Raw genomic sequence first — 57,358 nt, 5'->3', positions numbered from 1 at the left:
GCTTGGCATGACTGCCGCAGAAAGGTGACATCGCCGGCGCTATCACGTTTGCGGCGCATGGTGCCGCCGATTCTTGATACCCGAGTGAGCAGTGCGGCGTCGGGCTCGGCTAGCGCCGCAGCGTCTCCGACGGCGCCTCGCCCCATCTCTTGCGGTACTCGACGGCGAAACTGCCCAGGTGGTTGAACCCCCAGCGCTCCGCGACCGCCGTCACCGTCACCCCGTCTGACGGCATGGCGTCCATCAGCTCCTCGTGCACCCGCTCCAGCCGGCGTTCCCGGACGTATGTCATGGGCGTCATGTTGAGCTCCTCGCGGAATCCCTGCTGAATTGACCGGACACTCATGTGCACCGCCTTGGCCAGGCCGTCCATCGTGATGCGCTCGGCGAGGTGGTCGTCGATGTAGTTCATCGCGTCGTGCACCACCGCCCGACGCGGATCCGGCTGAATCGGCTGCAAGAACTCTTCGTAGTAGTTGGACGGCTGCAGCTGTAGCAGCGTGCTCATCACCAGTTCCTCGATGGCGCCGATACCCTGACCGCGCTGAATCAGCGAACCCGGGTGGAACACCTCGCTGTGGATCAGCTGCACCACGGTGTGCCAGCGCATCGCGGCTTCGGTCGCCAGGTCGAACTCCGGGTCGAACTCCAGTGGCTTGGTCAGACTGCGGCCCAGCAGTCGGGTGAGGTGCGCGGCCATCGCGCGCTGTTCAATCCGAATCAGCAGCTGGGGCGAGTCATGGTCGAACTGGATGCGCAGGGCGTCACCGGGACTGGTCACCAGCGCCCGAATGGTGTTGGACTCGAAGCTGTGGCCCCGGTGGTCGACCAGCGCGCGGCCATTCATCGGCATGTGCACGCCGAAGTATTGACCCAGCGCCGGGATGTCGACGGTCGCAGCCACGTGGACGTCGAGGTACAGCATGCTGACGTTGCGTAGCCGCACTCCGTGCATGGTCGCAGCAAACCCCTCGACGTCCTCCTCGTCGACATGCAAAGACAGCGGGGCCAGCGCCTTGGCCATCAGCCGCACGGCCTCGGTCGGATTCTCCGTATAGAAGATCTCGTTGTCCGCAAGCGCCGGTGGGACACCCCGCGAGCGCACCTTGCGGCGCACCGGATGCGCGGTGCGGCGGACGTCTATGTACCCGAGCCGGGTCAGCCGCGACATCGCTGCGCACCCCGGTAACCGGCAGGTAAAACCGCTGGCAGCGACCACCGCGAACGTGAGGTGTTCACTAAAGAATCGGTGGCGATCATGCAAGCCTCTCAGTGCGCCAGCGCGCGCCAACGCGCTTAACTGTTCGCAATCCTGACAGCTCCTGCGCGAATGCGATAGGCACAGTCCCGAGCGGCGGCTAGTTTGTGATCGGGGCCACAGTCCAGTCCGAGTCGGGACCCAGCCCGCCCGATTCGCTTAGGAGGTTTCCAATGTCGGCAAACGGTCAGGTCGTTGCGCTGTCGCCGGGCGACCAGCTGCGCGACCGACTTGACGATCCCGCGATCGCCGCGTCGCTGAACAGCCTGCTCGACCATGCCGACTTGCTGGCGATCCTGGTGACCGGGCTCGACGGCTTCGTGCGGCGCGGTGAGCAGATCAGCGAGTCGGTGGCCTCGGCCGTCGGCGAGCTCCGGGGTGCCTCGCTCACGGTGCCCGGACTCGACGAGGTCAGGGCCGAGTTGGGAGCGGTGGATGTGCAGTCGTTGGCGGCGACCCTGGCGTCGCTGGCAACGGCGCTGGTGGCCGCCGCGCCCACCCTGAACAAGATCCTCAACTCGCCCCTGGTGGACCCGCAGGCCGCCGACGTCCTCGCCGACCTGGGTGAGGCGCTCGTCGCAGGCAAAGCGGCGGCCGCGGCAGACCCGGGCGGGCCGAAGGGTCTGTTCGGCCTGTGGCGGGTCAGCAAGGACAAAGACATCAACCGTGGTGTGGGATTCCTGATTCAGGTCGCCCGCGCATTCGGTCGGAAACTGCCCAAATAACAAAATATTTTCAGCCTGACATTAAAAACGTGGTCGCGCCCTCGGCCGCTATTCGAGAGGAGTTCCTATGGCTTCCGTTTTATGGTTTCAGGGCGGGGCATGTAGCGGCAATACCATGTCGTTTCTCAATGCCGAAGAGCCCAATGTCGTCGATTTGATCGTCGATTTCGGGCTCGATCTATTGTGGCACCCGTCTTTGGGTCTGGAGCTGGGAAAGAACGCCCAGAAGGTGTTCTGGGACTGCGCCAAGGGCGAGCGGCCGCTGGACATCTTCGTGTTCGAGGGCACCGTCATTGAGGCGCCCAACGGCACCGGCCGGATGGATATGTTCGCCGACCGTGCCATGAAGGACTGGGTGACCGACCTTGCCGCCGCCGCGCAGATCGTGGTGGCCATCGGCGACTGCGCCTGCTTTGGCGGCATCCCGGCGATGGAGCCCAACCCGTCGGCGTCGACGGGTCTGCAGTTCCACAAGCGGGAGAAGGGCGGATTCCTTGGCCCGGACTTCCGGTCCAAGATGGGTCTGCCGGTGATCAACATTCCGGGCTGCCCCGCCCACCCGGACTGGATCACGCAGATCATCGTCGCGCTGGCCACCGGGCGGGCCGGCGACATCACCCTCGACGAGCTGCACCGGCCGGAGACGTTCTTCAAGACGTTCACCCAAACCGGTTGCACCCGTGTGCAATTCTTCGAGTACAAGCAGTCGACGATGTCGTTCGGCGAGGGCACCCGTACCGGTTGCCTGTTCTACGAATTCGGCTGCCGTGGGCCGATGACCCACTCACCGTGCAACCGCATCCTGTGGAACCGCCAGTCCTCGAAGACCCGTGCCGGCATGCCCTGCCTGGGCTGCACCGAACCGGAGTTCCCGCACTTCGATCTGGCGCCGGGAACGGTGTTCAAGACCCAGAAGGTCAGCGGCATGATCCCCAAGGAAGTGCCCGAGGGCTCGGACCACCTCACCTACATGGCACACGCCGCGGCCGCGCGTATCGCGGCCCCGCAATGGTCCAAAGAAGACATGTTCGTGGTCTGAGGACCAGCACGCCGCAGCCCTGGTAGTGCACGAAATCATTTGGGAGGATTCATGACCGCGCTCGACCTGTATGTCAGCCCACTGGGCCGTGTCGAGGGAGACCTCGACGTCCGCGTCACCGTCGAAGACGGCGTCGTCACCTCGGCCTGGACCGAGGCGGCGATGTTCCGCGGCTTCGAGATCATCCTGCGGGGCAAGGACCCGCAGGCCGGCCTCATCGTATGTCCGCGCATCTGCGGCATCTGCGGTGGCAGTCACCTGTACAAGTCCGCATACGCGCTGGACACGGCCTGGCGGACCCATATGCCGCCCAACGCCACCCTGGTGCGCAACATCTGTCAGGCGTGCGAGACCCTGCAGTCGATTCCGCGCTACTTCTACGCGCTGTTCGCCATCGACCTGACCAATAAGAACTACGCTAAGTCCAAGCTGTACGACGAGGCGGTGCGCCGCTTCGCCCCCTACGTCGGTACGAGTTATCAACCGGGCGTGGTGCTTTCGAACAAGCCGGTCGAGGTGTACGCGATCTTCGGAGGTCAATGGCCGCACTCGAGCTTCATGGTGCCCGGCGGAGTGATGTGCGCACCAACGCTTTCCGACGTCACCCGCTCCATCTCGATCCTGGAGCACTGGAAGGACAATTGGCTGGAGGCCCGCTGGCTGGGCTGTAGCATCGATCGCTGGCTGGAGAACAAGACCTGGGAAGACGTGCTGGCCTGGGTGGACGAAAACGAATCGCAGTACAACAGCGACTGCGGCTTCTTCATCCGCTACTGCCTGGACGTCGGCCTGGACAAGTACGGCGCCGGCGTGGGCAACTACATCTCCACCGGCACCTACTTCGACCCGTCGCTCTACGAGAACCCCACCATTGCCGGGCGCAATGCCGCGCTCATCGGCCGCTCCGGGGTGTACGCCAAAGGTCAGTGGTACGAGTTCGACCAGGCCAACGTGCGCGAGGACGTCACGCACTCGTTCTACGAGGGCAGCCGTCCGCTACACCCGTTCGAGGGGGAGACCATCCCGATCGACCCCGAACAGGGCCGCAAACAGGGCAAGTACAGCTGGGCCAAGTCTCCGCGCTACGCCGTCGGCGACCTGGGCAACATCCCGCTGGAGGCCGGCCCGCTGGCACGTCGGATGGCCGCCGGCGGACCCAACGCCGCCGCGCACCAGGACAACGACCCGCTGTTCGTCGACATGTACAACAAGATCGGGCCCAGCGTGATGGTCCGCCAGCTCGCCCGCATGCACGAGGGACCGAAGTACTACAAGTGGACCCGCGAGTGGCTGGACCAGCTGAACCTCAAGGAGAGCTTCTACTCCAAGCCCATCGAGCACGCCGAAGGCATGGGCTTCGGCTCCACCGAGGCCGCCCGTGGCGCACTCTCAGACTGGATTATGCTGGAAGACAACAAGATCAAGAACTACCAAGTCGTGACTCCGACCGCCTGGAACATCGGGCCCCGGGACAGCTCACAGGTCCTCGGCCCGATCGAGAGCGCGCTGGTCGGCTCGCCGATCGTCGACCCGGAGGACCCGGTGGAGCTGGGCCACGTGGCGCGTAGCTTCGATTCGTGCCTGGTGTGCACCGTGCACGCCTACGACGGCAAGACCGGACGCGAGTTGTCGAAGTTCGTGATCAACGGGATGGTGTGATCCTGACTGCCTACGACTGCAGCCTCGGATCTGCCGACGACGCAACCGATCTCGAACCTCCGGGGTCATTCGGAGGTTCCAGCTTCGCCTCGCCTGCGCCGGCCCCCGGGCCGACTCCGGCGAGCCTCGCTGAACCTCCGGGGTGCGAGGTGTTGTTGGTCGGTTGCGGCAACCTGCTGCGCGGTGACGACGGCGTCGGGCCGGTCCTGATCCGGCACCTGTGGGAACGGGGTGTCCCAGAGGGGGCGCGCCTGGTCGATGGTGGCACGGCCGGCATGGACGTGGCGTTTCAGATGCGGGGTGCGCGGCGGGTCGTGATCGTCGACGCCGCGGCCACCGGTTCGGCACCCGGCACCGTCTTCAAGGTGCCGGGCGAGCAGCTGGAGGACTTGCCGCCGTTGCAGGGTTTGCACACGCACTCGTTCCGGTGGGATCACGCCATCGCCTTCGCCCGCTGGGCACTCGGTGAGGACTGCCCGACCGACATCGCCGTCTATCTCATCGAGGTGGCCGGCGTCGAACTCGGTGCGGATCTGTCCGAACCCGTTGCGGCCGCAATGGAACTCGTCATCGACCGGATCGAGACCGAGTACCTCGCCGACCTGCGCCCCACGCCTGAAACCGAAGTCACCGTGGAATTCACCGCCGACGGCTACCTGCGCCTCGACGCCTCGCTGGCCGCCAGCCGGTTCCCGTCCGACGCGGTGGTCGCCGTGCTTCGCGACGACGACCTCTGGCTTATCCCGCTGCGGGGCCCGCGCAGCGGCGGACTGCTGTTGAAGCAACGCAACCCCGCCGGAGACCGGTCGCTGCTCATCCGCGAGGTGGTCGAAGGCAGAGTCGGCGTGACTGGTGCATTCTGGGACGATGCACAGAAGTCGCTGCGCATTCCGTTGCGTGAAGGACCGCACGACGCGGCGGGGCCGCCGGGGTGATTCTGATGGCTGAGCGTCCGACCGTCGGGGGGCAACAGGAGGAGCCGGAGCGCCCGCCGACGGTAGTTCGTGCCGACAGCTCGGCCGACGAAGCACTGGACGTTCAGACCGTAGTCGTGGAGGAACGCGGCCGGTGGGCCGTGGAGATCGTCGTGGTGTTCGCCGACGGAGTGGTCCGCCGGCGCATCGACACCCACCACACCAAGCGGCGCGCCGAGCTGTCGGCCGCGCTGATCAAGCGCGCCGCCGAGCGCAATATCCGAGGACCGATCAATGGGTGAATGTCATGACCACAGCGCCTGAGTTAGCCCGAGCGGCGACCATCGCGGCCCGGCCCCAACCGCTTGGCGCCTTTCCGCTGCCGCTGGGCTTTCTACTGATCCCACCGGGTGCCGAGAACGTGCGAGCGGCCCTGTTGGATGGCAACGAGCCGCACGAGTGGCCGCAACAGCATCGTGGGCTTGAGCTCGCGCACGGCGGTGACGTCGACGCGGCTCTGGAGCACCTCACCACCGGCGATCCCGTCACCCGCTACAACCGGTTCGTGCTGCAACCCGAGGGTGTGGACACCGACACGTTGCGGGCCGATCTGGGCGAGTTCGGCGTACTGGTCGACCTGGTGCTGTTCACCGTCGGTCACCGGGACACCCCGCCCGACGCCGACGGTGCGACGGGGGAACTGGCTGCCGTCGTCCTCGCCGCACAAGCGAGTCAGGCTCTGGCCGAAGGCAATCCGCTCAAGGCCAGGGCCCTGCTGGAGCGTGCCGCCGAGGCTGCTGCGACGGTGTCGCGGTGTCTCGAGGGCACCATGATTGCGGCGGCCGGATCGATTTGCCGCGACCTCAACGACCCGTCGGCCCAGCAGCATCTCGAGCGCGCACTGCGGCTCCTCGACGGCGCCGAAGGTCTGCGCATCGCGCGCGCCGAGCTGCACCTCACCGTGGCCGGGCTGATTCATGAACGTGCGCAGGACAACCCGGGGCTGCTGGCACAGGCGATCCCGCATTATCACTCCGCGCTGCAGCTGGTGTTGCGGGAAGAAGCGCCCCTGCTGTGGGCGTCCGCGCATGCCAACCTCGCCACGGCTTACCTCACCATGCCGATGGTGGAGGCCTCCGGCCAGCTGCGCCTGGGTGTCGCGGCGCAATCGCTGCGCTCGGCGCTGAAGGTCTACACGCCCGAGGACTATCCCGAGCAGTGGGCCAGCGTCCAACTGAACCTCGCCAACTCCCTGGTCTACACGCCGTCGAAGCACCAGGCCGACAATCTCATCGAGGCGGTGGAACTCTACGAAGGCGTGCTCGCGGCGCGGGGCCGCGAGACCGACCCGCTGGGTCGGGCCCGGGTGCTGGCCAACCAGGGTAACGCGCTTGCTCACCTCGGCGTTTTCGACCAGGCCAAGGCCAAGCTGTACGAGGCGAGGTTTCTGTTCGAGGAGCAACAGGACGACGACTCGGTGCGGGCGGTGCGCGGTGTGCTCGACGAAATCGCCCGCCAGCTGGCGCTTTCCCGGACCGGAGACGAACGATGACCACGGTGTTCGAGCCCGGTCTGGAGGAGTTGGCCAAGCGCGTCGACGATGCGGTCGCCGCCGTGGCCGACCTCGACCCGAAGGCCCGGGCAGTCGCCGAGGAACTCAAGGCCGCGTTGGAAGCCGTGCACCGTGCCGGGCTGGTGACCATCGTGCGCCGCATGCGCGAAGACGACGGGGCGCGTGCCGTGCTGTTCGAGTTGGTGGACGACCCGGTGGTGCACCTGCTGCTGTCGTTGCACGAGATCATCCGCCCGGACCCGGTCACCCATGCCAACCGCGTGCTGGTCACGGTACGTCCCCAATTGCAGAGCCACGGTGGCGATGTCACTTTGGTCCGGGTCGAGGACGGTACCGCCTACGTGCGGCTGGAAGGCGCCTGCAACGGTTGCTCGATGTCGTCGGTGACGTTGCGCAACCTGGTGCAGGAGGCCCTGGTCGACGGGGTCCCGTCGATCACCGCGGTCGAGGTGCTGCCGAACGAGCCGTCACCGACGCTGATCCCTCTGGAGGCCTTGCGCATCGGCCCGTCCCGGGACGGCTGGGCCAAGCTCGGACCGGCCGCCGAGGTTCCCGACGGCGACGTGACCGTCCGCAGCCTGACCACCGATGCCGGCGAGAGTGCCGACGTCCTGGTGATCAGCGTCGAGCACCGGCTGTCGGCCTATCGCAACGAATGTGCGCATGAGGCAATGCCGTTGGACAACGCGATCCTCGACCTGGACAACGGCACCCTCACCTGCCCGTGGCACGGGTTCTGCTACGACGCATCCTCGGGCGAATGCCTCAGTGCGCCTGGGGCGCAGCTCGAACAACTGCCGCTGCGGGTCGACAACGGAGACGTCTGGGTCCGAGTGCGCGGATGAGCCGCTACACCGTCCGGCACAACATCGCCTCGTTACCGCCGCGCGTCGACCCCGTGGCCACCAGCGACCTCACCGACGGCTGGTCGCCGGAGGTCTGGCTGGGTGCGCCGGCCCCCGGCGGCTTGAGCCTGCCGGCGGCCAAACCCACCATGGCGTGGATGTATTCACCGCGCGGTGTGTTCCTCGGCGATGAGCAGCTGGTGGTCGCCGACTCCGGTAACCATCGCGTGCTGGTCTGGCATGGCATGCCGCGCGACGACGAGCAACCGGCCGACGTGGTGCTCGGACAACCGGACGGCGACACCGAGGGCCGGGCGGCCGGCGGCCGGGGACCCGAACGCGGCATGAACCTGCCCACCGGCGTGCTGGTACACGACGGCCGGCTCATCGTCGCCGACGCCTGGCACCATCGAATCCTGGTCTGGGACAGCGTTCCGCAGACCAGCGATGTCGCACCTGACATCATCCTTGGACAATCCAGCGCATCAGCGGTGGAGCCCAACGCCGGCGCCGATTGCACCGCCTGTTCGTTCTACTGGCCGTTCGGCATCGCGATGATCGGCGACACTTTCTGGGTGGCGGACACCGGCAACCGCCGCGTCCTCGGCTGGCGCAACGGCATTCCGTCGCCGGGCCGGCCGGCCGACGTGGTGCTGGGCCAGCCGGGTCCTGCACACCGTGAGGAGAACAGGGAGAGGTGCCCGGCCCCGCCAGCTTCCGCTGGCCACACGACATCGCCGGCCGGGAAAATCTGCTGTTGATCGCGGATGCCGGAAATCACCGGATTCTGGGCTGGTCGCCCGCACCCGAAGCCGACCGTCCCGCCGACACCCTGCTGGGCCAGCCCGACTTCGCCAGCGCTGAGGAATGGCCCTACGGCCCACATACCGGCGACCGGTTCCGTTTTCCCTACGCCATCGGCCTGGCCGACGATCGCCTGGCCATCGCCGACACCGCCAACAATCGAATCCTGTTGTGGGATGGGGTTCCCTCGAACGGCCGCGCGGCCGATCACGTCCTTGCGCAACCGAACTTCGGCGCCAACGGCGAGAACCGCTGGACCTCGGTGCAGCACGACACGCTGTGTTGGCCGTACGGTTTGTCGCTGCGCGGTGACCGGCTGGCGGTCGCGGACTCGGGCAACAACCGCGTCGTGATCTGGCGGCGGCAGCGGTGAGACCGCGAATTGTCCAGTCCGACGACCAGATCGGGTTCTTCTGGGCAACGCCCGGCGGGAGACGCACGTCGCTGCAGGCCCTGGTGGTCGGTGACGACGAGGCCGACCGGTTGGTGGCCACCCACCTCGAAGCCCTCGATGACGCGTTGATCATCGCCGCGGAGCGTTTCGGTGAAATACTCGGCGGGGGAAGGGGCCCCGCGGATGCCGACGAACGCGACGATCTTCTCGACCTGCACCGCACCCTGGATCGGCTGTGTTTCGAGTACGCCGCTGCGGCCGAATCAGCCGGGGTGAAGCCTGATCTGCGGGCGGGAAAAATCATCGGGACCGCCGCGCTGTTCTCCATCCGCGCCCGCCAGCCGCTGGGCCTGTTGGGTCCCGCACCACTAGACGATCAGCTCGACGAGCCCACCCTCGGCGTGGTGGGCGGATTCGGCGAGATGCAGCAGGTAGACCCGGCGCGGCCGTGGCTGGGCGGCCGATGGGTGGTACGAACGCAAGCGGGACAACGCTTTCCGCTGACGCTGTCGATGCTCATGTTCGACAGTTCGGGGGTGAACAAGGAAGCCGCCCGCGCCGAACACCTGGCAGCACTGCAGTCGGTCATCGCGTCGGCGCAGCGCGCGGAAGCCGATCCACTGGCCGTCACCTGTGCGATCGACTGGTTGCTGTACGACTGGTTGATGGCGCACCGCGACGGACCCGACAGCGCCGAGATCGTCTTTCCGAAGGGTCACGAAGCCGACGCCGGCGTCGTGGTTGTGGCGGCCGCCACTTCGGTGACGGCGCGGGCGACGTTCGACCCGGGTCTGGTCGGACTGGGCTGACTCGCCGCTGTCAATCCCTCTGATTTTCCCCTATTCGGGGATAGGCGGACCACCGGCAACGCCGCAAACTACCAGCTGTGAACCTCTCCGTTTTGATCATGGTCGTAGTGGCGATCGCCGGCGCGTATGGGTGCGAGGTGCTGGTCGAATTTGCCATCGCCGTCTTCGCCAAGCTGAGGCATTGAGCGTCGTGGCCGTGTGGTGGTTGATCGCGCTGCCCGTGACCGGTGCTGCGGTGCTGTTGCTGGGTGGTCGTCGCTCCGACGCTTGGGGACACTTGCTGGCATGCGCGGCCGTCGCAGCCTCATTTTGCTGCGGTGCAATACTTTTCGCCGACCTGTCGCGGCGCGCGGCGCCGGATCGAGTCATCCGCGAAACGCTGTTCACGTGGGTGCCCTCGCTGAAGGTCGATTTCGGCCTGCAGCTCGACGCCCTCAGCGCTTGCTTCGTGCTGCTGATCACCGGTGTAGGCGCGTTGATCCACGTCTACTCGATCGGCTATATGCGTGCAGACGCGGGCCGCCGCCGCTTCTTCGGTTACTTGAACCTGTTCGTGGCCGCAATGCTGCTGCTGGTGCTGGCCGACAACTATCTCGGGCTCTATTTCGGCTGGGAGGGCGTGGGTTTGGCGTCCTACCTGCTGATCGGCTTCTGGTCTCATAAGCCGGCCGCCGCCACCGCCGCCAAGAAGGCCTTCATCGTCAACCGTGTCGGCGACGTCGGGCTGGCGCTGGCCCTGATGATCATGTTCACTCAACTCGGAACACTCTCCTATGACGGGGTTTTCGTCCGGGCACCGGGAGCGTCCGAGGTCACGGTGACCGCGATCGGATTGGCGCTGTTGCTGGCCGCCTGCGGCAAGAGCGCGCAAGTGCCCCTGCAGTCCTGGCTCAGCGACGCGATGGAAGGCCCCACGCCGGTCAGCGCGCTGATCCACGCGGCGACGATGGTCACCGCCGGGGTGTATCTGATCGTGCGCTCCGGACCGGTGTTCGACCTCGCACCCGCCGCACGGACGGCGGTGGTGATCGTCGGCGCGGTCACCCTGCTGGTCGGCGCGATCATCGGATGCGCCAAGGACGACATCAAGAAAGCCTTGGCCGCATCGACGATGTCGCAGATCGGCTACATGGTGCTGGCTGCCGGCCTGGGGCCGACGGGCTACGGGGTAGCGATCATGCATCTGCTCACCCACGGGTTCTTCAAGGCCGGCTTGTTCCTGGGGGCCGGATCCGTCATGCACGCCATGGACGACGAGACCGACATGCGCCGCTACGGGGGGCTGCGCGCGCAGCTGCCGATCACCTTCGCCACCTTCGGGCTCGGCTACCTGGCAATCATCGGCGTGCCGCCGTTCGCCGGATTCTTCTCCAAAGACGCGATCATCGAAGCGGCCTTCGCGACACACTGGTTGCTCGGCGCGGTGACGGTGGTAGGTGCGGGAGTAACGGCCTTCTACATGACCCGGGTCATGGTGCTGACCTTCTTCGGTGAAAAACGTTGGCGGCCTGGCAGTCACCCGCATGAATCGCCGTCCGTCATGACCGTCCCGATGGCGATTCTGGCACTGGGTTCGCTGGGCGGCGGGGCGGCACTGGCAGCCGGCGGGACCCTGCAACGCTGGCTGCAACCGGTCACCAACCCGGGCGACAGGCCTGAGCCCCATCAGGCCATTCCCGTGTGGGTCCTCACGGCGGCGACCTTGACCGTGGTCGCCGTCGGCGTCCTGGTCGCGGTCGGCAAGTACACGAGCCGTCCGGTCCGCACGATCGCTTCGGATTGGGCATCCGGCCCGGTGATCGCCGCGCGCCGTGACCTGTTCGGCGACAGCGTGAACGAGGCCGCGTTCATGCGGCCGGGTCTGCGCCTGTCCCGGGCAATGGTCGACGTCGACCGGGTGGGCATCGACGGTGTGGTTGAAGGCATCGCCCGGGTGATCGGTGCGACCTCGACGGGTTTTCGGCGCATGCAGAGCGGTTTCGCCCGGTCCTATGCCTTGACCGTCTTCTTCGGCGCAACCGCCTTGTTGTTGACTGCCGTAACGGGCAATTCGTCATGATCTTGACCGCTTTGTGGCTGGCGCCGCTGGCCGGGGCGATGCTGGTGGCGGCGGTGCCCGCCGGCAGGCCGCTGGCTGCCAAGTGCACCGCACTCGGGGTCTCGGCAGGGGTGCTGATGATCGTGGGCGTCCTGGTGGTGGGCTTCGATCCGGCGTACCCGCAGTATCAGTTCGTTGAAAGTCATTCCTGGATAAGGTCATTCGGTGCTGGCTACACCGTCGGGATCGACGGTGTGGCGCTGGTGCTCATCTTGCTGACCACTGTCCTGATGCCACTGCTGCTGCTCGCCGGATGGAATGACACCGGTCGGCCCAGCGGGTACCTGGCGCTGATGCTGGTCGTCGAATCGATGATGCTTGTCGCCCTGGTGGCCCTGGACGTGTTGCTCTTCTTCGTGTTCTTCGAGGCCATGCTGATCCCGATGTACTTCCTGATCGGCCGGTACGGGGGAGCCGGGGCACCCCGGGCGGCGATGAAGTTCCTGCTGTACAGCCTGTCCGGTGGACTGCTCATGCTGGCGGCGCTCATCGGCCTGAATCTGATCACCGCAACGTTCGATTCGCGTGCGATCGTCGCCGGGATGTCGTCGGGGGAGATCGTCGCCGACCCGGAGGTCATGCATCTGCTGTTTCTCGGCTTTCTGCTCGCCTTCGCCGTCAAGGCGCCGCTGTGGCCGCTGCACACCTGGCTACCCGGGGTTGTGGCTGAGGCGACGCCGGCGACCGCGGTGCTGATGATGGCTGTCGTCGACAAGATCGGCACCTTCGGGATGCTGCGCTATTGCCTGCGCCTGTTTCCCGACAGCGCCGTCTCATTCCGCCCGTTCGTGATCGCGCTGGCCTTGATCGGGATCGTCTACGGCGCACTGGTCGCGATCGGGCAGAGCGACATCATGCGCGTGATCGCCTACACCTCGATCAGCCACTTCGGCTTCATCGTGCTGGGCATCTTCGCGATGACCGGCCAGGGGCAGTCCGGCGCAACGCTGTACATGGTCAACCATGGGCTGGCCACCGCCGCGCTGTTCCTACTTGCCGGGTTCCTGGTCTCCCGCCGCGGCACCCGGCTCATCGCCGACTACGGCGGGGTGCAGCAGGTCGCGCCGGTGCTGGCCGGGACCTTCCTGGTCGCCGGCATGGCCTCGCTCGCGCTGCCCGGCCTGGCGCCCTTCGTCAGTGAATTGCTGGTGCTCATCGGCACTTTCAGCCGCTATCCGGTTGTCGCCGTGATCGCGGCGACCGGCCTGGTCTTGTCCGCGGTCTACATTTTGTGGCTCTACCAGCGCATCATGACGGGCCCTCGCAGAGATGCCCTGGCTGACCTGGTACCCCGTGAACTCACGATCGTGGTTCCGCTGTTGGCCATGCTCATCGTGCTGGGCGTGTATCCCAAACCGGCACTGGACGTCATCGACCCGGCAATCGGACAGACAGTCGCCCGCCGCTAGCGGCAGCGAATTGCCCTGTGCCGCTGGATCTGCCGCGCATCATCTAGAATTTGTTGTCGGTGGTCCCTCGTAGAATCAGGGTTATGGCATCGAGTTCGCGTGAGGAGATTGTGCAGGTCTTCAATGCACTCGATGCCGTAGTTGATCGCCTGTGCGACTTGACATTCGACGTGTTCACCACCCCAGAGTTCCTGCGCGGTATGGAGCGCCTGGAAAGGGCGCACCGCCGGATGCGCACACCACAGCACACGTTGATCAACCATCTCAAAACCCAAGCGACCGAGGAAGAGCTCGGCGCCAAACTGCCCGCGGCGCTGGCCGAGCGGCTGCGGATCGCTAAAGCCGAAGCCAACCGGCGCATCGCTGAAGCCGAAGACCTCGGCCAGCGCTGGGCACTCACCGGGGAGCCGTTGGCGCCGCTGCTGAGCGCCACCGCCGCCGCCCAACGCCAGGGCCTGGTCGGGGATGCGCACATCACGGTGATCCGCAACTTCATCGCCCAGCTGCCCAGCAGCATCGACGTGGGCACCTGGGAGGCCGCCGAAAAAGATCTCGCCGGCAAAGCCTGTGACTTCCGCCCCGACCAGGTCGCCAAATATGCCCGCGAACTCATGGCACTGCTGCACCCCGACGGCGACTACACCGAGGAAGAACGCGCCCGCAAACGCGGCCTCGTCCTGGGTCCCCAGCAGTACGACGGCATGTCGCGCATCAGCGGATTGATCACCCCCGAACTCCGCGCGCTGATCGAAGCGCTGTGCGCCAAACTCGCCGCACCGGGAGCCTGCAATCCCGAGAACGAGAACCCGATCGTCGAGCCCGATGACGAGGCAGCCCGCCGCGACACCCGCAGCCAACCCCAGCGCAACCACGACGCCATGGTCACCGCGATCCGGGAACTGTTCGCCACCGGGGAGCTGGGCACCCACAACGGCCTGCCCGTCAGCATCATCGTCACTACCAGTTTGAAGGGTCTCGAGGCCGGGGCCGGGCGCGCCCGCACCGCCGGGGGCACCCGCATTCCGCTGCCGACATTGATTCGTTGGGCCGCCAACGCGCACCATTACTTAGCGGTGTTCGACCGGTCCAAGCCGCTCGCCTTATTCCACACCAAGCGGTTGGCCAATCGCGCCCAGCGAATAATGTTGCTGGCCAAAGACGGCGGCTGCACCCGCCCAGGCTGCGACGTCCCCGGCTACCACACCCAAGTGCACCATGCCAGCGGCTGGACGAACACCCACGTCACCGACATCCACGACCTCACCCTCGCCTGCGGTCCGGATAACCGCCTCGCCGAAAAAGGCTGGACTACCCGCAAAAACGCCAAAAGCGACACCGAATGGCTCCCACCCGCCCACTTGGACCACGGCCAACCGCGAATCAACACCTTCCACCACCCCGAAAAACTCTTCGCCCCCGAGGATGACGAACCCGGTTGACCGACACGTAGCACCTGCATGCAACGCGAGCGTTGATAGAACGCATCGCTAGTGTCGTGAGTCGTTAATTCGCGGTCAGACGTTAGAATTGGGTGCGCCGAGCCCGATTCCTGTGCCCGTGGTGTTGACCGATGATGAACGTGAGCAATTGCAGTGGTGGGCACGCAGGCCCAAGAGTGCCCAGGCGTTGGCGATGCGTTCGCGGATCATCCTTGCTTGCGAGGGTGATTCGAGTAATACCCAGATCGCCGCGGACTTGAAGGTTGCCCGGTCGGTGGTGACGAAGTGGCGCAATCGGTTCGTGGTAGACCGCCTCGGCGGTCTGCTCGATGAGCCTCGCCCGGGCCGGCCGCGGGTGGTCGGCGACGAGAAGATCAAGGACCTGATCACCGCGACGTTGGAGACCTCGCCGCCGGATGCCACCCGTTGGTCGACGCGGTCGATGGCTGATCATCTGGGGTTGAGCCAGTCGATGGTCTCCCGTATCTGGCGGGCGTTCGGATTGGCGCCACACAAACAGGATTCGTGGAAGTTGTCCAAGGATCCGCTGTTCGTGGAGAAGGTCCGCGACGTCGTCGGCCTTTACCTCAATCCACCTGAGCGGGCCGTGGTGCTGTGCGTGGATGAGAAGACCCAGATCCAAGCCCTCAACCGGACCCAACCGGTATCACACCTCGGTATGCCAGCTCAATGCCGACATCCGCGCCTGGATCCACACCTGGAACAACAACCCGCGGCCCTACGTCTGGACCAAAACCGCCGATCAAATCCTCGAATCCATCGGCAATAACTGCCAACGATTTGACGACTCACGACACTACCGCGCCGCCGCCAGCTGCGCCCTGCGCCGTTCCAGCAGCCGCAACACCATCGGGGTGAAAATCAACTGCATGGCCAGATCCATCTTGCCGCCGGGACACACAATGGTGTTCGGCCGCGACATGAACGAATCATGGAGCATGGCAAGCAGATACGGGAAGTCGATGCCATGCGGGTCGCGGAACCGGATGATCAGCATCGACTCGTCGGCGGTCGGGATGGACCTGGCGATGAAAGGGTTGGAGGTGTCCACCACCGGCACCCGCTGGAAGTTGACGTCCGTGTGCGAGAACTGGGTGCACATGTAGTTCACGTAGTCGGGCATCCGCCGCAGGATCGTGTCGGTCACCGCTTCGGAGGTGTAGCCACGGGACACCTTGTCGCGCTGCAACTTCTGGATCCATTCCAGGTTGATCACCGGGACTACCCCGATGCGAAGATCGGCGTGCGCGGCGACGTCGACCTCGTCGGTGACGATCGCCCCGTGCAGCCCTTCGTAGAACAGCATGTCGGTATCGGCGGGGATCTCCTCCCACGGTGTGAAGGTGCCCGGCTGTTGTCCGAACGGCTCGGCTTCCTTTTCGTCGTGCAGATAGCGGCGCACTTTTCCGGTTCCGGTCTCACCGTAGGTCTTGAATAGATCCTGCAGTTCCTCGAAGAGATTCGCCTCCGGCCCGAAGTGGCTGAAGGTGTGATCGCCGCGGGCGTGTGCTTCGGCGATCGCCGCCTTCATCGCCACCCGGTCGTACCGGTGAAAGCTGTCGCCTTCGACGAACGCCACGTTGATGTCCTCGCGGCGGAAGATCTGATCGAATGTCTTCATCACGGAGGTGGTTCCAGCGCCTGATGAACCGGTGACGGAGATGATCGGGTGCAGTCGTGACATGTGTGTTACCTCCCAACCTCAGCCGGCCACAACGCGGTACAGACCTCGCACGCCGTACAGCGGTGAGCTGGACGGTCGGACGTAGTCTTTACGGTGGTATTCCTCGATCAGCTCGACCTCGTCTGCCGCCCCGAAGATCAGCGGCACTCGTTGGTGTAATCCGTTGGGCACCAGGTCCATCAGCCGGCCACGGCCCGTACTGGCCAGACCACCGGCCTGCTCCACCAGGAAGGCGATGGGGCTGGCCTCATACAGCAGCCGCAGCCGTCCCGGCCTGGCCGGGTCCTTGGCGTCGCGCGGGTAGAGAAACACACCGCCGCGGGTCAGGATCCGGTGCGTCTCGGCGACCAGCGATGCGACCCAACGCATGTTGAAGTCCTTGCCGCGCGGTCCGGTCCGGCCAGCCAGGCATTCGTCTATGTAGCGCTGCACCGCCGGCTCCCAAAACCGCCGGTTCGAGGCGTTGATGGCGAATTCACCGGTGGTGCGCGGAATCTGGATGTTGGGGCGGGTCAGCACGAACTCGCCGAGCGCCGGGTCCAGCGTGAACGCGTGCACGCCCGTGCCGACGGTGAGCACCAGCATGGTCGACGGCCCGTAGATCGCATAACCCGCGCACACCTGCTGCGACCCGGGCTGCAGGAAGTCATCGACACTCGGGTCGACGCCCGGCTCGGGAGCGCGCAGGATGGAAAAGATACTTCCCACCGAGACATTCACGTCGATGTTGGAGGAGCCGTCGAGCGGATCGAAGATCAACAGGTACTTGCCGCGTGGGTATTGGGTGGGCAACTGGTAGGGCTCGGCCAGCTCCTCGGAGGCCATTCCCGAAATCTGTCCGCCCCATTCGGTGGCCCGCAGAAAATAGTCGTTGGCCAGCACGTCAAGCTTCTGCTGCACTTCGCCTTGCACGTTCACCACATCGGCGGCCCCGAGCACCCCGCCGAGCTCACCCTGGGCCACCCGGGTCGAGATGGCCTTGCAGGCAAGAGCCACGTCCAGAATTAGTGAGTTCAGCTCACCGCTGGCGTCGGGATGGCGACGCCTTTCCTCGATCAGGAACTTCACCAGCGTCGTGTGACGGGTAAGCATTGCGGAATACCTCCAACGGGCAGCAAGGGACCTGGTCACATGGTCTGATCCGGGGTGTCCACGAACCATCCCCCTGTCGGGTGGTCCGGTGGGGGTATCCGCGCGAGGCAGCTGTTTCGCGCGCCGAAGCCGGCCTAGTGTTCGTCTATGACCGTGCGTGCCGTGGTGTACAGCGGCGACCGCAACCTGCGCCGCTACATCGTCGGGTCCCTCTGTCCGACAGCGCGTCTGGCCTTCGTGGAGTCCTACCCGGGGTTGTTGGCCCAGGTGGTCGCCGGCGGCGTCGATCTGGTGATCATCGACGGTGATGCCACCCCGGCAGGCGGTGTGGATGTTGCCCGGCACCTCAAGGAGGAGGTCGGGGAGTGCCCGCCGATCCTCCTGGTGGTAGCCCGGGCGGCCGATGCCTGGCTGGCCCTGACGTCCAAGGCCGACGCGACAGTGGGACCGGGACGTCACCCGTTCGCGCTGGCCGCGGCTGTCAGCCGGCTGACGGCAGGCTCAGGCCCTCGATCCGCAACGAGTCGCTGTCGGCGTTGAGTCCGCTGAGGTCCGGCGCGACGTAGGTCGGCCGGTACGCCGGTGGTGCGGCGAGAGCCTCCGCCGCCGTCGTCACTCCGCTGAGCACCAGCAGGCTGGGCAGCCCGGCGGAGTTCGCGCCCGCGATGTCGGTGTCTAGCCGGTCGCCGACGACCAAAGGCCGGCGGAAATCGCCGCGCGACAGGGCGTTCCGGAAAATCGGCGGATATGGCTTGCCGACGATGCGCGGTGTGCGCCCGGTAGCCGCTTCTAACGCGGCGACCATCGACCCGTTCCCGGGAACCAGCCCGCGCTCGGAGGGCAACGTGAGATCGGGGTTGGTCGCCGACCAGGGGATGCCTGCGCGGATCGCCAGCGCCGCCTCCGCGAGGTCCGCCCAGCAGATGTCAGGTGAAAATCCCTGCACCACCGCCGCCGGATCGTCGGCCCACCGTCGCACCGCACGCAGGCCCACACGCGTCACCTCCACGGCTAGCGACTCGGAGCCGACGATCAGAACGGCCGCGCCGCTGGGCAGTTCGGCCCCCAACAACTGCGCCGCGCACTGCCCGCTGGTGACTGCGTCGCGCGGGTCGGCGTCAAAGCCCAACCGGCGTAAATGTTGGGCGACCTCCGTCGCTGTGCGCGACGCGTTGTTGGTCATATACAAACGACGCGCCGTTATGCCGGAAAGCGCCGCTGCGGCGCCGGCTATCGGTCGGGAACCGCGGAACAAGGTGCCGTCGAGGTCGAGCAGCAGGCAGTCGTGCAAAGTTGCCAGGGCAGCCATGAAAGTCCTCGTGATGCTGTGAGTCGTGGTGCGCCGGACTGGTTGGCGCCCGGACGTTTTCGGGACCCTACGGCAGATCCGCTTCGAGGCAGACCCCCGAACGGGGGAACGGCCGGGGACCATGACCCGAGCGGGTGGACTTCGCGCCGCGGCGTGGATGCCGACCGCGGCAGACTGTCTGACAAACCTACTCCGACAGCAGTTCCGGCCTCAGCAGCATGCGGGCCAGGGCGTCGGCAAGCCACTTCTCGTATTGGTCTGGTGACCGTCCCAGATCAACGGTAAACAGGGAAAACAGGTAGGGCGCCATGATGGTGACCAGAATGTCGGCAGCTTCGTCCTTAGTCAGGCTCGGGCGCAGTGCCGGCCCAAGTTGCTCGACCCATGACACACAGTCAGCGCGTATCGCATGAGTCAACCTCATGCGCAGGTCGTCCAGGCCCGCCTGCAGCATCACCTGTATGAACGGTGCTACCCGTTCGTGCAACTCCCGGGCGAAGTGGGCGGCCGCCACGAAGAACATGCGCTGCGGCTCGCTGGACAGGTGGGGAAGCGGCGGCATTCGATCAATCAACGGTTCGGGCCCGTAATCACCCAGGACTGCGACGTCGATTGCCTTGGCGAGCACACCGGCCTTCGATCCGAATGCCGCGTAGACCGTTTGCGGTGAGACGCCTGCAGCTTTCGCGATCTGGTCGATCGAAGTCGCGGCGAAACCCTTTTCCACGAAGAGATCCGTCGCCGCCGTGACGATCCGGCGTTGGCGAGCCTCGGCATCGGCCTGCCGACGGCTGTTGTCATACGTTCGCCGCGATTCGCGTTCAGACGTTGACACCCGCATCCCACCTTCCATATAGTCAACTTCATTCAATATAGTTAACTCTTGCGAAATGTTACTACAGGAGGTTGAGCGCCATGCAACCCACACGCGTACCGCCGGCTCGGTTGGCGAAACTGGTTGACCGCCTGCGATATAGCGTCTATCGCTTACATCAGCGACTCGCTCCACCGCCCGTCGTGATGATTGAGCTCATTCTTGCGGGCTGGACGTCGCAGGCGATAGAAGCAGCCGCCGAATTGGGTATCGCCGACGCGCTCGCGGCGGGGCCGCTGCAGCCCGATGATCTTGCGGCAAAGGTCGGTGCCGACCCCGATGCGGTGAGTCGACTTCTGCGCGCGCTGGAGGGCCGCGGCATATTCCGTAAGCACCCCGATGGTGCCTATGGCCTGACGGCCCTGGCCGACACTCTGCGGACAGACGCTCCGGGGTCGATGGCATCGGCGGCCATGTACTACGGATCGCCACAGCATCGCGAGCACTGGAGCATGCTTGCGGAGTCGATCAGAACCGGCAGGGCGAGCATTCCACGCCTTCGCGGCAAGGAATTCTTCGACTACCTCGGCGACGATCCCCACCTGGCAGAGCTTTTCAACGGCGCCATGACCAGCATTTCGGAGATGGCGGAGCGCCCCGTGGTTGCCGCCTATGACTTCACCCCATACCCCACGATCATGGATGTCGGCGGCGGACACGGCCGCCTGCTGGCCGCGATCCTGACGGCGGCACCGGCCGCTCGCGGTGTGCTGCTGGAAATCCCCGAAGTCGCCGCCGGGGCGCCACCACTGCTGCGAAAACTTGGTGTCGAAGAGCGGGTTCGCATCGAGACGGGGTCGTTCTTTGAGGGCATCCCCGGCGGGGCCAACCTGTACGTGCTGAAGAACATCATTCACGACTGGCCCGATGAGAAGGCTGAGGCTATCTTGCGCAACCTGCGTACCGCGTGCGGTGCGGACTGCACCGTGGTCCTGGTCGAACTCGTGATACCCGCGCACAACCGCGACTTCGTCGGCAACTGGGCTGATCTCGAGATGCTCTTGGGTTTTGATGGCAGCCGGGAACGCACTGCGGAGGAGTACGGGACGTTGCTTGCGCGCGCCGGGTTCAGGATGACGCGGGTGATTCCGACCGCTTCGCCGTTCAGTCTCGTGGAAGCGAAGGCCTGCTGACAAACCGGAAGGCTGGCAGTCGTTTTCGCGCGCTGGCCGGCCATCCTGGCGGCCGCCCACCCGCCACACTGCGCACGCTGCAGGAGTGCTTGCGCAGCAACACTTGTCGCATCCGTTTCAGGCGGCTCCGCCCGCCCCACTGTGACCGAATGGCCCGGCCGTTCCTCCCGCCCCACCGGCCTTGCCTCCTGTGCCGCTCCCGCCGTTGCCGCCGTTGCCGATGAATATCGCGTTGCCACCGTTACCGCCGACGGCACCCGTGCCGAAGCCGTTGGTCGCACCGGCGTCACCGCCGTTTCCGCCGTTGCCGAAAAGTCGGCCACTGGTGCCGCCGTCGCCGCCCACCCCTGCGATGCCCGAAGCGATCGCGCCGGCGCCGACGCCACCGGCGCCGCCGTCACCGACCAGCCGGGCTGCGCCGCCGGCGCCACCTCTGCCGCCGTCTCCATTGCTGGCCAATCCGAAACCGGCCTGCCCGCCGCCCCCGCCGGCACCTCCGCCGCCCCACACTCCGCCCATTCCACCGGCGCCGCCGGCGCCGCCGTCGCCTCCGTTGTCCGAAGTGGTGAGGCCGCCGTTCCCACCGTGGCCGCCTTGACCGCCGGCGCCGCCGGCGCCGAACAACTCGGCGCTACCTCCGGCGCCCCCGGCTCCACCGTTGCCCGCGGTGCTCCCGGGAAAGGAGGTGGCCGCCCCACCCTGGCCGCCTTGCCCGCCGGCTCCGCCATTGCCGAACACTCCGCTGCTTCCGCCGGCACCGCCACTGCCGCCGGCCCCAGCGGTTACGTTCAGCGAGCCCTGGGCGCCGCTACCGCCGTAGCCGCCGGTCCCGCCGTCGCCGAGGAAGCCGGCAGAGCCGCCGGCGCCACCATTGCCGCCATTGCCGGTGGGCGTGACGGCACTTCCTCCGGCCCCGCCGCTGCCGCCGTTACCCCAGAGCAGACCACCGTGACCGCCTGACCCCCCGGACATACCGGGACCGCCACGGCCGCCGTTGCCGCCCCTGCCGATCAGGCCGGCAGCACCACCGTTGCCACCGGCCTGACCGGCACCGCCTGCCGCGCCATTGCCGCCATTGCCGTACAGCAGACCGCCGGGTCCGCCGTTGCCGCCCGGCGCTGTCGCGTTGGCGCCGTCGCCGATCAGCGGGCGCCCGAGAATAGCCTGGCTGGGAGCGTTGATCGCGTCCAATACGGCCTGCTGAGCATTAGCGACTTCGGCGCTGGCGTATGAGCTGCCGGCAGTGTTCAGCGCCTGCACAAACCGCTCATGGAACGTGGCCGCCTCCGTGCTGACGGCCTGATACGCCCGCGCGTGGGCCCCGAACACGGCCGCGAGTGCCGTCGACACTTCGTCGGCGCCGGCGGCCAGCACGGTCGACGTCGGGGCGGCTGCGATCGCGTTGGCTGCCTGGATCGTCGTGCCGAGGCCGGCCAGGTTTGCCGCAGCCGTAGTCACCATCTCGGGAGCCGCGATTACGAACGGCATGGCGCACCTCTCAGGACAACTCGGCTGCCACCCCGCGGTCGTGCGCCGCTCAGCGACGTAGATTGTAACGCTTCGCCGTGTCTCGGGATGGCTCTTTCCCGTCATCCGACGACCCCCGACGCGGGCCCGATGAGCCTCTCGCTAAATTCAGGATCGATCGCCCCCGGACAGGGCTGAGCACGTCGCAGGAGGAATGTCATGAACGCGCAGGTCGAGCAACTGGAATTCCAGGCAGAGGCCCGGCAACTGCTGGATTTGATGGTCCATTCGGTCTACTCCAACAAGGACTCGTTCCTGCGGGAGCTGATCTCCAATGCCTCGGACGCGCTGGACAAGCTGCGGATCGAAGCACTCCGCAACAAAGACCTCGAGGTGGATACCTCCGATCTGCACATCGAACTCGAGACGGACAAAGGGGTGAGAACCCTCACGATCCGTGACAACGGCATCGGCATGACCCGGGCCGAGGTGGTGGATCTGATTGGGACGCTGGCCAAGTCGGGCACCGCCGAGTTGCGCAAACAACTGAAAGAGGCGAAAGACGCGGAGGCGTCCGAGGAGTTGATCGGCCAGTTCGGCATCGGTTTCTATTCGTCGTTCATGGTGGCCGACAAGGTCGAGCTGCTGACCCGCAAGGCCGGTGAGAGCGAAGCCACCAAGTGGGAATCCAGCGGCGAGGGCACCTACACCATCGAAGCTGTCAAGGGCGCCCCGCAGGGCACCTCGGTCACCTTGCATCTCAAGCCCGAGGACGCCGAGGACGAGCTGCACGACTACACCTCGGAGTGGAAGCTCAAGAGTCTGGTCAAGCAGTATTCCGACTTTATCGCCTGGCCGATCCGCATGGACGTGGAAAAGCGGACTCCGGCGACCGAGGAGGGCGGCGAAGAGACCGTCACGCTCGAGACCGAAACCCTCAACTCGCGTAAGGCCCTGTGGGCCAGGCCCAAAGACGAGGTCTCCGACGAGGAGTACAAGGAGTTCTACAAGCACATCGCGCACGCCTGGGACGACCCGCTCGAGGTCATTGCGATGAAGGCGGAGGGGACTTTCGAATACCAGGCGTTGCTGTTCCTCCCGTCGCAGGCGCCCTTCGACCTGTTCAACCAGGACGCCAAGGTCGGGGTGCAGCTCTACGTCAAGCGCGTGTTCATCATGGCCGACTGCGAAGAGCTGATGCCGGTGTACCTGCGCTTCGTCAAGGGTGTCGTCGACGCACAAGACTTGTCACTCAACGTGTCTCGCGAGATCCTGCAGAAGGACCGGCAGATCAACGCGATTCGGCGCCGGCTGACCAAGAAGGTGCTGTCGACGATCAAGGAGATCCAGTCGGAGCGGCCCGATGACTACCGCACCTTCTGGGCGCAGTTCGGCAAGGTCCTCAAGGAGGGCCTGATGTCGGACTTCGACAACCAGGAAGCCCTGCTGGCCGTGTCTTCGTTCGCCTCGACGCACAGCGCGGAGGAACCGACCACGCTGGCCGAGTACGTCGAGCGAATGAAGGAAGGCCAGACGCAGATCTTCTATGCCACCGGCGCGTCGCGGCAGCTGCTGGAAAAGTCGCCGCACCTGGAGGCATTCAAGGCCAAGGGGTATGAGGTGTTGCTGCTGACCGACCCCGTTGACGAGGTCTGGGTGGGCGCGGTCAACGAGTTCGACGGCAAGCAGCTGCAGTCGGTGGCCAAGGGCGAAGTCGACCTCGATTCCGACGAGGAGACCTCGGCCGCCGAGCGTGAGGAGCAGCAGAAGGACTTCGCCGACCTGCTGAGCTGGCTCAAGGAGACGTTGGACGAACACGTCAAGGAAGTGCGGTTGTCCACCCGCCTGACCGACTCGCCGGCCTGCCTGATCACCGACGCCTTCGGCATGACGCCGGCCCTGGCCCGTCTGTACCAGGCCTCCGGTCAGGATGTTCCGATCGGTAAGCGGACCCTGGAACTCAATCCGAACCACCCGCTGGTCACTGGGCTGCGCCAGGCTCACGCCGACCGCCCGGACGACATCTCGGTGGCTGAAACTGCCGAATTACTCTACGGCACAGCGCTTCTCGCTGAGGGCGGGGCATTGGAGGACCCGGCGCGATTTGCCGAGCTGTTGGCTGATCGGTTGACGCGTACCGTGTAGGCGATTGTCGCGATTGAAGCTGTGTACACCCGGCGCGGCATGTCGCGTACGCCGTTTCAGTGTCGCGGCCCTAGCGACGGTCACCGGCCGGTGCGATTGAAAGCTGGCCGGAACGGATATCCACGTCTCATGACTGTGTTTCGGGCCATCGATCCGCGCGGCGTGATCGTCGGGACCAAGACCTTTGACAGTGCGGAGGACGCCCACCGTTGGTTTACTGAGACGGTCGCCGGCCGCTACCAGCTGGGATGGCGCATGCAGGTGTGCGACGACGGGCAGTGGGCGGGATTCGACGACACCGGCGGCTTCACCGCCCCGTTGAGCCGCCGGCGCGTCACACACCGACTCAGCGGCCCAGCTTCTCGCGAACCAGGTCGGTGAGGAAGCGTCCGGTGGACACCGGCTTGAACGCGCGTGCGGCCGTGGTGAGCGCGTCACGCGACTCGGTGGGCAACTCCACCTCGGCGGCGGCCACGTTGAACTCCAGTTGCTCCACGCTGGACGCGCCGGGGATGGCGACGACACCCGGCAGGCTGATCAGCCAGGCCAGCGCCACCTGCGCGGGCTGGGCGCCGACGTCGGCGGCAACATCCCGCAGCGTTTGCAGTAGCGGTTCGATGCGGCGCAGGTTCTCGGTGCCGAACAGCGGGTTGACCGCGCGAACGCCGCCCGGGCGGTTGTCGACGCCGTACTTGCCGCCCAGCAGTCCCTGTGCCAACGGGCTGTAGGCGATGACGATGCGGTTCTCGCGTTCGGCAAAGGGAACCATGTGGTCCAGAGCGCGCGGGTGCGCCAGCGAGAAGTGCACCTGGTTGCTGATGACCGGGCGACCGAGCGCGGCATCCGCCTGTTGCCACCGGCTCAACGAATAGTTCGAGACGCCGGCGGCGCCGATCTTGCCCTCGTCGAGCAGGTCACGCATGCCAGGCATGATCACCGTGTCCGGGACGACCGGATTGGGCTGATGAACCTGGTACAGCGGAATGCGGTCCAGCTGCAGCCGCCGAGCGCTGGCACGTTCGCGCTGCTTGATGACCGAGGGAAACGGGGCCACCGGGAAGATCTTGCTGGCGACCGCGACCTCGGTGCGCTCATCACCCAGCGCCTCGCCCAGGATTCGTTCGCTCTTGCCCAGGCCGTACACCTCGGCGGTGTCGAACAGGGTAACGCCGAGGGCGCGGGCGCGCTGCACGATGTCGCGTGCGGCCCCGGAGGCGTAGTTGTCTCCGTAACCCCACTCGCGCGAACCGAACTGCCACGTGCCTAGCCCGATCCGACTGACCTGTCCAACTCCGTTGACCTCAACGTATTTCATGCAACCAACCGTATACGGACGCCGCGAGGCTGACGGTGCGGGCGGATAGGGGGACAACCTAGCCGGGGACCGATCACCTCCTTGCCGGTGATGTCTGCGGTACAGGTCAGAAACCCATCATCCCACCCGAGTGAGCCTTGGCGGCAATGCCGCATTGTTAAAGATAGTGAATACATACAAGCAAACGTTAATTGAGTGGATGGCAAACAAATTAGAGCCAAAAGATAGCGAATAAACGCTCTCAAAAAAGTTAGTGATTACACGCTTGCTAGTCAATAGCTAGTGATTGCTTACTCGCTTGCTGAGGGATTGGAAATTTTCCGAAGTCCCGCTGGTCGGACGCCCAGTTTGGGCCAATTCAGCCAATCACTCAAGATTTTTGGCAAATAATCAACGTTCATATGGCAAACCGTATAAATTCCGCTTATACCGACCGAAGAACGCCGAATGGGCGCTCGCCGCGGACGGCCGATGTGATGGAGGTACTCATGTCATTCGTGTGTGCGGCACCTGAAATGGTGGCGACTGCGGCGTCGGACCTGGCAGGCATCGCCGGGCGGCTCGGCGACGCCACGATCGCCGCGGCGTCGCCGACGGCCAACCTGCTTGCTGCCGGCGCCGACGAGGTGTCGGTCTCCATCGCGCAGCTCTTCCAGGCTCACGCGCTGCAGTACCAGTGGGTGAGCGCCCGCGCTGCGGCGTTTCACGCCCAGTTCGTTCAGGTGCTGGACTCGGCCGGTGCTGCCTATGCCGCCGCTGAGTACGCGAACGTCTCCCCGCTGCAGCCGCTGCTCGACCTACTCAACGCGCCGTCGCAGGCGCTGTTGGGACGACCACTGATCGGCGACGGCGCCGATGCCACGGCGCCCGGCCAGTCGGGCGGTGCCGGAGGACTGCTGTACGGCAACGGCGGTCGCGGCTACACCAGCACCACCGCCGGCGTGGCGGGCACCGCGGGCGGCTCCGCTGGTCTGATCGGCAATGGCGGTGCCGGAGGCGGGGGCGGCACCGATTCCGCGGGCGGCAATGGCGGTGCCGGTGGGTGGCTGTACGGAGTGGGTGGGGCCGGCGGGGACGGCGGCGCGGCGACCACGCCGAGCGGTGTCGGCGGGTTCGGCGGCGCCGGCGGCAACGCCGGCCTGTTCGGCATCGGCGGAGCCGGCGGCTCCGGTGGGGCCGGCGCCAATGGGGCAGCCGGTGTCAATCCGTTGTTCAACCAGACCGCCAAGCTGCCGACCGGCGAGGCCGGAATCGACAGTTTCTTCGATGGCGGTGCGGGAGGGGCCGGGCCTAATGGAACTGAGCAGGGGATGGGCGGTGGTGACGGGGGCGGAGGGGGTCAAGGCGATAACGGCGGCCGCGGGGGTGATGGTGGTGCCGGCGGCCCTAACGCCGCTGGTGGCAATGGCGGCCTCGGCGGCAGAGCAGCCCCCGCCGGTTTTGGTGATGCGTTTTACGGTGGCGATGGTGGTACCGGGGGCGCTGGAGGTGTCGGCGGACCCGGCGGTATTGGCGGCAATGGTGGTTTTGGCAGGGGCCTCTATTCTGCCGCCGAGGTTCATGGCGGCAACGGGGGCGACGGCGGTGTGGGCGGTGCCGGGGCGGTAGGCGGGCACGGCGGTAATGGCGGAGCAGTGAGAGCTGTTGTCGCTGCCTTCGGCGGAGATGGCGGTGACGGTGGTGATGGCGGTGTCGGGGTAGCCGGCGGTGCCGGCGGTGCCGGTGGCGCCGGTGGCGCCGGTGGCCGCGGCGGTTGGCTGTTCGGAGCCGGTGGTGCCGGTGGCCATGGTGGTGTCGGGGCTGACGGCGGTGTCGGCGCAGACGGCGGACCCGGCGGTATTGCCGGCAATGGCGGTGTGGCGGTTAGCGGAACAACTCGCGTCGATGGCATCGGCGGAGACGGCGGAGACGGAGGCGCCGGCGGGGCCGGTGGTGTCGGCGGCAACGGCGGTAACGGCGGCGCGGGCGGCGCGGGCGGCCTGTTCGGTCAGGCCGGCATCCACGGTGTCGGAGGTACCGGTGGCCACGGTGCGCTCAGCGGCGTAGGTGGCGCCGGTGGCGAGGCGGGCACCGGCAGCGTCAACGGCAACCCGGGCAGCACTGGCTTGACGCCCGGAAAGTCGGCCGACGGCCACGACGGACTCTCCGCCTGAGCGGACGGTTTCAGTCAAAACTTCTGCACACCAGCAAGATTGGAGCCCCAAATGTCATACGTCATCGCAACACCGGAGGCACTCGCGATGGCAGCGGCCGAGGTTGCGGGCATCGGCTCGTCGATCGGCGCTGCAAACCACGCGGCATTCGGGCCTACCGCAACGATATTGGCGGCCGCCGGCGATGAGGTGTCGGCAGCCGTCGCCTCGCTGTTTTCGAACCATGCCCGGCAGTATCACGCGTTCAGTACGCAGGCTGCGGCGTTTCACGCCGAGTTCGTGCGGGCATTGAGTGCTGCCGGCGCGGCGTATTCGGCAGCCGAGGCAGTTAATGCAAATCCATTGCAGGCGTTGATAGATCAGGTACTAGCGGTGATCAACACGCCCACCAATGTGGTGCTCGGCCGCCCCCTGATCGGCGACGGCACCAACGGTGCACCGGGTACGGGGCGAGCCGGTGGGGCGGGTGGAATTCTGTGGGGCAACGGCGGCACCGGAGGGTCGGGGGCGCCCGGTCAGGCGGGAGGACCCGGCGGTAACGCCGGGTTGCTCGGCACCGGTGGAACGGGCGGAATCGGCGGCGTCGGCGGGGGGGCTGGCGGCACTGGTGGTGCCGGCGGCTGGTTGTGGGGCAATGGCGGCACCGGCGGCAGCGGTGGCATCGGCCTGGCCGGCGGAACCGGAGGAACCGGCGGAACCGGTGGCAGCGCATTGCTTTTCGGCAACGGCGGCATCGGTGGTTTCGGTGGCGGCGGCGCGGCCGGCGAGGTCGGATCTACCGGCACCCCGGGTACCGCGACATCCGCGGGCGGTACCGGTGGTCTGGGCGGCAATGGCGGTGTTGGCGGTAACGGCGGCGCTGGCGGTAACGGTGGTGCGCTGTTCGGGACCGGCGGGGCCGGTGGTCAAGGGGGTCACGGCGGTGTTGGAGGGGCCGGGGGTACCGGTGGCGCCGGCTGGGATGCGAGCGGCGCCGGCGGCGGAGTGAACGGCGGTACCGGGGGCGACAGCGGCCCGGCCGGACACGGTGGCAACGGTGGCATCGGTGGCGGGGGCGGACGCGGTTCGGCGCTCTTCGGCGTCGCCGGGCTCACCGGCAATGGTGGCGACGGGGGTGCCGGCGGCAATGCGGGGGCACCGGGTAACGGCGGTGCCGGCGGCAATGGCGATGCCGTCAATCCCAGCGGCGGCATGGGCGGCACCGGCGGTAACCCGGGTGGCGTGGGCACCGGCGGAATCGGCGGCGCGGGGCTTACTTCGGGGGCCACGGCTGCCGACGGCGTCATCGTTCCGGATAACGGCGGCACCGGCGGGGCGGGCGGAAACGGTTGGACCGCAACCGGTCTCGGCAACGGTGGCGACGGCGGATTCGGGGGCAAGGGCGGCCAGTACGGCAGCGGCGGTGCTGGCGGGGCCGGCGGCAATGCCGGGGCCGGTGGCGGGAGCGGCGGGCGTGGCGGCAACGGCGGCGACGCCGGTGTCATGGCGGGCAATGGCGGCACAGGTGGTGACGGTGGGGCCGGCGCCGGCAGTGGCGACGGTGGTGCCGGTGGCTGGGGAGGCGACGCTCAGAACATCGGAACGGCAAGCGTCGCTGGCGGTTCCGGTGGTGCGGGAGGCGCTGGCGGCGCCACCGGCAACGGCGGGGACGGTGGGTTCGGCGGCGACGCGTATATCACTAACAACGATTCTGCGTCCACGGCTGTCGGCGGTGATGGCGGGGCCGGTGGTGATGGAGCGCACGGCGGGCGCGGCGGCGACGGTGGTGTGACCTATACCAGCGGAACCGGCAACCTCCATCCCGGCGACGGCGGCAGGGGTGGCATCGGCTACACAACCGGCGGCGGCGACGGGGGCAACGGCGGGGTGGCAGACGTGAACAACAGCGCGTCCACGGTCACGGTTATCGGCGGCACCGGTGGAGACGGCGGGCAGGGGATCGACAACGGCGGCTCGGGATCCGGTCGCGGTGGAACCGGTGGCACGGCCGCTATCGATGATCCCAATTCCCACGCGACGGCGATCGGCGGTTCTGGCGGTAAAGGTGGCGCCGCACTCGGCGGCATCGGCGGTCTCGGCGGAGCCGGTGGACTCGCATTCAATAACGGTCTCGGCACGGCCCATGGCGGCGCGGCCGGTGACGGCGGAGTAGGAACGACAGTCGGTGGATTCGGTGGCCGTGGGGGCCAAGCGATGAGCGGCGGAACGGGAAGCGTCACCGGCGGAATCGGTGGTCACGGTGGCAACGGCGGCGCCACGGGCGCCGGTGGGGTCGGTGGTGACGGCGGTGACGCGACCATCTTCAACGTCGACTCGACCGCGACAGCCACCTCCGGCGACGGCGGCGACGGCGGCGACGGGGCCCTTGGGGGTGGCGGCGGCAACGCGGGTTTCACCTACACCGCGGGAATAGGCGAGGTTGCTCCGGGACGCGGAGGTGACGGGGGCAACGGGAGTCTCGGCATCGGCGGGTCAGGCGGCTACGGCGGCAGCGTGACTGCGGATAACCCGGCGTACACGCATGACGTCATCGGCGGCAGCGGCGGCGACGGCGGTAAGGGTGTCAATAACTTCGGCTCAGCGCGCGGCGGGCACGGGGGGGATGTCTATATCAACGGCACTACCGCAACGGCCGCGGCCGTCGGTGGCACCGGCGGAATGGGCGGCACGGCCACCGGCGCCACGGGCATCGGGGGTACCGGCGGCGCCGGCGGTGATGCAACGCACCACGGAGTCGGCGAAACGTATGGTGGCACGGCCGGGTTCGGGGGCACTGGCGCCCTAGGCGGCACCGGCGGCCAAGGCGGTACCGCGCACAGCTTCCAGAGCGCAAAGGCCACCGGTGGTCACGGCGGGTCGGGCGGTGACAGCTTCGGGGCAGGTTTCACTGGCGGCAATGGCGGAAAGGGCGGCGACGCCTTCTCAGACGGTGTGGCCGCGGGCGGCATCGGCGGTGTGCCCGGTCTCGGCCCCGACGGCCCCGGTTTACCGGGCGCTGACGGCAGCACCGGGCCGGGATGACGAGGTACATTCTCGACACCTTGGTGTCGACCCCCGAAGGGGAAGCTTGTGAAAGTCCACCATCTCAACTGCGGCACCATGCACACTCCGGGTGCCCGCATGGTGTGTCACGTCCTCCTGCTTGAGACGGACAACGCACTTGTCTTGGTAGACACCGGCTTCGGCTCGCAAGACTGCCGGGATGCCAGGTCACACCCGCGGGCATGCGGCGGTGGCAGTCCAAACTCATGACCACACCGGTGAGCAATGGATATTGCACTGCGGGGACGCTTTCTACCACTCCGGCACCTTGGACAGATCGTCGGTGCCGTTGATGTTGCGAACGTACGAAGGGATGTTCGCCTTCAGCCGCCGGCAACTGCTCGACAACCAGGCTCGGCTGGCAGAACTCTACGAACGCCGCGAACCCGGATTAAGCATCGTGTGTGCGCACGACCCCGGACTGTTCGAACAAGCCTCCCGCTGACTCAACTGGACGGCGGGGGCGGGGGTCGGTCGGAATGTGACTCATGCCATTGCACTTCCGCGGCGCGTGCCCGGTTGTGGGTACGACGCAACCACACCAGCCCGCCAGCGGCGAGTAACACCGCAATGACGACGCCGGCCGCGCCGACACCCGGGTTGCCGGTGGCGAAGGCGAACAACCCGATAAACAGCGCCATGACTCCGACGCCGACCGCAACGATCCCAACGGAGTTCACGCCATTTTTCATGGCCTCGCCGGCATGTTGGCGGGTGGTCCGATCGTGATCGATCGGGTCGGTCCTGGGGCGGTCCACTGTGTGCTCCTTGTGAGATTTTTCGTCAGCCAAGGTAATTGGCATTCGCCATCGGGGCTGCGGCATCGTTCATCGTCGGCGTGTTTGCCATCTCGTGAAGATGGCCTACCCGGTGTCTTGGGCCACTAAACGACGTGTCGGCAACGGTTCACGCCGGGAGGGACGGTCCCGGAGAGCCAACCCGAGGACAATGGCATGCTCCATAAACGGTAACCCCGTTCTCATCGGGCGCAGGTCGTGTGCCATGCTCTGCTGCGGAGGTCGCGATGGCAAGAACAGTGGTGGTCGGGGCGTCGAGCGGGCTCGGGCGCTGTATCGGTGTTGGGTTGGCTCAGCGCGGGGATCAGGTTGCGCTGCTCGCGCGGCGGCGCGAGCGGATCGAGGCAGCCGCTGTGGAAGCCGGACCGCGCGCGCTCGCCGTCGAATGCGACGTCACAGACGAGTCGTCGGCGCGTTCAGGCATCGATGCCGCCGCCGAAGCGCTCGGCGGCATCGACAACCTGGTGTACACGCCGGCGATCAGTCCACTGGTCCCGCTGGCGCAGACCGACGCCGAGACCTGGCGACGCGTCTTCGATACCAACGTGATCGGTGCGTCGCTGGTGACGGCGGCGGCCGTGTCGCATCTGTCGGCATCTGCCGGGAAAGTGATTCTGCTGTCGTCGGACGCCGGCACGTTCGGGCCACCCTGGCCGGGTCTGGGGGCATATGGCGTCAGCAAGGCGGCGTTGGAACGGCTGGTCGAGGCATGGCGTGCCGAGCATCCGAATATCGGCTTTACCAATCTCATCGTCGGTGAGTGCGCGGGCGGGGAGGGTGACGCGCAGACCGGTATGAATGCCGGGTGGGACCGCGACCTGGCGATGCAGGCGTATCCGCTGTGGGTGTCGCGCGGGTGCATGCCGGGCAAGCTGATGCCGGTCGAGGACCTGGTCGAGGTGGTCCACACCATCCTGGGCACCAATGCGTCGACGTCGATGCCTGTCGTGGTCGCCAGGGGCGCACCCGGTGGCGCCGCGCCGGTGCAGCAGCGGCCTTAACTCCCGGGGCCGACGACGAAGCACCGGCCGCTGTTGCTGTCTAACAGCACCTCGGCGACGGTCGACTTGTCGGTCGTCGGAAATTCGAACCGGTGGACCTGTTGACCGGCTTGGATCTCGGCGACCTGCGATTCGGTGCTGCCGTCCTTCTTACGCACCACCACGGTGACCTTGTCGGGTGTCGACATGTTCTGTGGCTCATGGAAATACCAGACCTCGATGCCCGCGCCGGACGAGGTGGCCTGCCAGCCGTCGGAATAGAAGCACGCGGGGTTTCCGTCGGCGTCAGGCGGCGGCGGTGGGCATATCGAGAGCCCGACGCAGTCCGGCGTGGTGGTAGTCGGCACGGTCGGCGTCAATGGGGTCGCCGGCGCGGCCGGCATGGTGGCGGATGCCAACGGCGTGGCCGGCTTGACGGAGGTGCTCGACGAGGCCGGCGGTGCCGCGTGCGGGGACCCGCAGGCAGTCAACCAGCAGGTCGTCAGGGCGGCCAGCAGCCAGATCGTCCTCGCCATTGACGGTCCTTTCACATGGTGTCCGGAGGTGCCTGGAGCTTAGAGCCGTTGTCGCTCGTAGGAGGGCACAACGCCACTTGTTCTCTTCGGAGACAGACGCGGCGCCTGTGATTGCCGTGACACCAGACGCCACATTCACCTCACCAGGCGCTGCGTCCGACGAATGTCGCGCTGCCCGCCTTCGCGCGACAACCACGATGCGCCGCTGCGATCTACGCGTTCACATTTCGCGGGTGGATGAAGATGCCTTCGGCAGAGACCATGACGCCCGCGGCGCCGCTGATCTGTCCGACCGCGAAGGTCTTGACGCCTTCCACCCTGTCCACCCATGCGTCCGCCCGCAGCGGTTGTAGCAACGGGGTCCGCTGGTGATAACGCAGCGTCAGCGTCCCGGTATAGGCCGGGCGGCCGGGGCGGTGTGCGGTGGCTCCGAGGATGTGGTCGAGGATCATGGCCGAGACACCGCCGTGTACATGCGCGATGGGACCCTCGAATGCGGCCCCGAGGGTGAATTCCGTCCACACCGAACCGTCGTCCTCATAGTGGACCGCCAGTGGGGGAGCGGACGGATTACGCACGCCCACAACGACATTGCCCGAAGCGATGCCCTGCCCATCGTCGATCCCACGCTCGCCGAACGTGCCGGGCATCAGCTCGGCGCTGAGTTCGGCTGTGACACTGTCGATCTTGGCGGCCGCGGCCGCGATGACGTCATGGTCCATCTCGGTGCGGATCGTCGCGTCGATCAACCGCCGCACCGATGCCGCGAGTGACTCGTACACTGGCAACGAATCAGTCATCGACTCAAACGAATCCACCATGTCCGTCACGATAGAGCAGCCACCGATGTCCCAGTCAGCGGTCCGTCGTCAGCCGACACCGGCCTGCGGGTTGTTAATCTTGGTGGCGTGGAAACGCCCAGCGACAAGGTGAAGTCGGCACTTGCCGCCACCAGTTGGGCATTGCTCGGCATGATGTCCTACGAAGAGGAAGTCTCGGGCTACGACCTCAAGAAATGGATCGACTGGAGCGTCGACCTCTACTACTGGAGTCCGTCCTACAGCCAGATCTACACCGAGCTGAAGAAGTTGGAGGGCCTCGGGCTGGTGACCTCGCGCGTGGAACGCGACGAAGGCACCCGCAGCCGCCGGCTCTACCGGATCTCCGAGGCCGGCATGGCCGCCATCATCGACTGGACCAACAACGCGCCCCTGGATCCGCCGGTGCTCAAACACAGCATGCTGTTGCGGATCACGTTCGGCCATCTCAGCAACCCCGGCCGGCTCAAGGAACTTCTGCAGCAGTACGTGTCGTACGTCGAGGCCCGGCACCGCAAGGCCGTGGAGGACGCCGAGGGTGCCGAGGCGGAGCCGGGCTGGGCGTACTCGGTGATCGCCCTGCGTTGGGCCGCAAAGCATTACGCTGCCGAACGGGAGTTCGCCCTGGAGCTGATGAAAGAGATCGACGAGACCGACGCGATCCTCGCCAAGGCCGGCAAGGGCAGTTTCGGCAAGCCGCGCCCCGCTCCGGGTCACTGGCGTGACGTGGAGAGGCAGATCGAGGCCAAACACACGACCGAGTGACTAGCTCGCCGCGTCGTGCGCCGCAATGTATCCGCACACCAGACCCTGCGCGATCGTCGCGCCCGCGCCCGGGTAGGCGGTACCGAACGCATTGGCCGCCGTGTTCCCGATGGCGCAGAGCCCGGCGATGACGCTGCCGTCTTCGCGCAGCACCCAGGCCCGCTCGTCGGCCCGTAGTCCAGAGCCCAAGCTCCCGTGCAGCCAGTGCCGCGGCCAGCCCAGTGCCCGAGCCGACCACCAGCAGGTCGACGCTCGTGTCGATGACGGGCAGACCCGACGGGATCGTGGTGCTGTGCTGGCTCACGCCTGATAACGGTAGGCCGGTGCGGCACCGTCGCGGAATACTTCTCCCGGTCAGCGGAACGGCTGAGGGCACAGGCGGTGGGAGAAGCGTTCAATGGTCGGTGTGGGGACGCAATCCGAGGCCGGGGGGAAATTCGGTTCATCGAGGCACAGGCGGCGCCGGGCAGGTTCGCCCGCGGCTGGCACTGCCTGGGCTTGGTCAAAGAGTTCGGCGACGGTAAACCACACGCGATCAACGCATTCGGTCAGAAACTGGTCGTCTTCCGCAGCGGGGACGGCAAGATCAATGTGCTCGACGGGTACTGCCGCCACATGGGCGGTGACCTGACGCAGGGTGAGCTCAAGGGCGACGCGATCGCGTGTCGATTTCACGACTGGCGACATACTCCAAGAACATCTTCGAAGGGCACGTCGCCAGCCAGTACATGAACGGCGAGGGCCGGCCCGACACGGGCAGCGAGGGGGCGAAGATGCTCGGCACCACCTCGGTGACGTCGTACTTCGGCCCGTCGTTCATGATCGACGACCTGACATACCATTACGCGGCCGGCGACCATCAGACGCTCCTCATCAACTGTCACTATCCGATCGATGCCAATTCCTTTGTGCTGCAATACGGCATCATCGTCAAGAAATCGAAGAGCCTGCCCGCCGAGGAGGTCGTCAAGGCCGCCACTCGGCACGGCGACTACGTGAGCTGGGCTTCGAGCAGGACGTCCAGATCTGGTGGCACAAGGCCCGCATCGACAATCCGCTGCTGGTCGAGGAGGACGGGCCGGTCTACCAACTGCGGCGCTGGTACGACCAGTTCTACGTCGACGTCGGCGACGTGCAGCCGGACATGGTGGACCGCTTCGAGTTCGAACTGGACACCAGTAGGCCCTATCAGGCGTGGATGAAGCAGATCGAGGCGAACATGGCAGCGAAAGCGGCCTCGGTGTCATGACCCGGGCCGTGCGAGCCGACAACCGTCTTGCGGACGTGCCGATGGCGCCAGTGGACTGTCACCGGTGTGGTGGGCAGGTGTTGGTCCGCAAGAGCAGCTGGAACCAGACCAGCGTGCAGTGGAACGCCCGGGCCGGCGCGTCATGCCTGGAACGTGCGCAGGCTCTCGAGGATCAGCACCGGGGGTTGTTCCTGGCGTGTTCGGCGCTGGGTGAGTCCATCGAGGCCGCCGTGGCGGCCGGAAGACTGGCCGTCGTCGACACCGGTTAGGGTTGCTGGCGATGCGAATCGCGGTGACCGGCGGCACTGGCTATGTCGGTGCCCATATCGTGCACGCGTTGCTGGCCGCCGGTCACAGCGTGCAGCTACTGGCCGAGCCCGGCTGGTCCAACGACCTATTGCTGCACCGGTTGCAGTCGGTCGGGGAGGTGTCGGTGGTGCGCGGGGACCTGCGCGCGCCGGAGGTTCCCGACGGGCTGTTGGACGGGTGCGACGCGGTCATCCACGGCGCCGGGGTGGTAGGGACCGACGACCGCCACGAGCAGTTGATGTGGGACATCAACGCCTATGCCGCCGAACGGATCATGCTGCGCGCTTTAACGCTGGGGCTGGACCCGGTGGTGTTGCTGTCCAGCTACAGCGCGCTGTTTCCGCCGCCGGGGCCGGTGATCGGTCCCGAATCCCGCACCGCACAGGGCAAATCCGCCTACGCGCGCACCAAGTCCTACGCCGACCGCGTGGCGCGGCGGCTGCAGCGTGACGGCGCTCCCGTCGTGGTCACCTATCCATCCAGTGTCGTCGGGCCGGCGATGTACACCGCGCCGGGCATCACCGAGCAGGGCTGGGGCACTATCGTCCGGTTCGGGGTAGCGCCCAAGGTCGCGCATGCGGGGATGATGATGATTGATGTCCGCGATGTCGCCGATGTGCACGAACGGTTGATGCGGCCGGGGCGGGGTCCGAAGCGTTACCTGTGTGGCGGCCAGTTGCTGACGTTCGACGACATGATCGCGGCGATCGAGCGCGGCAGTGGACGCCGCGTCCGGCGGATTCCGCTGAGCTCCAGTGCGTTTCGTCTGGTGGGCAGGATGTCCGATCTTGCCGCGTCGGTGCTGCCGCTGGGCAGCGGCTTCAGTTACGAAGCGGCGCAACTGATCACCGCGGCGATACCGACCGACGATTCCGAGACGCTGCGGGATCTCGGGCTCACCTGGCGGTCGGCTCGGAACGCGATCGTGGCGACGTTTGCCCAGCCACTAATCTGACCGCATGAGCGGTCGAGTTGCGGTGGTGACGGGAGCAAGCCGCGGTGCCGGACGTGGTATCGCCGCCGCATTGGCCGCCAAGGGCTGGCGGGTGTACGCGACCGCTCGCAGTATCTCCGAGGCGCCGCCGGGTGGCGTCGCGGTTCGGGTGGACCACGCCGACGACGACGCCGTGGCGGAGCTTTTCCAGCGGGTGGGCACCGCTGAAGGCCGGCTGGATTTGCTGGTCAACAACGCCGCCGTCGTATCCGATGAACTGGTCAACCCAAAGCCATTCTGGGAGAAGCCGCTTGCGCTGGCGGATGTGCTGGATGTGGGGTTGCGCTCGTCTTACGTCGCATCGTGGTACGCGGCTCCATTGCTGGTGGCCGGCGGGCGGGGCTTGATCGCCTTCACTTCCTCCCCGGGATCTGTGTGCTACATGCACGGTGCGGCCTACGGGGCGCAGAAGGCCGGGGTCGACAAGATGGCCGCCGACATGGCCGTGGACTTCCGGGGCACCGGAGTTGCGACGGCGTCGATCTGGATGGGCATCCTGTTGACCGAGAAGCTGCGCGGTGCGTTCGCCGGTAATCCCGAGGCGCTGGCAAAGACCGCCGAGCATGCCGAAACACCTGAATTCACCGGCATTTTGATCGACGCGCTGTTCCACGATCCGGCGTTGCCCGAACTGAGCGGCCAGACGTTCATCGGTGCCGAACTGGCCGAGCGCTACGGGATCACGGATGAGGGTGGGCGTCGGCCGCCGTCGCATCGCCACCTTGGTGTTCCGCGTGAGCCGAGCACGGTCGTCATCAGGTAGTCAGACATCAGACTCGTCACTCAGGCACCGGGAACGCGAGGCATGATGCCGGTTAATAAGTGATAGCGCATGCGATATCACGTCCCTAACCGGTGATCAGACCCCACAGTCCGCCAGCACTGGCATACAGGGCCGAGTCCGTCACCTTCTCGTCCCAGTACCGCAGGGAACCGAACTCCGAACGCCAGGCCAGCGCGGCACGGGTGAACTCGTGCAGCCGATGCTCACGGGTGGTGCCGATCGCGCCGTGCACCTGATGGGCATTCCGCACCACCACCGACGTCGCGTGTCCGGCGCAGGAACGAGCAACGGCAACAAGGAATTCCAGGTTGTCAGCCGACCATTGGCTGGTGACTCCGAGGGTGAGTGCCGCTTCGGTGGCCGCCCGCGCGAGGGCGGCCTCGGCGGCGACATCGGAGATCAGGTTCTGCACCGACTGGAATTTCGCCAGTGGGCGGCCGAACTGGATGCGGGAGCTCACATGCTCGATGCACAGCTGCAGGATCCGGTCCAGCGCGGCGCACACCTGGATCGATCGCACCAATCCTGACTTCAGCCTCAGCTGGTTGATCAGGGCCAGGGTGACTGGTGTGCCTTGCAGGGCGGCGAGGTCGGCGCTCACCGCGTCGCGCGGCTCGTCGATCATGTTGGCACCCGGGGTGATTGTGACGTCTCCGGCCGCGACGTCGGCGACACGGAATCCGCCCTGGGCCCGCCAGACCAGTACTACGCGCTCGGCCGCGGAAGCCCAGGGCACGTCGGTCGCGTGTCCCTGCTTGTCGAGCATGCACACCGTACGCACCGCATCGTCGACCGGCTCCCCGGCGGCTTCCAGCAGCCAGCAGGCCAATAAATCGTGCTCGGCCAACGGGATTCGTACCCCGTGCCGGGCGGCGGCGGCGAGCAGCTCCGCGGCCTCGAACCACCCGGCGCCGCTGCCGCCCTGCTCTTCGGCACCGGTGAGCCGCACCAACCCGAGCTCACCGAGCTGCTGCCAAAGATCGGCCCCGGGTGATTGCTTCTCGCGGTGCTCCGCGAAGACGGCGTCCATCATCTCGACGAGGTCGGCATCCACGGCAGGCCCGGAGTTCATCGCATGCCCAATCCACGCGCCATGACTCCGCGCAGTACCTCGTTGGTGCCGCCGCGCAGGGTGAAGCCCGGCCGCTGATCGAGGGCCACGCGAACCAGCTCGGCAAAGATCGAGTCGGGGGAGTCCTGCATGTCCGCGAACTCGGCGATGTCGCCCTCGGTGGTGGTGCCCAGAACCTTGACCACCGCGGCGGGGACATCCGCGGCTTCGTGCCGTTCCAGTGCCCCGGCCACCGCGGTGGACATGTGATGCAGGCCGGCGACGCGTGCCACCAGCCGGCCCAGGTTCGGGTCGCGGGGGATGGCGTTGGCCGCCATCCGGTCGGCGCACGCAGTCAGCAGGACGAAGGTGGACAGGAATCGCTCGGGGCCGCTGCGTTCGAACGCGAGTTCCGACGTCACCTGTCGCCAGCCGTCGCCGATCTCACCGAACACCATGTCGTCGGGCACGAACGCCCCGTCGAAGATGACCTCGTTGAAGTGATGCGCGCCGTTCATCGAGATGATCGGCCGGATCTCGATGCCGGGCCCGTGCAGGTCGACGAGGAACTGGCTCAGGCCGGCGTGCCGGTGCTGCGGGTCCACCGGCGCCGTGCGGGCCAGCGCGATGAAGGCGTGCGCGAGATGGGCGCCGGAGGTCCAGACCTTTGTGCCGGACAGTGACCAGCCGCCGTCGACACGCTCGGCCCGAGTGCGCACGCTGGCCAGGTCGGAGCCGGAGTCCGGTTCGCTCATGCCGATCGCGAAGAAGCATTCGCCGCGGACGATCCGCGGGAGGAAGTGTTGCTTCTGAGTCTCGGTGCCGTACTTGAGCAGCGACGGCACGATCTGGCGGTCGGCAATCCAGTGTGCGGCCACCGGCGCGCCGGCGGCCAGCAGTTCTTCGGTGACGACGAAGCGCTCCAGGAACGACCGGCCGTGCCCGCCGTACTCGACCGGCACGGTCATGCCCAGCCAACCCTGCGCCGCCAGCGTCGCGGTGAACTTGTCGTCCCACCGCGACAGCCAGGCGTCGACGGACGGTGTGTAGGCGCCCGCGGCGAGTTGTTCGGCGACGAACGTGCGCACCTCGTCGCGGAGTGCGCCGGTCGCCTCGTTTTCGATTCCGGCGGGCGGGACCAGTCTGGGCGCGGCCATCAGGTCGTCCGCCACTTGGCGATGCGCTGTTCGTGCTCCGGGTCCCGGTGGGCCAGCGGCTGCATGGCCGCGGCCATCCCTAGTGTCGACTCGAGTGAGCCGGTGCGTGATTCCTGCAGCAGCCGCTTGGCCATCCGCAAGGCGTGTGTGGGGTTCTTGGCGATGCGTTCGGCGAGTTCCTGTGCGGCGGCGAGAAGCTCGTCGTGCGGCACCACGCGGCTGACCAGACCCCACTCGAGAGCAGTTGTGGCGTCGACCCGGTCGCCGGTGAGGGTCATCTCGGCAGCGCGCTGGTAGCCGATGATCCGCTGTAGAAACCAGGTGCCGCCGTCGCCGGGGATGAGCCCGAGTTGCACGAAGCTCTCGGCGAAAGATGCACGCTCCGAGGCGATTCGGATGTCACACATCATCGCCAGGTCGCATCCGGCGCCGATGGCTGCGCCGTTGACAGCAGCGATCAACGGGACTTCGAGTCGTGACAGTGCGCGCGGGATCCGCTGGATGCCGTCGATGTAGGCGTAGCGCTGGTCGAGGGCGCTCAGGCCGAACATGCCGGACTGATCGGCCATCTCTTTGACGTTGCCGCCGGCCGAGAAGATCTTGCCCTCGCCGGTCAGGATGACGGCGCGGATTGCGGTGTCAGCGTTGGCGTGGTCGACCGCGTCTTCGAACGCCGCGATGACGTCCTTGCCGGTGATCGCGTTTCCGACGCTCGGCAGGTTGATCGTCCATGTCTGGATCGGTCCGGCACCGCTGATTTCCAGAGGATTGCTCATGCAGGCCACTGTAGGGAGTCCGCGCCGGCAGGTATTCGCGCGGGTGAAGAGCGTGCCCATGGGTGGCGACGTCAATCGGGTTCGTCGTCATCGGGGGCGAAGAGTTTTTCGGGGTGGTGGAAGGTGTTGATTCGCGGTTGGCCGTGGTCCAAGTGGGCGGGTGGGAGCCATTCGGTGTCGCTTTTGGCGTTTTTGCGGGTAGTCCAGCCTTTTTCGGCGAGGCGGTTATCCGGACCGCAGGCGAGGGTGAGGTCGTGGATGTCGGTGACGTGGGTGTTCGTCCAGCCGCTGGCATGGTGCACTTGGGTGTGGTAGCCGGGGACGTCGCAGCCTGGGCGGGTGCAGCCGCCGTCTTTGGCCAGCAGCATCAGTCGCTGGGCCAGGTTGGCGAAGCGCTTGGCGTGGAACAGGGCCAGGGGTTTGGCGCCGTCGAACACCGCCAGATAATGATGCGAGGTCGCGGCCCAGTTGATCAGGGTGGGCAGCGGGATGCGGGTGCCGCCGCCGGTGCGGGCGCGTCCCGCCCCGGCTTCGAGGTCTTTGAGGGTGGTGGTGACGATGATGCTGACGGGTAGGCCGTTGTGGGTGCCCAGCTCGCCGGAGGCGAACAGCTCCCGGATGGCGGTGACCATGGCGTCGTGATTGCGTTGGGGTTGGCTGCGGCTGTCGCGGCGGGCCGCTTGCTCATCGGGTGCGCCGTCAAGGACCGGCTTCTCGTCCTCAGGATTAGCGGCGCCGGGCGCGGCGAGTTTAGCCCACAGCGCTTCGATCAACGCCCGCAACTCCGGGGTGATCAGGCCGCTGATGCGTGACATGCCGTCGAATTGCTGGGGACCCAGGTTGAGGCCGCGGTGTCGGGCGCGTTCCTCGTCGGTGTAGTCGCCGTCGGGGTGCAGCAGCGCCATGAGTTCGCGGGCGTATTTGGCGACCTGGTCGGGGCGGAAGTCACACGCTTTGCCGGCGAGGTCTTTTTCGGCGGCTTCCCAGGTGCCCACGTCGATGCTGCAGGGCAGGTGGGCGATGAAGTCGCGGATCACCTTGATATGCCCGTCCCCGATCAGGCCCTGGCGTTGAGCCTGCGCGGTGGAACTCAACGTCGGTGGCAACGGCTCTCCCGTCAACGCGCGGCGCGGGCCGAGGTCTTCGGCTTCGGCGATGCGCCGGTTGGCGTCGGCTTTGGTGATCCGTAGCCGCTCGGCCAAGGCGGCGGGGAGTTTGGCGCCGAGTTCTTCCTCGGTCGCTTGGGTTTTGAGGTGGTTGATCAACGTGTGCTGTGGGGTGCGCATCCGGCGGTGCACCTTTTCCAGGCGCTCCACACCGCGCAGGAACTCCGGGGTGGTCAACGCGTCGAACGTCAAGTCGCACAGGTGATCAACGGCTGCGTCGAGTGCGTTGAAGACCTCCACGATCTCCTCACGCGTACTCGATGCCATACCCACAATTTTAGGAAAGGGCACTGACAACTTGGGGTTGCCGTGGGACGCCAAACCGTCTCAGCAGGGCGGTATTTCGCTCACGGCAGAACTGCCACTCGGACCGGTGTGTCGTCGGGATTATATGCACGCTCGCGCCCGAAACGTGTTGATATCACCGGCGATATCACATTCCGCGGATTGGTGCCACCCAGCTCACGTTGCGCGGACGCCCAAACCCGCTCAGCAGCTGCCTATCTCACGTTTGCGCGACCGCCCAAGCCGCGGCCGCGCGGATCATCCAGCCGAACCGACCACCGCCGCCAGTTGTGCGCACGCCCGCTCCTGCGCTTCGCGCGCAAGATCCAGAGTCGGAATGGACATGAAGCCGTGTATCGCGCCCTCGAGGTAAATCTGCGTCACCGAGACTCCGGCCGATTCGAGCCCCGCAGCGTAGGCAAGTGCCTCATCACGCAGCGGATCATGACCGGCGATCACCAGCACGGCAGGCGGCAGTCCGCGCAGATCACCGTGGAGAGGTGCGACGTAAGGATGCGCCCGATCGGCGACGCGCGGCACGTACTGGTCCCAGTACCACTGCATGGCCGGCTTCGGGTTGTAAAAGCCACGGCCGAATAGGCGGTAGGACTCGGTGTCGAAGTCAGCCGCGAGCACGGGATAGATCAGCATTTGTGCCGTCAGCTCAGGGCCATCGCGATCACGCGACATCAATGCGGTCACCGCGGCGAGGTTCCCACCCGCGCTGTCACCTCCGACCACCAGCCGGCCGGGGTCTCCGCCAAAGATCCCGTTGGCCGCCAAACCGGTAATCGCATACACATCCTCGGCCGCCGCCGGCCACGGATGCTCCGGCGCCAGCCGATATCCCACCGAAACCACCACGGCTGGAACCAGATTCGCGATACTGCGGCACAATCCGTCGTGGCAGTCCAGGTCGCAGAACACGAAGCCGCCGCCGTGTGCATAGATCAGGACGGGCAGCTCGTCGCCGACAGGTCGGTAGATCCGCACCGCAATATCCCCACCGGGTCCGGGAACCACGTCGTCGAAAATTTCAGCGACCGGCTCCGGATCATCCGGCAGCACCAGTCGTGAACGGATGACCGCCCGCGCCTGCGCACCCGTCATCGTGTGCACCGGAGGGAAGCCGGTGTCCAGTGTGTCGAGCAGCGCCGCGACCTGAGGGTCGAGTTTCACGCGTACTGCAGTGCGGGGTGCAGCGGACGCAACGGCTGCAGAGTCGGCGCCACTGAGTCGCCTTCGAGGTTGCGCCAGATGCCCATCGCGGTCATGCGTACCGGCGCCGTGAGGCGTTGGTCGAATCGCATGCGGTTCATTGGGCCGCATACCGAGACCGCGGCGACAGCTTTGCCAGTAACGCCGATAGGTGCTGCGACACAACCGAACCCGAGCAGCGACTCCTCTCGCTCGAACGCGACACCGTGCGCGCGCACCTTCGCCAGTTCGGCCGCCAACTGTGAACTCTGGGAGATCGAGTACCTGGTCCTGCGGACACCCAGATCGACCTGGGAAGCGTCGTCGCGGTACGCGAGCACGGCCTTTCCCGCCGCGGTGCAGTGCGCGGGTTGACGGCCGCCGACCCGGGTCGGAAGCCCGTTGCAGACCCGGTCGCCGATCTTGTCCAGGTAGACCACGTCTGAGCCGTCGAGCACCGCAAGGTGCACGACAAGTCCGGTGGCACGGTGCAATTCACCCAGTAGCGGCTTGGCCACACGTACCAGGCGGTCCTGATGGACGGCTAGTGATCCCAGCTCGACCAGGCGCATGCCCAGCTCGTAGTCGCGTCCGCTGCGCCGCAGCCAACGCAATTGCACCAGCCGCTCGAGCATCCGGTGTGCCGAAGACCGGGGCAGGTCGGTCCGTCGCACGATCTGCGCGAGCGTGAGCCGCCCCGGCCCCTCGAATGCGTCGAGGACAAGAGAAATGCGGTCGATGACGGCGCTGGGGGTGGTGGTGTCGACGCTGGCTGTCATGGATCCTTCGGTGCGCTCGCCATAGTCCTAACAGGAATATGCCTACTTGTATCACACCACTGTGGCCCCTGTCACTCACCCACGCCTAGATCAGTGCGCGCAGCGGTCCCGTCGGTGGCTCGACACCGAAGGAGCTCAGCGCGGCGGCGTGGTAGGTGGAGCCGGGCACGTGTATCGCGTGCATCTGTCCGACATGGACATCGCGCCAGTAACGCTGCAATGGCCTGTCCATCCGCGCGGCGTTGCCGCCGGAGCGGGCGAAGATCTCGTCGACGGCTGACACCGCGCGCCACACCGCGCGCACCTGGGTGCGGCGTCCGGCGGCGCGGTCGGCGAACGACACCTCCCTGCCAGCGGCGACCATGTCGTAGATGCGGTCGGCGTTGGCCAGGAGCTCCTGGCGGGCGGCGTTGATGTCGGCGGCGGCTTCCCCGATCGCGTACATGACGTAGGGGTCGTCCTTGATCGCGGTGCCGGTGGCGCCGACGCGTTCGCGTTGGTAGTCCAGGTGTGCGGCCAGCGCGCCCTCGGCGATGCCGATAGTCGCCGCTGAGATACCCAGCGGGAACATCGTCGACCACGGCATCAGGTACAGCGGCTCGGTCATGCCGGCCTCGCGCTGGGCGGTGCCGTCCATCACCTTGGTCGCATCCATGGTCCGGTAGGTCGGCACGAACGCATTCTTGACGATGACGTCTTTGGATCCGGTGCCCCGCAGCCCCACCACGTTCCATGAGTCCTCGACGATCTCGTAGTCCTTACGGGGCAGGATCATGTGCAGCATCCGCGGCGGCATCAGCGGAACGCCCTGCGGGTCAGCGAGCATGGCACCCAGGATGATCCAGTCGCAGTGGTCAGTTCCGGAGCTGAACTGCCAGCGCCCGTTGAAGACGAAGCCCCCGTCGACGGGCCGCGCCACGCCCTGCGGCGCATACGGCGAGGCCATCCAGGTGTCGACGTCGTCGGCCCAGATCTCGGCGGCGACCTTCGGGTCCGCGTAGGCGAGTTGGTACGGGTGCACGCCCACCACGCCAACGATCCAGCCGGCCGCCGGGTCCAGCGCCGCCGTCGCCATCGTCGTCTCGGCGAACTCCCGGGGATGCACCTCGAACCCTTGGTACTGCCTGGTCTGCAGCAGCCGGATCAACCCGGCTGCCTTCATCATCTTGACCGTGCCGTCGGTGAGCCGGCCGATGCGCTCCGCCTCGGTGGCCTGTTCGTGGAGTTGGTCCGCCATGTCCACTACGCGGTCGAGTACCCGCTCGCTCATGTTGTCGTCCTAACGCTCGGTGGCCTGCTTTCTGGTCTACCCCAGCCGGGGCGCAAAATCGCCCCCGCGGCCCGATCACCGGGAACCTGCTACCGATCGGGTGGCCCAGACGACCTACCGTGGGTGCTTGTGAACGATGCACAGCCGTTAGACGCGCTGGTAGTGGGGGCCGGGTTCGCCGGCCTGTACGCCCTGCACAAGCTTCGCGCGCAAGGCCTGCGGGTGCGGGTGGTCGAGGCCGCCCCCGAACTGGGCGGCACCTGGTACTACAACCGGTATCCGGGCGCCCGCTGTGACGTCGAAAGTGTCGACTATTGCTACTCGTTTTCTGAGGAGCTGCAACAGGAATGGAACTGGACCGAGAAGTACGCGACCCAGGCCGAAATCCTGCGCTACCTGAACTGGGTCGCGGACAAACTGAACCTGCGCCGCGACATCGAGTTCAACACCCGCGTCATCTCGGCGGTGTTCGACGAGGACGCGCTGGGATGGACGCTCACCACCGACACCGGCAGTCACCTCAAAGCGCGGTTCGTGCTGATGGCCACCGGTCCGCTGTCGGACGCCATGACACCGGACTTCCCCGGACTGCACACCTTCGCAGGCGAAGTCCACCACACCGCGCACTGGCCGCACGATCCCGTCGACTTCACCGGCAAGCGGGTGGCCGTTATCGGGACCGGATCCTCGGGCATTCAGTCGATTCCGATCATCGCCGAGCAGGCCGCACACCTGACCGTCTTCCAGCGCACCCCCAATTTCAGCGTCCCGGCCGGCAACAAGCCGTTGTCCACCGAGGAACTCGACGAGATCAAGCGCGGTTACGCGGAGCGCCGCCGCCTGTCCTGGCGTAGCGGCGGGGGATCGCCGCATCTCACCGCGGACAAGCCGGCCATGGAAGTCAGCGCGCAAGAGCGGCGCGCTGCCTTCGAAAAACGTTGGCAGTTGGGCGGAGTCCTCTATTCGAAGACCTTCCCCGACCAGACCATCGACGCGGCCGCCAACGAGGCGGCTCGCGAGTTCTACGAAGAGAAGGTTCGCGCCGTCATCGACGACCCGGCAGTCGCCGACCTGCTGATCGCGACCGATCACCCGATCGGTACCAAGCGAATCTGCACCGACAGCAACTACTTTCAGACCTTCAACAAACCCAACGTGACGTTGATCAGCGTGCGAGCCACACCGATCGAATCAGTGGACAGCAGCGGCATCAACACCGCCGAGCAGCACTACGACCTCGACATGATCGTTTTCGCAACCGGTTTCGACGCGCTCACGGGTGCGCTGGCCAAGATCGACATCGTCGGTCGGGACGGCGCGAAGCTTCGTGACCGGTGGGCACAGGGGCCGTGCAGTTATCTCGGCCTGGGCATCGACGGCTTTCCGAACCTGTTCGTGATATCGGGCCCCGGAGCGCCGGCGGTATTGGCCAACATGGTCTTACACGCCGAAGCGCAGGTCAATTGGATCGCCGACGCCATCGAGTACCTGGATAGCCACGGCTACGCCGCCCTCGAAGCCGCCGCCGACGCGGTGGAGAACTGGGGCGCCGAATGCGCACGGCTGGCCGAGGCAACGCTCTTCACCAAGGCCAATTCTTGGTACATGGGCGCGAACGTGCCCGGTAAGCCACTGGGTTTCATGCTGTTCATCGGCGGCTTCGCCACCTACAACCAGATCTGTGCCGATGTCGCCGACGCCGGCTACAAGGGCTTCGAACTCGTCAAGAAAGCGGGCACGGGTGCTCATCGCCGGTGACGACACCGCAGTTTTGGCAGTGGACCCGACCGGGCCGTCGTCCTCGGCGCGCACTACCGAATCCAGGCCCTGCTGGGCCAGAACCAACCAGAAGTAGGCAGTCATGACCGAAGTCGAAGAGCTGCTCGTCCGCCTGCGCATGCTCGAGGACGAACGCGACATTGCCCGGCTGATCGCCTCCTACGGCCCGGCCGTCGACGCCGCCGACCCCGACGCCGCCGCGGGCCTGTGGGCGCAAGACGGTGTCTACGACATCGACCTGATGCGGTTGGAGGGCCGCGACGACCTGCGCGCCATGGTCAACTCCGGGGCGCACCAGAAGATGGTGAACAACGGGTGCAGCCACTTCCTGGGGCCGGCCGTGGTGACGGTGGACGGCGATACCGCAGTGGCGGTGTGCGAGTCGCTGGTATTGGTGCGCGAGGGCGACGGTTACCGCGTATGGCGCGCTACGGCAAACCATTTCGCGTTGCGGCGCATCGAGGGACGGTGGCGGATCGGCACCCGCACCAGCCGTGTACTCGACGGCAACCCGCAGGCACACGCCCTGCTCACCCGGGGCCTCAACGGCCTGTGACACCGCGGTTGAGAAATGCCAGCACAACGCTCTCGAACGCGGCCTTGGCCTCGATCATCGCCCAGTGCCCACAGTTGGGAAACACGTGCAATTCCGCATTGGGGATGGTGCGCATCGGGATGATCGCCATGTCCAGTGGGCTCACCCGGTCGTCGCGTCCCCAGGTCAACAGCGTGGGGGCGGCCACCTTGTGCATGACCGCCCACGGCATCGGTCGGTCGGTGGTTGCCATCGCGGCCATCATCGCGGCGTACGCCGCCTTGCCGTACATCCGGCGCGCGGAAGCCAACGTCTCCGGGTCGCCGGCCAGCTGCCAGCGCTCCTCGACCAGCTCGTCGGTGACCAGCGACTGGTCGTAGACCATCGACTTGAGCCAGTCCACGAGCCGTTGCCGGGTGGGATTCTCGGTGAACTCCTGCAGTAGTCGGATGCCCTCGCTCGGGCCGGGGCTGAAGGTGTTGGTGCCGATGCCGCCGATCGTCACCAACCGATCGATGCGGTCGGGGTACCGGATGGCGAAATTGACGCCGACGCCGCCGCCCATCGAATTGCCGACGATATGGACACGGTCCACCTCGAGCGCGTCCAGGAACGGTGCCACGACCCCCTGAGCGGTGATCATCGGGTGCCCACCGAAGTCGTCGGTGACGCCGAAGCCGGGGAATTCCAAGACCAGGCACCGGAATTGCTCGGCGAACGTCGGCAGCACGCCGCGGAAGTTGCGCCAGCCGCTAACTCCGGGCCCGGACCCGTGCAGAAAGAGCACCACCGGCCCGTCCGAGTCATGGTCTGAGCCATGGTCGTAGTACCGCAAAGCGCCCACCGGAGTATCGATTTCACGCAGGTCGGGTCCGCGTGGTTCAGCGCTGTCAGACACGTGTCTACCTTGCCATGTTGTCGCGACGAGCGCACCGGGGCGTCCTGGGCAGACGACGACTAGGTGGTCGCGCCCGTAAATTCGTCGGGGGTCAGGCATGGGCCGTTGCATTACCGAGGTAGAGGCGGCAGGCGGAGTCGAGTGCATCATCTCCAGGCGAGGCTGCGGTCGTCGGTAGTTGGTTCGTGGTTCGCCACCGCCTGCTGGTCATCGCCCGCCACCACCCCGTCGAAGCAACCCAACCGACCAAGTAACGCACCAGGCTCCTCATGTACGCCAGGACGTAACGAATATCGACGATCGCTCACGCATAGTCGAATTGGAGCGCATCATGTGCGTCATCCGTTGACGTTTATGGAGGTTCGATGTCTGCCGTGATCGTAGTCCCGGAAATGCTCGCAACGGCGGTGCAGGATGTGGCAAGTATCGGTACGTCGCTGAACGAGGCCAACGCGGCGGCCGCGGCCTCCACAACCGAGATGCTGTCGGCTGGTGCTGACGAGGTCTCGCAGGCCGTTGCGACACTCTTTAGTGGGTACGCCCAGCAGTACCAGTCGCTGACCGCTCAGACCGCGGAGTTTCATCAGAGTTTTGTCCAAACGTTAAATGCTGCCGGCGCGGCGTATGCGGGCGCTGAAGCGGCGAGTGTGTCGCCGTTGCAGGAGTTGGCCAGCAATGTGTTGGGTGTGGTGAACGCGCCCACTCAGGCGTTGTTGGGCCGTCCGCTGATCGGCAACGGCGCCCATGGAACGGCGGCAAATCCCAACGGCGGTGCGGGTGGGTTGTTGTTGGGCAACGGCGGTAATGGCTTCAGCTTCACCAGCGGCGGCACTCAGAACGGCGGAAGTGGTGGTGCGGCGGGACTGATCGGCAACGGCGGGGCCGGTGGAAACGGTTTCTTGGGTGGGGCCGGTGGAATGGGCGGTAGTGGTGGGTGGCTACTCGGCAGCGGCGGGGCCGGCGGTGCCGGGGGTGCGGTGACCGGTGTTGGCTTGGTAGGCGGTGCTGGTGGGGCCGGCGGCAACGCCCCACTGTTCGGCTTGGGCGGCAATGGCGGGGCCGGGGGTCGTTCTGAGGTGGCAACCGGCGGAGTCGGCGGCGCCGGTGGCAACACCCCGTGGTTCGGTTGGGGTGGCAACGGCGGGGCTGGGGGTGCCTCTGGACTGGCAACTGGCGGGGCCGGCGGCGCCGGCGGCGCGGGCGGCGGGCTCGGCGCTGTCGGTGGTGCTGGCGGGCCGGGCGGAATAGGTGGTTTCACTGGCGGTGCGGGGGGCGCCGGCGGCGCGGGCGGCGCCGCAACCGGCCTGCTTTTTGGACTGAGCGGGGCCGGCGGGCCCGGCGGCGTAGGCAACGTCGGCGGTGCCGGGGGTGCCGGCGGCGCTGGACAGGGTGGATTCTTTGGTATCGGCGGTGCCGGTGGCGACGGCGGTGGCGCAGTCGGTCCTAGCGGCATCGGCGGTGCCGGAGGCGCCGGCGGTAACATGGCCGCCCTTGTCGGATACGCCCAGGGCGGTGTCGGCGGCGGTGCTGGGTTGGGTCAAATCGCCGGCGGCGCGGGCGGCCAGGGCGGCATCGGCGCTGCGCTCGCCGGCGTGGGCGTCGGCGGTGCCGGAGGCATCGGTGGAGCTGCCAACGACTTTGGCGGCGCGGCGGGCCAGGGCGGTCAGGGCGTCGCGGTCACCGGGGTGGGTGTCGGCGGTGCCGGTGGCATCGGTGGCGCCGCGGTCGTTTTGGGCGGCGCGGGTGGCCACGGCGGCCAGGGCGCTGTGCTCACGGGCGTTGGCGCCGGTGGTGCTGGCGGTGCCGGGGGATCCAATTTCGCTGGGTCTGGCGGCAACGGCGGCGATGGCGGCGATGGCGGCGGCCTTGCCAGCTTTGGCGTCGGCGGAAACGGGGGCAACGCCGGCAGCGGCGGCGGGTTTGCCAAAGGCGGCAACGGCGGCAACGCCGGGGCAGTTGCCAACGGCTCCTTCGTCCCGACGCTTGTCGGTTTCGGCGGTAACGGCGGCAACGGCATCAACGGTGGGACCGGCGGCACCGGCGGCAGCGGCGGCATACTTGCGGGCGCTAGCGGGACGAACGGATCGTCATAGCTCGATCGGCATACCAGAGGGTAAACCCCAGCTCGATCGCCATCTGCCGCCGTTCGGACATAAACACGCTGAACAATCGGCCCGGCTGGTCGGTCGGTGGCCTCCTCGGTCGGGTTCGGCCTCGACGAACCGGCCCGGAACGCGATCGCGCACATGCCCGAACCAGCTGGGAGCCGCCGCTAATTGCAGCCGGGAGGTCCGCGACGACGCGGCCGCGACAAGCTGACCGGGCTGCTGCGTTCGCGTGCCGACGGCGACCCGGGGCCAGCTGGCCCGCAGAGATGCGCATCCTGGTGTGGCGGGAAAAGATCGAACACCCAACGCAATTGACACTGCTCGATCAGCTCAACGGCTCCCGCTAGCAGCTCATCGAGACCAGCACCGGGGGCGGACAACCCCCGCGGCTCAAGGTCCGCCGCTGGGTGCAAGCCAGGGTGCAAGGGTCATCCGCTGCGGCACTGACACCGGCCTGGATTGCCGGCCCTTGCACTCGCTTTGAGGTCAACACCGCCCGGGTCACCGCGGTCGCCCGGGAAGCTAAAGCCTGACCAGGTCGACGACCTGCTGGCCTGCCGTACGGGCTTCGTGCGCTGCTGCGACTGCACTTCGTCCAGGAGGAGGAGAACTACCTCACCCCCGCTGAGGACGACGACGCGCCGGAACAGTGATCGGGGTCTGACCTACGCCGCGCGCGGTAAGTCTCGTTGCGCTGCTTCGGCTTTCGGCGATGCAGCGGCGGGTGCGGGACGCCAGCCCACATAGCTCAGGTACAAGCCGACCACCGCGAGCAGAACGCTTGCCGTCATCCACATGCCGTCCATGCCGATGGTGGCGTTGGCGGCAGCGATGAAGGCATTCGGGAAGGCGAGCAGCATCAGGCCGCGCAGGGTGATCGCCCAGCCCAGCACCGACACCGTGATCGCCGCCGCGCCCCGCCAGTAAGGGTGCAACCCGACGACGACCAGGCCGATGATGAGCACCAGGGCGCCTGTCACCCAGAACCACACCGGGCTGGACTCGAAATCGGTCAGCAGCGTGCGCATCTGGGATCCGCGCGCCACGGTCGTGATGCCCAGGATGGCGAAGTAGGGGCCGAGCACCCGGGCGAACTCGCGCGTCCGTGGCTGTAATTCTGACGTGCTCATTGCCAAACCTCCGATTGGAGACCCTCGTCTCCATATCACCATCTGAGCACCTTCATCGGGGCGACGGCAGGGACCGAAGTCACGAATCAGACGGGACATTCGTCGCCGCTCGGAGGCTTTGGTGACTTAAGCCTCACGACCCGAGACCGCCTGGGCCGATAGCGTTTATGGCGGGTAAGGGAGTGCGCATGAACGTCAGTCAACGTGGTCGCCGTGCCGGCGCTGCGCCGGCGTCCGAACGCATCATCCTGCGGACCGACCGCCGCGCGGCCAGGCCGGCGAGTTCGCTGCTGCTGGTCTGCGTGCTGACCTGGTTGACGGTGTTGACCGTGCACGAACGCCCGGCCGCGAATTGGTATTCCGTGGGAAGGTTCGGATGGTCGGTCGCCCTGCTGGCCGCTGTGGTGCTCATCGCGCGCGGGGTGTTCCTCGGCCGGCCGGTCACCCGCGGCACGCCGCCGGCGCCGCTGTGCTGCTGGCGGCCGGGATCTTCGCCCATGTCCTGGACTTCGGGGCATGGGGCAACGTGCTGGTCGCCGGGAGCGGTCTGGCGCTGATGTGGCCCACTTCGGCTGAGCCGCAACCGGAGTTGTTGCAGCGGGTATGGGAGCTCGTCGACGCCACACCCGCCGACCCGCTGGCGCCCTTCGCCATGCATTCGCTGAAAAGCTACTACTTCAATGTCGCCGGCACGGCCGCGATCGCCTACCGGACCCGGCTCGGGTTCGCCGTGGTCAGTGGCGATCCGATCGGTGAGCGTACGCAATTCGAGCAATTGGCAACACAATTCGCGGTCATGTGCCGGTCGCGTGGTTGGCGCATCGTGGTGTTGGCCGGTGCACAGCGAAATCTCGGATTGTGGACCAGGGAGTTGATCGGGCAGGCGATGCTCGCGGTGCCGATCGGGCGCGACGTGGTGGTCGATGTTCCACACTTCAGCCTGGCCGGCCGCCGGTACCGCAATGTGCGGCAGGCCGTGCAGCGCACCCGCAACCGCGGAGTCACCACCTCGATCGTCGACGAGCGAGACCTGGACGCCGGCCTGGTCGCCGAACTGAGTGAGGTGATCTACGCCTCACACGGCGGGGTTCGCACCGAGCGTGGCTTCTGCATGAACCTCGATGGTGCGCTGCAAGGTCGTTGCCCCGGTGTGCGGCTGGCCATTGCCCGCGACGTCGCCGGCCGGGTCGTGGCTTTCCACCGTTACGCGAGCGCCGGCTCCGGGTCGGAGATCAGCCTGGACGCACCCTATCGTCGGCCCGACGCCCCCAACGGCATCGACGAGCGGCTCAGTGTCGACATGATCGGCGACGCGAAAACCCATCGTGTGCAACGTCTTTCATTGGCCTTCGCGGCGTTCCCGGAAGTTTTCGACGCGGCCCATCCCGGGACGCTGCAGCGCGTCGTCTACCGGTTGATCCATCTGCTGGACCCGCTGATCCGGCTGGAGTCCCTCTACCGCTACCTACGGAAGTTTCATGCGCTGGGTGAGCGCCGGTATGTGGTGTTGTGCACTCACCATATTCCGAGCGCGCTGGTGGTGTTGCTGTCGTTGGAGTTCGCGCCCCGACGCCGCCGGCTCCGGCCGGCTCATCACCGCGTTGCGGCCGGCGCGTGAGTTTCGACGTAGCCGACCACATCTGACAGCGTGCGTAGCGACGCGTAATCGGACTCCGGAATGTCGACGTTGAAGCGCTTGTGGATACCGAGCAGGAAGTTCAGCCAGTCCATCGAGTCCAGGTCGACCTGATCGCGCAGCAAGTCGTCGTCGGTGATGTCGTCGGCATCCACCTCCGGCGCGATGGTGGTCAGCACCGACAGAACCACATCGCGAGTGTCTTCGTTCGTTGCCATTCTTCACTTCTCCAGGACGTCGGGTTGTTGCAGCAGTTCGTTGATGGCGGCCAAGAACAGGGCGCCGCGGTGTCCGTCGCTGGCCCGGTGGTCGGCGGCGAGGGTGCCTTGCACGGCGTTGACGACGCGGATTCCGCCGTCGATGACGCAGACCCGCTGCGTCGTCTTGCCGAAGCCGACCAGGGCGACCTGCGGCGGGTAGATTACGCCGAACACGGTGTCGACGCCCTGGTCGCCCAGGTTGGTGACGGTGATGGTGGGATCGGACATCTCTGAGCTGCGCAGTGAACCAGCGCGGGCCCGCGCCACCAGGTCGGTGAGGTCGCTCATCAGCTCGTCGAGCTTCTTCTCGGCCACGTCGTGAATTGCGGGTGCCACCAGACCGCCGCCGCGCAACGAGATGGCGACACCGACGTGCACCGCGGGCGCGGGCTGGAAGCCGTCTTCGCGCCAGAAGCCGCTGAACTCTTTGAAGCGCTGCGCGGCCAGGGCGACCGCCTTGAGTTGCAGGACGGCCGGCAGCACGCGCTCGGTGATGGGCCGCTGCGCATTTCGGGCGGTGAGCCAGGTCAACGCGGTGTCCATCAGGATCTCGTCGGCCAGGTAGTAGTGCGGGATCTCGCGTTTGGAGCGGCTCATGGCGGCCGCGATCGACTGTCGCATCGCGGCCCCCCGCTCGGCCATGGACATGCGTTCGCCGGCGGGTTTGACAGCCGGCTTCTTGACCGGTCGCCGGGTGGCGGCGGCGTGCTCGACGTCGACGATCGTCACCGCGCCCCCGGGGCCGGTGCCGCTGACCCCGTCCAGGTCGACGTTCAGGTTGCCCGCCAGCCGGCGCGCGGCGGGGGAGACCCAGCGGCGGTGTTGTGGCCCGGCCGGCCGCACCGGAGCCGGCGCAACGGTGGCCGGCTGGGGAGCCTTGTCCGGCGCTTTCGGGGCGCGTTTGCGGGGTGGCTTCTTCTGCGGTTTCTCGGCGGCCGGCGGCATGGGTGCGGTGGCGGCTTCGCCCGCCTCCCGCAGGGTGGCCAATACCGCTCCCACTGCCACGGTTTCGCCGACCGGGACCACCAGCTCGTCGATGGTGCCCTCGTGCCAGCACTCGATTTCCACCGAGGCCTTGGTGGTTTCGATCACGGCGACGACCTGGCCGCGGGTTACCTTGTCACCGGGTTTGACCAGCCACTCGTTGAGCGTGCCTTCGTCCATGTCCGAGCCCAGCGCGGGCATGGTGAACTCGATCATGATCGATCCCCGAACAGTTCGTGCACGGCGGCCACGATCTTGTGCGGCTGCGGAAGTGCCTCCTCCTCAAGGTGTTTCGCGTACGGAATGGGCACCTCTTCGCTGCACACCCGGCCGACCGGCGCATCCAGGTCGTAGAACGCGCCCTCCATGATCACCGCCGAGATCTCGCCCGCCAAACTGCCGGTGCGCCAAGCCTCGTCGATGGCGACGGCGCGGTGTGTCTTGCGGACCGATTCGAGGATCGTCTCGGTATCCAACGGTCGCAGCACCCGCAGATCGACCACCTCGCTGTCGATTCCGGCCAGCGACAGTTCGTTCGCCGCGTCCAGCGCCTTCCCGACGCATCCGCCATAGGCGATCAGCGTGACGTCGCCGCCTTCCCGGCGGATTGCCGCCTTGGTGATGTCCGTGGGCTCCAACGTGTCGATATCGGTCGAGGTGTTGTAGAGCTGGACGTGTTCGAAGATGATCACCGGGTCCGGATCGGCCAGTGCCGGTCCGAGCATGCCGTAGGCGTCTTCGACCGTCGCCGGCGCCAGCACCTTGATGCCGGGGATGTGGGCATACCACGGTTCCAGGCTGTGCGAATGCTGCGCGGCGAGTTGCCGCCCGGCCCCGGTCGCCATCCGGACCACGATCGGCACCGAGAACTGACCGCCGGACATATGACGCAGCGCCGCAGCGGTATTGACGATCTGGTCGAGGGCCAACAGGCTGAAGTTCACCGTCATGATTTCGACGATCGGGCGCAACCCGTTGAGGGCGGCGCCGATACCAATGCCGACGAAACCTAGTTCGGAGAGCGGGGTATCGCGGACCCGCTCCTCGCCGAATTCTTCCAGCAGGCCCTTGGACGCCGCGTACGTTCCGCCGTAGCGCCCCACGTCCTCGCCCATCAAAACCACGCGGGGGTCGTCACGCAGCGCGTCCCGGATCGCGTCGTGGACGGCGGTGCGGTAGGTCGTTTTCATCGCGCCGCCTCCAGCGGGGTGAGCACGTCACGCGCCAGATCGGCCACGTCTTCCCGGGTTCCGGCTTCGGCGTAGGCCACCGCGTCGGCGATCTCGGTGGCCGTTGCGTCTTCGATGTCACGGACGTCGGCGTCGGTGAGCAGGCCATCGGCACGACGCCGCTGGATGAACAGATCGATGGGGTCTCGCTCGCGCCAGTGTTCGACTTCGGCTTTGGTCCGGTACAGGTCGGGGTCGAACATCGAGTGTGCCCGGAACCGGTAGGTGCGGAACTCGATGAAAAACGGACCGCCGGTGCTGCGGACATGGTCGACCCCTTTGCGGGTGGCCTCGTAACACGCTTCGACGTCCATGCCGTCGACGGTCAGCGCGTCGACGCGGTATGCCGCCGCCTTCGCGGTGAGGTCGGTCTGCGACTGCGCCCGCTCCAGCGAGGTGCCCATGGCGTAAAGGTTGTTCTCGCACAGGAACAACACCGGCAGATTCCACAACACGGCCATGTTCAGCGACTCGTGGAAAGCGCCCTCGGCCACCGCTCCGTCACCGAAGTAGCACGCCGTCACGCGGTTTCGCTTCAGCATGGAGTCGGCGAGTGCGATGCCGACCGCCAGCGGCAGCCCGCCTGCGACGATCGCGTTGCCGCCGTAGAAGTGCCGGGTGGCGTCGAAGAGGTGCATGGACCCCCCGCGCCCGCGCGAGCAGCCTTCCTGCTTGCCGAACATCT

The 57,358-nt window shown here is 66.7% G+C and carries 47 protein-coding genes and 7 pseudogenes (1 of these 54 cut by a window edge); 30 read left to right on the top strand and 24 right to left on the bottom strand.

Going from position 1 to position 57,358, the window contains the following annotated elements:
• Positions 1-109: 109 nt before the first annotated feature.
• Entirely contained in the window at positions 110-1,171 is a 1,062-nt protein-coding gene (locus JX552_RS19700; protein WP_205873614.1) for an AraC family transcriptional regulator, read from the bottom strand.
• Between the two features lie 260 nt (positions 1,172-1,431).
• On the opposite strand from JX552_RS19700, the gene JX552_RS19695 reads away from it, so the two are divergent.
• The 13 genes and pseudogenes from JX552_RS19695 to JX552_RS19635 all read left to right on the top strand — a co-directional run.
• Complete coding sequence (locus JX552_RS19695) at positions 1,432-1,983, top strand: DUF1641 domain-containing protein (protein WP_205873613.1); 552 nt, start codon at positions 1,432-1,434, stop codon at positions 1,981-1,983.
• A 67-nt stretch (positions 1,984-2,050) separates the two neighbouring features.
• The gene (locus JX552_RS19690) at positions 2,051-3,022 is read left to right on the top strand and encodes an NADH-quinone oxidoreductase subunit B family protein (protein WP_055580998.1); all 972 of its coding nucleotides are present in this window, start codon (positions 2,051-2,053) and stop codon (positions 3,020-3,022) included.
• A gap of 51 nt (positions 3,023-3,073) precedes the next feature.
• Positions 3,074-4,681: a nickel-dependent hydrogenase large subunit gene (locus JX552_RS19685; protein WP_205873612.1), complete on the top strand. Its 1,608-nt coding sequence runs from the start codon at positions 3,074-3,076 to the stop codon at positions 4,679-4,681.
• Between the two features lie 155 nt (positions 4,682-4,836).
• The gene (locus JX552_RS19680) at positions 4,837-5,616 is read left to right on the top strand and encodes a hydrogenase maturation protease (RefSeq protein ID WP_205878565.1); all 780 of its coding nucleotides are present in this window, start codon (positions 4,837-4,839) and stop codon (positions 5,614-5,616) included.
• Between the two features lie 5 nt (positions 5,617-5,621).
• Complete coding sequence (locus JX552_RS19675) at positions 5,622-5,897, top strand: hypothetical protein (protein ID WP_205873611.1); 276 nt, start codon at positions 5,622-5,624, stop codon at positions 5,895-5,897.
• A gap of 5 nt (positions 5,898-5,902) precedes the next feature.
• Positions 5,903-7,147 carry a tetratricopeptide repeat protein gene (locus JX552_RS19670; protein ID WP_205873610.1) on the top strand — a complete coding sequence of 415 codons (1,245 nt, stop codon included), beginning with the start codon at positions 5,903-5,905 and terminating at the stop codon, positions 7,145-7,147.
• On the top strand, positions 7,144-8,013 hold the full coding sequence (locus JX552_RS19665) for a NifU family protein (RefSeq protein ID WP_205873609.1): 870 nt from the start codon (positions 7,144-7,146) through the stop codon (positions 8,011-8,013). Before JX552_RS19670 ends, JX552_RS19665 begins: the two co-directional genes overlap by 4 nt.
• Positions 8,010-9,190 (top strand): annotated as a pseudogene (locus tag JX552_RS19660) (NHL repeat-containing protein). Before JX552_RS19665 ends, JX552_RS19660 begins: the two are co-directional and overlap by 4 nt.
• A complete protein-coding gene (locus tag JX552_RS19655) occupies positions 9,187-10,020 on the top strand; it encodes a hypothetical protein (protein WP_205873608.1) in 834 nt (277 codons plus the stop codon). Before JX552_RS19660 ends, JX552_RS19655 begins: the two are co-directional and overlap by 4 nt.
• 190 nt (positions 10,021-10,210) lie before the next feature.
• The gene (nuoL, locus tag JX552_RS19650; protein ID WP_241011180.1) at positions 10,211-12,079 is read left to right on the top strand and encodes an NADH-quinone oxidoreductase subunit L; all 1,869 of its coding nucleotides are present in this window, start codon (positions 10,211-10,213) and stop codon (positions 12,077-12,079) included.
• Positions 12,076-13,527, top strand: coding sequence for an NADH-quinone oxidoreductase subunit M (locus tag JX552_RS19645; RefSeq protein ID WP_205873607.1), 1,452 nt, complete (start codon positions 12,076-12,078; stop codon positions 13,525-13,527). The genes nuoL and JX552_RS19645 overlap by 4 nt, the downstream gene beginning before the upstream one ends.
• Before the next feature lie 83 nt (positions 13,528-13,610).
• Positions 13,611-14,966 carry an HNH endonuclease signature motif containing protein gene (locus JX552_RS19640; protein WP_205873606.1) on the top strand — a complete coding sequence of 452 codons (1,356 nt, stop codon included), beginning with the start codon at positions 13,611-13,613 and terminating at the stop codon, positions 14,964-14,966.
• 88 nt (positions 14,967-15,054) lie between these two features.
• Positions 15,055-15,784 (top strand): annotated as a pseudogene (locus JX552_RS19635) (IS630 family transposase); the annotation flags it as partial.
• On the opposite strand, the gene JX552_RS19630 reads toward JX552_RS19635, so the two are convergent.
• Positions 15,784-16,671 carry a phosphoribulokinase gene (locus JX552_RS19630; RefSeq protein ID WP_205873605.1) on the bottom strand — a complete coding sequence of 296 codons (888 nt, stop codon included), beginning with the start codon at positions 16,669-16,671 and terminating at the stop codon, positions 15,784-15,786. The pseudogene JX552_RS19635 and the gene JX552_RS19630 sit on opposite strands and share 1 nt — an antisense overlap.
• Before the next feature lie 18 nt (positions 16,672-16,689).
• Positions 16,690-17,763 (bottom strand): class 1 fructose-bisphosphatase, encoded by a 1,074-nt coding sequence (locus JX552_RS19625; RefSeq protein WP_205873604.1) that lies wholly within the window; start codon positions 17,761-17,763, stop codon positions 16,690-16,692.
• Between the two features lie 147 nt (positions 17,764-17,910).
• Between JX552_RS19625 and JX552_RS19620 the strand changes: the two genes are divergently transcribed.
• On the top strand, positions 17,911-18,303 hold the full coding sequence (locus JX552_RS19620) for a hypothetical protein (protein ID WP_205873603.1): 393 nt from the start codon (positions 17,911-17,913) through the stop codon (positions 18,301-18,303).
• Here JX552_RS19620 and JX552_RS19615 read toward each other — a convergent pair.
• Positions 18,275-19,072: pseudogene (locus JX552_RS19615) on the bottom strand (HAD-IIA family hydrolase); the annotation flags it as partial. The gene JX552_RS19620 and the pseudogene JX552_RS19615 overlap by 29 nt on opposite strands.
• 187 nt (positions 19,073-19,259) lie before the next feature.
• Entirely contained in the window at positions 19,260-20,000 is a 741-nt protein-coding gene (locus tag JX552_RS19610; RefSeq protein WP_241010633.1) for a TetR/AcrR family transcriptional regulator, read from the bottom strand.
• Between the two features lie 17 nt (positions 20,001-20,017).
• On the opposite strand from JX552_RS19610, the gene JX552_RS19605 reads away from it, so the two are divergent.
• Positions 20,018-21,079, top strand: coding sequence for a methyltransferase (locus JX552_RS19605; RefSeq protein WP_431195871.1), 1,062 nt, complete (start codon positions 20,018-20,020; stop codon positions 21,077-21,079).
• Positions 21,080-21,196: 117 nt separating this feature from the next.
• On the opposite strand, the gene JX552_RS33425 is transcribed toward JX552_RS19605, so the two are convergent.
• A complete protein-coding gene (locus JX552_RS33425) occupies positions 21,197-22,567 on the bottom strand; it encodes a PE family protein (protein WP_205873601.1) in 1,371 nt (456 codons plus the stop codon).
• 198 nt (positions 22,568-22,765) lie between these two features.
• Here JX552_RS33425 and htpG point away from each other — a divergent pair, with 198 nt between their 5' ends.
• Both htpG and JX552_RS19590 read left to right on the top strand, forming a co-directional pair.
• A complete protein-coding gene (gene htpG, locus JX552_RS19595) occupies positions 22,766-24,691 on the top strand; it encodes a molecular chaperone HtpG (protein WP_205873600.1) in 1,926 nt (641 codons plus the stop codon).
• Positions 24,692-24,820: 129 nt separating this feature from the next.
• Positions 24,821-25,072 (top strand): hypothetical protein, encoded by a 252-nt coding sequence (locus JX552_RS19590; RefSeq protein ID WP_205873599.1) that lies wholly within the window; start codon positions 24,821-24,823, stop codon positions 25,070-25,072.
• On the opposite strand, the gene JX552_RS19585 is transcribed toward JX552_RS19590, so the two are convergent.
• The gene (locus JX552_RS19585; protein ID WP_205873598.1) at positions 25,038-26,006 is read right to left on the bottom strand and encodes an aldo/keto reductase; all 969 of its coding nucleotides are present in this window, start codon (positions 26,004-26,006) and stop codon (positions 25,038-25,040) included. The two genes, JX552_RS19590 and JX552_RS19585, sit on opposite strands and share 35 nt — an antisense overlap.
• 488 nt (positions 26,007-26,494) lie before the next feature.
• Between JX552_RS19585 and JX552_RS19580 the strand changes: the two genes are divergently transcribed.
• From JX552_RS19580 to JX552_RS19570, 3 genes and pseudogenes are all read left to right on the top strand, one after another.
• Positions 26,495-28,159 carry a PE family protein gene (locus JX552_RS19580; RefSeq protein ID WP_205873597.1) on the top strand — a complete coding sequence of 555 codons (1,665 nt, stop codon included), beginning with the start codon at positions 26,495-26,497 and terminating at the stop codon, positions 28,157-28,159.
• 51 nt (positions 28,160-28,210) lie between these two features.
• Positions 28,211-31,180 (top strand): PE family protein, encoded by a 2,970-nt coding sequence (locus JX552_RS19575; RefSeq protein ID WP_205873596.1) that lies wholly within the window; start codon positions 28,211-28,213, stop codon positions 31,178-31,180.
• Between the two features lie 48 nt (positions 31,181-31,228).
• A pseudogene (locus JX552_RS19570) lies at positions 31,229-31,646 on the top strand (MBL fold metallo-hydrolase).
• Between the two features lies 1 nt (position 31,647).
• Here JX552_RS19570 and JX552_RS19565 read toward each other — a convergent pair.
• Positions 31,648-31,959 carry a hypothetical protein gene (locus tag JX552_RS19565; protein ID WP_205873595.1) on the bottom strand — a complete coding sequence of 104 codons (312 nt, stop codon included), beginning with the start codon at positions 31,957-31,959 and terminating at the stop codon, positions 31,648-31,650.
• A gap of 278 nt (positions 31,960-32,237) precedes the next feature.
• Here JX552_RS19565 and JX552_RS19560 point away from each other — a divergent pair, with 278 nt between their 5' ends.
• Positions 32,238-32,999, top strand: coding sequence for an SDR family oxidoreductase (locus JX552_RS19560; RefSeq protein WP_205878561.1), 762 nt, complete (start codon positions 32,238-32,240; stop codon positions 32,997-32,999).
• On the opposite strand, the gene JX552_RS19555 is transcribed toward JX552_RS19560, so the two are convergent.
• Both JX552_RS19555 and JX552_RS19550 read right to left on the bottom strand, forming a co-directional pair.
• Complete coding sequence (locus JX552_RS19555) at positions 32,996-33,514, bottom strand: hypothetical protein (protein ID WP_241010632.1); 519 nt, start codon at positions 33,512-33,514, stop codon at positions 32,996-32,998. The two genes, JX552_RS19560 and JX552_RS19555, sit on opposite strands and share 4 nt — an antisense overlap.
• 212 nt (positions 33,515-33,726) lie before the next feature.
• The gene (locus JX552_RS19550; RefSeq protein WP_241010631.1) at positions 33,727-34,335 is read right to left on the bottom strand and encodes a PaaI family thioesterase; all 609 of its coding nucleotides are present in this window, start codon (positions 34,333-34,335) and stop codon (positions 33,727-33,729) included.
• Positions 34,336-34,485: 150 nt separating this feature from the next.
• Between JX552_RS19550 and JX552_RS19545 the strand changes: the two genes are divergently transcribed.
• A complete protein-coding gene (locus tag JX552_RS19545; protein WP_205878559.1) occupies positions 34,486-35,097 on the top strand; it encodes a PadR family transcriptional regulator in 612 nt (203 codons plus the stop codon).
• On the opposite strand, the pseudogene JX552_RS19540 reads toward JX552_RS19545, so the two are convergent.
• Positions 35,098-35,277 (bottom strand): annotated as a pseudogene (locus JX552_RS19540) (FAD-binding protein); the annotation flags it as partial.
• 237 nt (positions 35,278-35,514) lie between these two features.
• Here JX552_RS19540 and JX552_RS19535 point away from each other — a divergent pair.
• From JX552_RS19535 to JX552_RS19520, 4 genes and pseudogenes are all read left to right on the top strand, one after another.
• A pseudogene (locus JX552_RS19535) lies at positions 35,515-36,346 on the top strand (3-ketosteroid-9-alpha-monooxygenase, oxygenase component).
• A complete protein-coding gene (locus JX552_RS19530; RefSeq protein WP_205873594.1) occupies positions 36,343-36,615 on the top strand; it encodes a ferredoxin in 273 nt (90 codons plus the stop codon). Before JX552_RS19535 ends, JX552_RS19530 begins: the two are co-directional and overlap by 4 nt.
• 11 nt (positions 36,616-36,626) lie before the next feature.
• Positions 36,627-37,610: an NAD-dependent epimerase/dehydratase family protein gene (locus tag JX552_RS19525; RefSeq protein WP_205873593.1), complete on the top strand. Its 984-nt coding sequence runs from the start codon at positions 36,627-36,629 to the stop codon at positions 37,608-37,610.
• A 4-nt stretch (positions 37,611-37,614) separates the two neighbouring features.
• Complete coding sequence (locus JX552_RS19520; RefSeq protein ID WP_205873592.1) at positions 37,615-38,412, top strand: SDR family NAD(P)-dependent oxidoreductase; 798 nt, start codon at positions 37,615-37,617, stop codon at positions 38,410-38,412.
• An 85-nt stretch (positions 38,413-38,497) separates the two neighbouring features.
• On the opposite strand, the gene JX552_RS19515 is transcribed toward JX552_RS19520, so the two are convergent.
• The 7 genes from JX552_RS19515 to JX552_RS19485 form a co-directional block, all read right to left on the bottom strand.
• Positions 38,498-39,505 (bottom strand): acyl-CoA dehydrogenase family protein, encoded by a 1,008-nt coding sequence (locus JX552_RS19515; RefSeq protein ID WP_205873591.1) that lies wholly within the window; start codon positions 39,503-39,505, stop codon positions 38,498-38,500.
• Positions 39,502-40,641: an acyl-CoA dehydrogenase family protein gene (locus JX552_RS19510; protein WP_205878558.1), complete on the bottom strand. Its 1,140-nt coding sequence runs from the start codon at positions 40,639-40,641 to the stop codon at positions 39,502-39,504. Before JX552_RS19510 ends, JX552_RS19515 begins: the two co-directional genes overlap by 4 nt.
• Positions 40,641-41,417: a crotonase/enoyl-CoA hydratase family protein gene (locus JX552_RS19505; protein WP_205873590.1), complete on the bottom strand. Its 777-nt coding sequence runs from the start codon at positions 41,415-41,417 to the stop codon at positions 40,641-40,643. Before JX552_RS19505 ends, JX552_RS19510 begins: the two co-directional genes overlap by 1 nt.
• Positions 41,418-41,488: 71 nt before the next feature.
• Positions 41,489-42,850, bottom strand: coding sequence for an HNH endonuclease signature motif containing protein (locus JX552_RS19500; RefSeq protein ID WP_205873589.1), 1,362 nt, complete (start codon positions 42,848-42,850; stop codon positions 41,489-41,491).
• Positions 42,851-43,126: 276 nt separating this feature from the next.
• Positions 43,127-44,047: an alpha/beta hydrolase gene (locus tag JX552_RS19495; RefSeq protein WP_205873588.1), complete on the bottom strand. Its 921-nt coding sequence runs from the start codon at positions 44,045-44,047 to the stop codon at positions 43,127-43,129.
• Positions 44,044-44,844 (bottom strand): IclR family transcriptional regulator, encoded by an 801-nt coding sequence (locus JX552_RS19490; protein WP_205873587.1) that lies wholly within the window; start codon positions 44,842-44,844, stop codon positions 44,044-44,046. Before JX552_RS19490 ends, JX552_RS19495 begins: the two co-directional genes overlap by 4 nt.
• Before the next feature lie 85 nt (positions 44,845-44,929).
• Entirely contained in the window at positions 44,930-46,114 is a 1,185-nt protein-coding gene (locus JX552_RS19485) for an acyl-CoA dehydrogenase family protein (RefSeq protein ID WP_205873586.1), read from the bottom strand.
• A gap of 129 nt (positions 46,115-46,243) precedes the next feature.
• On the opposite strand from JX552_RS19485, the gene JX552_RS19480 reads away from it, so the two are divergent.
• Entirely contained in the window at positions 46,244-47,872 is a 1,629-nt protein-coding gene (locus JX552_RS19480; RefSeq protein ID WP_205873585.1) for a flavin-containing monooxygenase, read from the top strand.
• 103 nt (positions 47,873-47,975) lie between these two features.
• Positions 47,976-48,449 (top strand): nuclear transport factor 2 family protein, encoded by a 474-nt coding sequence (locus JX552_RS19475; protein ID WP_205873584.1) that lies wholly within the window; start codon positions 47,976-47,978, stop codon positions 48,447-48,449.
• Here the strand turns inward: JX552_RS19475 and JX552_RS19470 are convergent.
• On the bottom strand, positions 48,436-49,326 hold the full coding sequence (locus tag JX552_RS19470) for an alpha/beta fold hydrolase (RefSeq protein WP_241010630.1): 891 nt from the start codon (positions 49,324-49,326) through the stop codon (positions 48,436-48,438). The two genes, JX552_RS19475 and JX552_RS19470, sit on opposite strands and share 14 nt — an antisense overlap.
• A 365-nt stretch (positions 49,327-49,691) precedes the next feature.
• Here JX552_RS19470 and JX552_RS19465 point away from each other — a divergent pair, with 365 nt between their 5' ends.
• Entirely contained in the window at positions 49,692-51,419 is a 1,728-nt protein-coding gene (locus JX552_RS19465; RefSeq protein WP_205873582.1) for a PE family protein, read from the top strand.
• 680 nt (positions 51,420-52,099) lie between these two features.
• On the opposite strand, the gene JX552_RS19460 is transcribed toward JX552_RS19465, so the two are convergent.
• Positions 52,100-52,564 (bottom strand): hypothetical protein, encoded by a 465-nt coding sequence (locus JX552_RS19460; protein ID WP_205873581.1) that lies wholly within the window; start codon positions 52,562-52,564, stop codon positions 52,100-52,102.
• 188 nt (positions 52,565-52,752) lie between these two features.
• Here JX552_RS19460 and JX552_RS19455 point away from each other — a divergent pair.
• Positions 52,753-54,182 (top strand): annotated as a pseudogene (locus JX552_RS19455) (bifunctional lysylphosphatidylglycerol flippase/synthetase MprF).
• Here the strand turns inward: JX552_RS19455 and JX552_RS19450 are convergent.
• The 4 genes in view from JX552_RS19450 to pdhA are tightly spaced (at most 3 nt apart) and all read right to left on the bottom strand, a layout consistent with a single transcriptional unit that may run on beyond the window.
• The gene (locus JX552_RS19450; RefSeq protein ID WP_205873580.1) at positions 54,158-54,418 is read right to left on the bottom strand and encodes an acyl carrier protein; all 261 of its coding nucleotides are present in this window, start codon (positions 54,416-54,418) and stop codon (positions 54,158-54,160) included. The pseudogene JX552_RS19455 and the gene JX552_RS19450 overlap by 25 nt on opposite strands.
• A gap of 3 nt (positions 54,419-54,421) precedes the next feature.
• A complete protein-coding gene (locus tag JX552_RS19445; protein WP_205873579.1) occupies positions 54,422-55,660 on the bottom strand; it encodes a dihydrolipoamide acetyltransferase family protein in 1,239 nt (412 codons plus the stop codon).
• The gene (locus tag JX552_RS19440) at positions 55,657-56,634 is read right to left on the bottom strand and encodes an alpha-ketoacid dehydrogenase subunit beta (protein WP_205873578.1); all 978 of its coding nucleotides are present in this window, start codon (positions 56,632-56,634) and stop codon (positions 55,657-55,659) included. The genes JX552_RS19445 and JX552_RS19440 overlap by 4 nt, the downstream gene beginning before the upstream one ends.
• Positions 56,631-57,358: the 3' portion of a pyruvate dehydrogenase (acetyl-transferring) E1 component subunit alpha gene (gene pdhA, locus JX552_RS19435; protein WP_205873577.1), read on the bottom strand. Its footprint extends 247 nt past the window's final position; the window shows 728 of its 975 coding nt (coding positions 248-975); its start codon lies beyond the right edge, outside the window — the gene reads right to left on this strand; its stop codon occupies positions 56,631-56,633. Before pdhA ends, JX552_RS19440 begins: the two co-directional genes overlap by 4 nt.

It is taken from the genome of Mycobacterium gordonae (assembly GCF_017086405.1).
GTDB classification, from domain to species: Bacteria; Actinomycetota; Actinomycetes; order Mycobacteriales; family Mycobacteriaceae; genus Mycobacterium; species Mycobacterium gordonae_D.
Note: the sequence above shows the minus strand (reverse complement) of the source record. Positions and strands in the feature narration are given on the sequence as shown.

Excerpts from the sequence above, each read along its gene's own strand:
- JX552_RS19700 (WP_205873614.1), bottom strand. The coding sequence starts at position 1,171 with ATGTCGCGGCTGACCCGGCTCGGGTACATAGACGTCCGCCGCACCGCG.
- JX552_RS19695 (WP_205873613.1), top strand. The coding sequence starts at position 1,432 with ATGTCGGCAAACGGTCAGGTCGTTGCGCTGTCGCCGGGCGACCAGCTG.
- JX552_RS19690 (WP_055580998.1), top strand. The coding sequence starts at position 2,051 with ATGGCTTCCGTTTTATGGTTTCAGGGCGGGGCATGTAGCGGCAATACC.
- JX552_RS19685 (WP_205873612.1), top strand. The coding sequence starts at position 3,074 with ATGACCGCGCTCGACCTGTATGTCAGCCCACTGGGCCGTGTCGAGGGA.
- JX552_RS19675 (WP_205873611.1), top strand. The coding sequence starts at position 5,622 with ATGGCTGAGCGTCCGACCGTCGGGGGGCAACAGGAGGAGCCGGAGCGC.
- JX552_RS19670 (WP_205873610.1), top strand. The coding sequence starts at position 5,903 with ATGACCACAGCGCCTGAGTTAGCCCGAGCGGCGACCATCGCGGCCCGG.
- JX552_RS19665 (WP_205873609.1), top strand. The coding sequence starts at position 7,144 with ATGACCACGGTGTTCGAGCCCGGTCTGGAGGAGTTGGCCAAGCGCGTC.
- JX552_RS19645 (WP_205873607.1), top strand. The coding sequence starts at position 12,076 with ATGATCTTGACCGCTTTGTGGCTGGCGCCGCTGGCCGGGGCGATGCTG.
- JX552_RS19640 (WP_205873606.1), top strand. The coding sequence starts at position 13,611 with ATGGCATCGAGTTCGCGTGAGGAGATTGTGCAGGTCTTCAATGCACTC.
- JX552_RS19630 (WP_205873605.1), bottom strand. The coding sequence starts at position 16,671 with ATGTCACGACTGCACCCGATCATCTCCGTCACCGGTTCATCAGGCGCT.
- JX552_RS19625 (WP_205873604.1), bottom strand. The coding sequence starts at position 17,763 with ATGCTTACCCGTCACACGACGCTGGTGAAGTTCCTGATCGAGGAAAGG.
- JX552_RS19620 (WP_205873603.1), top strand. The coding sequence starts at position 17,911 with ATGACCGTGCGTGCCGTGGTGTACAGCGGCGACCGCAACCTGCGCCGC.
- JX552_RS33425 (WP_205873601.1), bottom strand. The coding sequence starts at position 22,567 with ATGCCGTTCGTAATCGCGGCTCCCGAGATGGTGACTACGGCTGCGGCA.
- htpG (WP_205873600.1), top strand. The coding sequence starts at position 22,766 with ATGAACGCGCAGGTCGAGCAACTGGAATTCCAGGCAGAGGCCCGGCAA.
- JX552_RS19590 (WP_205873599.1), top strand. The coding sequence starts at position 24,821 with ATGACTGTGTTTCGGGCCATCGATCCGCGCGGCGTGATCGTCGGGACC.
- JX552_RS19585 (WP_205873598.1), bottom strand. The coding sequence starts at position 26,006 with ATGAAATACGTTGAGGTCAACGGAGTTGGACAGGTCAGTCGGATCGGG.
- JX552_RS19580 (WP_205873597.1), top strand. The coding sequence starts at position 26,495 with ATGTCATTCGTGTGTGCGGCACCTGAAATGGTGGCGACTGCGGCGTCG.
- JX552_RS19575 (WP_205873596.1), top strand. The coding sequence starts at position 28,211 with ATGTCATACGTCATCGCAACACCGGAGGCACTCGCGATGGCAGCGGCC.
- JX552_RS19555 (WP_241010632.1), bottom strand. The coding sequence starts at position 33,514 with ATGGCGAGGACGATCTGGCTGCTGGCCGCCCTGACGACCTGCTGGTTG.
- JX552_RS19550 (WP_241010631.1), bottom strand. The coding sequence starts at position 34,335 with ATGGTGGATTCGTTTGAGTCGATGACTGATTCGTTGCCAGTGTACGAG.
- JX552_RS19545 (WP_205878559.1), top strand. The coding sequence starts at position 34,486 with ATGATGTCCTACGAAGAGGAAGTCTCGGGCTACGACCTCAAGAAATGG.
- JX552_RS19530 (WP_205873594.1), top strand. The coding sequence starts at position 36,343 with ATGACCCGGGCCGTGCGAGCCGACAACCGTCTTGCGGACGTGCCGATG.
- JX552_RS19525 (WP_205873593.1), top strand. The coding sequence starts at position 36,627 with ATGCGAATCGCGGTGACCGGCGGCACTGGCTATGTCGGTGCCCATATC.
- JX552_RS19520 (WP_205873592.1), top strand. The coding sequence starts at position 37,615 with ATGAGCGGTCGAGTTGCGGTGGTGACGGGAGCAAGCCGCGGTGCCGGA.
- JX552_RS19515 (WP_205873591.1), bottom strand. The coding sequence starts at position 39,505 with ATGAACTCCGGGCCTGCCGTGGATGCCGACCTCGTCGAGATGATGGAC.
- JX552_RS19510 (WP_205878558.1), bottom strand. The coding sequence starts at position 40,641 with ATGGCCGCGCCCAGACTGGTCCCGCCCGCCGGAATCGAAAACGAGGCG.
- JX552_RS19505 (WP_205873590.1), bottom strand. The coding sequence starts at position 41,417 with ATGAGCAATCCTCTGGAAATCAGCGGTGCCGGACCGATCCAGACATGG.
- JX552_RS19500 (WP_205873589.1), bottom strand. The coding sequence starts at position 42,850 with ATGGCATCGAGTACGCGTGAGGAGATCGTGGAGGTCTTCAACGCACTC.
- JX552_RS19490 (WP_205873587.1), bottom strand. The coding sequence starts at position 44,844 with ATGACAGCCAGCGTCGACACCACCACCCCCAGCGCCGTCATCGACCGC.
- JX552_RS19485 (WP_205873586.1), bottom strand. The coding sequence starts at position 46,114 with ATGAGCGAGCGGGTACTCGACCGCGTAGTGGACATGGCGGACCAACTC.
- JX552_RS19475 (WP_205873584.1), top strand. The coding sequence starts at position 47,976 with ATGACCGAAGTCGAAGAGCTGCTCGTCCGCCTGCGCATGCTCGAGGAC.
- JX552_RS19465 (WP_205873582.1), top strand. The coding sequence starts at position 49,692 with ATGTCTGCCGTGATCGTAGTCCCGGAAATGCTCGCAACGGCGGTGCAG.
- JX552_RS19460 (WP_205873581.1), bottom strand. The coding sequence starts at position 52,564 with ATGAGCACGTCAGAATTACAGCCACGGACGCGCGAGTTCGCCCGGGTG.
- JX552_RS19450 (WP_205873580.1), bottom strand. The coding sequence starts at position 54,418 with ATGGCAACGAACGAAGACACTCGCGATGTGGTTCTGTCGGTGCTGACC.
- JX552_RS19445 (WP_205873579.1), bottom strand. The coding sequence starts at position 55,660 with ATGATCGAGTTCACCATGCCCGCGCTGGGCTCGGACATGGACGAAGGC.
- JX552_RS19440 (WP_205873578.1), bottom strand. The coding sequence starts at position 56,634 with ATGAAAACGACCTACCGCACCGCCGTCCACGACGCGATCCGGGACGCG.